Origin of the sequence: Paenibacillus sp. UNC451MF (genome assembly GCF_000686845.1) — a bacterium.
GTDB lineage: Bacteria > Bacillota > Bacilli > Paenibacillales > NBRC-103111 > Paenibacillus_S.
Map to the genome: position 1 here is coordinate 288,358 of NZ_JMLS01000004.1, position 57,671 is coordinate 346,028.

The window sequence follows — 57,671 nt, forward strand, 5'->3', positions numbered from 1 at the left end:
AAAAATCCTTGGAAAGAACCAGGGATTTCATCTAAACAATCTCCATTTGTCCATTAACCAGCGCCACATTTCTTCAACGGGAACCGCCGGCTCACCTCGATCGACTCTTTTCCCTATATGATAACAAGTATATACGATAAGGACAAAAATTAACATATCCCATAGACCACAAATCAAATAGATGATTCCAAGCAGCACTCCGATGATGGACAACATCGTTTTGCCTCTGTGATTTGCCCATAGTTGTTCCCACAGCCGTATCCACATCTGGGAGCTCACCTCTATTCCACTCTACTTTTAAAAGTGGGGGATGCTTGTTGAATATTGGCTACGAAAACGGTCACTACAGCAACAGGAATACCGGTAATTTCTTCAATGTGCTGTTTGATCCCGGATTGCATCTCTTCAGTAAGCTGTGGGATCGATATTTCGCCGTCCACGATTGCACGAATAATAATTTCCAATCCGGCCGGGCTGACCTTCACACGAGCTTTTAGATCTTTAACCCCACGAGTGCGACGAGCTGCTTTTAACGCCAAATTCTCAACCGTTTCCATGGAAATGCGAATATCACCATAATCCGTCCGTTGATCGATAGAAGGAACGTTGGCTCTCCCTCTTCGCACCGAAACAAACAAGAAACGAATACTGATCAATGCAAAAATTACAGTTATCGCAATGAAAACAAGAGCCGTGTCCATATCATAATAGACGTTATAAGTAAAGGTTTTGGTCTTTTCAAAAGAAATCCATCCGAATGCGCAAAATAGCATAATCACGCATCCAATCAAAACAGCCAGACTAAAAATGAATAAAAGCAATCTGTCAATTACTTTGATCACACAACCGGACTCCTTCCGAATTAGAGGAAACCCCCTTACGGCTTGAAGGGGGTTTGCCAAGAGCATATTTACGTGTCTACTTGACTCTATTAGGCGTAACTTCTACCTCTTCCACTTTGTCTGCACCTTTGAAAATAACATCGTGAATATGTACGTTAACTTGCACCACGCTCAAACCTGTCATTGATTCTATCGCGTGCTTAACATTTTGCTGCACACCAGAAGCCACTTCAGGAATTCTAGTGCCGAATTCAATCACTATCGATACATCAATCGCCGCTTCGCGTTGGCCAACATCCACTTTAACACCTTTGGACATGTTTTTACGGCCCAACAGTTCGGCGATACCGCCTGCAAATCCACCGCTCATCCCAGCAACGCCAGGTACCTCGATGGTTGCCATTCCAGCAATGATCTCGATAACCTCAGGGGCAATTTGAATCGTCCCCATGTCGGTTTTTTCATAATCGGCAGCAATGATTGTCATAAAAGGATCCTCCTTGGAAGTTTTGCGATAGCAAAACATACTTAGTAGGCGCTGAAAGGCAAAGTCCTTGGGCGGCTTTACCTTCAGCCTATCAACGTGCAGCCTTTATTCAGCGCTTACTTTATGCATATGCGTCATTTCACAAAACTTGTCTTATCGAATACTATACCATTATCCTAAATATATGACAAACGACGGATTACGAATTAGGATCGTTCACATCATGCTCTTCCAAGAACTTAATATCAAAGTCGCCGGAGATAAATTTCTTGTGCTCCAGCAGCTTCAAGTGAAATGGAATGGTAGAGTGAATACCCTCGATCGTGAATTCCGATAAGGCTCGTTTCATACGTTGGATCGCTTCGTCACGGTCTTTTCCCCACACGATCAGCTTTGCTATCATGGAATCGTAATGTGGAGAAATCGTATAACCTGGATACGCCGCGCTATCTACGCGCACACCGAAACCGCCCGGAGGCAAATAGAATTGAATTTGACCGGCTGACGGCATAAAATTACGATTTGAATCTTCCGCATTGATCCGGCACTCGATGGACCAGCCGTTGATCTGCACATCTTCTTGTGAGAAGGACAGCGGCTCACCTTCCGCAACGTGAATCATTTCCTTGATAATATCAATCCCCGTAATCAATTCCGTTACCGGATGTTCTACCTGAATACGAGTGTTCATTTCCATAAAGTAAAATTGACCGTCTGCACCTAACAGAAATTCTAGTGTTCCGGCACCTGAGTAGTTAACCGCTTGTGCTGCACGAACAGCTGCTTCACCCATCTGGGAACGAGTTTCCGGTGATAGGATAGAGCAAGGGGCTTCCTCGACCAATTTTTGACGTCTGCGTTGAACCGAACAATCACGCTCACCAAGATGAACGACATTGCCGTGCTTATCAGCCAAAATTTGGATTTCAACGTGCTTCATGCCTGTCAAATACTTCTCCAAATAAACGCCTGCATTACCAAAAGCTTTTTGAGCTTCCTGCTGCGCAGTCGTAATTTGTTGAATCAACATTTCTTCATTTTCTGCAATACGGATACCTTTACCTCCGCCGCCTGCAGTAGCCTTGATGATCACTGGATAACCGATTTCACGTCCAAGACGAATCGCTTCCTCCATATCTTCAACAAGCCCCTCCGAACCAGGAATAACCGGTACATTGGCTTCTTTCATCGTTTGCTTAGCAACCGATTTGTCACCCATCCGGCTGATAGCATCAGCAGAAGGACCGATGAAAGTAATATTGCAGCTTTCACAGATTTCAGCGAAATCTGCATTTTCGGCTAAAAATCCGTAGCCTGGGTGTATCGCATCCGTCTCGGTCAAAGTAGCTACGCTTAAAATGTTGGTCAAATTAAGATAGCTGTCTTTGGATAATGTCGGTCCGATACAGTATGCTTCGTCCGCAAGACGAACGTGCAATGCTTCGCGATCCGCTTCGGAATATACCGCAACAGTCGAAATGCCTAATTCTTGACAAGCTCTTATTATGCGTACCGCGATTTCTCCTCGGTTGGCGATAAGTATCTTTTGAAACTTCACTGATTTTCTCCTCCTACGAGTTTTGCATGAGCAAAACTAACGTCGTAAGCATAAGCTAGCTTTGCGTAGGCAAAGCTTTCTTCGAAAGCATTAACTTTAGGTTTTGCTGTTAGCAAAACGATTGAACCTTAAAGAGGGCGAACGAGGAACAATGGTTGTCCGTATTCGACTAGTTGACCATTTTCAACAAGTACGTCAACGATCTCGCCTTTGATCTCCGCTTCAATTTCATTCATAAGCTTCATTGCTTCGATGATGCAGACTACGGATTTTTCCTTCACTGCACTGCCTTTGGCAACAAATGCTGCAGCGCCTGGAGACGGTGCTTCATAGAACGTTCCTACCATTGGGGATACGATAGTATGTAAGCCTGCTTCCTGTTTGGATGCTGCTGGAGCGCTCTCCACGGCTGGAGCTTGTACAGCTGGCTGCTGAATGGACTGTTGTCCGATAACTGGAGTAAAAGCTTGTTGAACCGGCGCTGCTGTAACGACAACAGATTCCGTTTTATTAGGTTTACGAATTGTAAGGCGGGAGCCTTCGCTTTCAATTTCCAATTCATGTAGAGAGCTTTGATCAATAAGCTGTATCAATTCTTTAATTTCGTTTAATTTAAACACAAGATTCACTCCTTCAACGATGGTGAAACAACGACGTTGTTATTATAACACAATCTTACTTTAAGAAAAGAGTTTATTATTACATACTTATAGTACTTAATAGGATTGACAACTCGCAATCTATGCTCCGTGTTAGTTAGGTTCCTATACTCAGTCAAATAAGAGAAGACAAATCAAGCCCCCACTATAATTGTGTAAATGAAAAGGCCATTCCATGGTCCTTTTCAGACCCAATGGAACAGCCTTTTCCTAAAATTCCTTCAACTAGTCCTTATGGAATATACTGAACTACAATTTTCTCCGGTCCTACATTCATTTCCTGCATTACTTTTTCAACAATACTAACCGCTTGGCTTTTTTCCAGCTTCGTGCTTTGAACGGTTACTCTCCACTTCGAAGATTCTTGAGTAATAACGGCTTGCGGGAAATCTTTCATCAAGCTTTCTTCCAGATTGGAGATTTTTGTTTCATTATCTTGAAGCTTTTGCAGCTCGACTGCAGCATTAGCAGCCGCTTCTTGGGTTTGCTTCGAATCGGAAAGAACCGTTACCCATTTTTCAGACTGTTTTGCGATGTCTTCGTCACGTTTCAAGCCCAGATTGATGAAATAGTCTGTGCCGGACTTGGCTTGTGTTTGCACTTGCTGCAATACTTTGGCATCTGCTGGACTTACTTGTTCGTTTGCCTTTGTAGTCGGTTGGCTATTGGAGTTTGCATCCGTTTTTGCATTAGTATCCGTTTTAGTACTTGATGTCGAATCTGTTTTCACACTGCTTGCCTTGGTCTCCTGAGTCGTTTGGTTTGTACCAGACTGCTTGGCTTCCGGTGCTGTAGTGCCAGCTTTAGCATCGGTTTTGGTGTCTGCTTTGATATCGGACGGTGTTTGTTTAACGTTCAGATCGTTTGTGTTAACAACAATTTCTTTAGCGGTTGGGCTGTTAGTTGTGCTCGATGAGCTCATATCCAGCTTGTTCACATCTTCCGTAAACAAATAGTAAGCGGACAGAACGACCATTAAACTGAGCATAGACACTAACCAAATTGTTTGTCTTTTCGTATTCATCTTTGTATTCCTCCTTGAAATTGGGTTTTATAGATAATCATTATTGCTTACGGGGTAAAATAGAAATCTTGTTTGCAGGAACGTCTAGTCCTCTTTCTACAGCTTCTGTGATCATTTTTTTGACTGTCAGGTTTTCAGCGCCTTTGGCAACAACCAAGACTCCCCTTATTTTCGGCTTGATGTATTTTTGAACCAGCGGCTGCTTGCCATTGGATACTTCGTACAGCACGACTTCGCCACTGCGTGTGACATCGGTTATATGGCGGGTAGCGCCATGCTGATCTTTTTCATTCGTCACCTGTTGGGTTTCCTTAGTATTTCGCTCTACGGTGACCTCCTCGGTCGAATCGATCGTAACCAGCACCTCTACCTCACCCACACCAACTATTTTCGACAATATTTCCTTCAATTGGCTTTCGTATGCGTCCTCATAATCTCTAAAAGCTGAACGCTCTTTGTTGGCAGCCGCTGAAAACGCAGCCTGTGTCGATGGTTCCGGAGAGGCCCTCCCTTCGTTGATGGGGTCAACATCCTTCACCGTAATGAAAGAATTGAGTATCATAAACGCTGCTCCCACAAGCCCCAGCAGGATTAACCAACGAAACGTCTTTACCCGCTTCGTTCCGTTCGGCCCTCCGCCTAACCAAGTCTCCATCCATTTCATAAAACCACCCATCGGTTCACACCTCCTTAGCATCGAATGGTTGCTTATGACTTCAACTTGTCTGCTGCTACATTAACGAATATTTGATCCAAGGGTATCTGCCAATCCTTATTAATAGACATTCGGATTTGCGTCCTTTCCTGCTCATAACCGTTCCCTCCAGCCGTTGGTTCCTTGTTCAGACCATTGGTACTCTTGTTGTCTGGAGAGATGTTGACAGTTACCGGTTTGACGGGTTCAATGGCTACGCTCTTCATAGGTTCCGATCCTTTATCTGATGATACTGCCACTGTCGGGGCTCTTGGAGATACGCTAACCTCCACCCTGACGATTTGCAGCTGTCCGCTGTTATCCTTTCCCGTATGAACTTTAACATTTTGCACATCCATTACACCTGCTTGCTCGATGCTTCGTTTCATCAAATCTTCGATTTGCTGCTGAGCAATTCTCTGTGATTGCTGCTCTTGTTTGGCCTTCAGCTGATCTGCTTGCTGTTGAATACTCCCCAATGATTGCATTTGGTTCGAGCCTCCTTGAGCCCCAGTTGATGCCAATAAGCCGCCCCCTTTAGAGTTCATTGCATCAGCAAGAAGCTGATCGAGTGGTACGTGTTTTTGAAATATGGACAACAAAGGCTGCAGGAGGATCAACAATATAAATAAGCTGATGACGGTTTTGACGTAACGCTGCATGGACTGGCTCGGAAGCAGGATATCGACGAAGGTTGCAAGCAAGATGACGAGAATGATGGATTTGAGCCAGCCGCCTAACCATTCCATGTCGCACACCCCTCTCTAGCCCCAAATGAGTCTAACGCATCATCACGGACAAATTCCCAGCAGTGATCAAAATCGTGATAGCAAGAAAGAACATCAACCCCACAACTGCTAAAGCTGCGAATACATAGATTAAACTTTTACCTATCGTTTCAAGGCAGGTAATCATCGGATTGTCACCTAAAGGTTGAAGCACAGCGGCAGACAAGTTGTATATCAAGGCGAGAGCCATTATTTTCAATGCGGGAAAAGCGCATAGAATCAACAAAATAACGACACCGGCCAGCCCGACTGCATTTTTTACCAGGAGCGATGCCCCTATCACCGTTTCAGATGCATCGGAGAACATCCTCCCTACCACAGGAACGAAGTTTCCCGCAATATATTTGGCCGTTCGGATCGTCACTCCGTCTGCTACCGCACTGCTTGCACCTCTTATGGAAATGACTCCAAGAAAGACGGTTACGAATATCCCCAAGCAGCCGACGCTGACGTTTCTCAGTAGATTGGCGAGCTGTGTTACCTTGTATTTATCCGTCAAGGAGCTAACGATATGAAGTACGGCCGAGAAGAACAGCAGTGGAAAAACGACCAAATAGATTGCGGTTCCTACGGCATGAATCATGAAAACAATAAGCGGATGAAGCACCGAGACCGACACTACGTTACCCATGGAAGCAAGTAATGTCAGAAGCAGCGGAATGACAGCCACCATAAAGTGAATCATGTCTGTTATCGCTGACCTAGCATATCCGATGGCGACACTGAAGCTGTTGATAGCCATGATCATCAGCACCATGAAGGTAATTGCGTAAGCGACTTTACTGACTGTATTTTTTTCAAATGAGCTTTGCAGCGTCTCGAGCAGCATGCTGAAAATAGTCAGGACAACAATCGATGCGAGCAGCTTGCCATTGTACAGCAGCTCATGAAAAAAATATCGAAGTATTCCTGTGAAGATTGAGCTTATGCCTAACCCTTTAGAACCGGTAATCATCTCCATAAACGATGGGGTTTGGCTATCTGGAAAATACCCGCCATACTTTTTCATTAGCTGATTCCAGTACTGTTCTACCTGGTCGGTGTTTAACCGTTCAGCCTGTTCCTTGATAATCTGCTCGACAGGTGTAGCCTGTGCGATACCTGCCTGCTCGGTTATTCCATATGCCAATGGATCCGAAGCTAATGAGAACCCTGTGAGAATGAACAGAAGCAACAGTGGTTTGGCAGCGCGTCTCCGAAACCATTTTTCCATGTACGACCATGTGAGCAGCATTTGCTTCATCTCCTGGCACATTACTTATGCGGGCAGCAGCTTGACCACCGTTTCGATAATGACCGATACAATTGGAATAGCCATTACCATAATTAAAATTTTGCCGGATAGTTCAATTTTGGAGGCGATCGATTCTTGCCCTGCATCCCTTACGATCTGAGCACCGAATTCTGCGATATAAGCGATACCGATGATTTTCAAGATCGTTTTGAGGAAAATCATATTCACGTTCGCATTCAGTGCGAGATCCTCCAGGATTTGAATGACCGAAGCGATCTTGCCAATCAGAAACAAAAAGATGACGATCCCCGTAAATGCAGTCAGCAGGAAAGCGAATATCGGCTTTTGTTCCTTGATGATCAGTACCAGTATGGTGGCGATTAAGCCCAGACCTACGATTTGTATGATCTCCACTAAGTCTCACCTACGTCTACTGAAATAAAAAAATGGTTTTGATTTCCTTGAACAAATTATCAAGCAGGTTGACAACCATGAACAGAACGACAACGAAGCCTATTAATGTAACCCAGTGTGCCATGTCCTCTTTGCCCATTTGCTTAAGCACGGTATGAATCATCGCGATAATAATCCCGATTCCGGCAATCTGAAATATCGCGTTCACATCTACGTTCATTCGTGGCACCTCACCTCTAGCCTCTAACTTCCTAACCGTGCAACTTTCTGCTGACTCTGCTGCATTGCTTGAATAGTCGTTGCAGATCCCCTGACAACCGACTCTGCTTCGCTTGAGTAACCGTTGCAGGTTAATACATCAAAATAACGATTAAAGCACCCATTAATAAGCCCAGGCTTCTCCACATGCTTTCATACCGCTTACGCTCTTCCTCCGAGCTATCCAGCTCACCCTGCAGCTGCTGGATTGCCAAGCGAAGATGTTTCACTTGATCTACACTATCCGACAAGCCGAGTGTAAAACCCAATTGGCGAACAATATCCTGTTCTCCCGCCTTCATCGAGGTGTGTTTCCAGTGCTCTTGAAGCGACTGCTGCCATATTTGTTGAGCGGAGCGTCCGCCAGCTTGCCCTAGCTCCTCCGCAGTATGACGGAAGATAGCATTGACCGGCTGCGGGCAAGATTTGGCTACCTTCATCAAAGCTTCTTGCAGTGGAGTCATGCCGTACACGATTTCCGTCTCCAACCTTTGCAGCGCCCTGATAATATCACCGATTTGCTTAGGCCTGCGGGAATACTGTTGTGCTTGATAAAATCCGAACAAGGTCGCGGACAGTAAAATCATCATCGCCCCTAAAAGCTTCAGCAATGATCTTCCCCCTTCCCCTTCGATGAGCGGATTGACGACGAGAACGCCGAATTCCCAGTCCAATCTATTGAAGCTTCTTTCCTGCTTATCCCTAAGGATGGAGTTATTTCAGCTGCGGATACATGAACAGTTGGCTTCGCTAACTCGAGTCTGTTCCCTTTGGCATCATAGACCCCCTCCAGTGTGCCCGCACCAGCTTTTTTGTTCAAAACAACGATTCGGTTGAATACTCCTTCGTCGAGCAGCTCTTGAAGAACCGGCCTCCTCCTGACATCGTCTTGATGCAAACCGTGTGCTGTTGCAATAACACGAATACCCGCATGAATCGCTTCATGAATGGCTGACGCGTCCTCATGTCGACCTATCTCATCTACGATAAGAATTTCAGGAGACATCGATCGGATCATCATCATCATTCCTTCCGCCTTAGGACAGCCGTCCAGCACATCTGTACGAGGTCCCAGATCGAAACGTGGAACACCTCGATCGCACGCTGCGATTTCGGAACGTTCATCGACAATGCCTACCTTCAAGCCTCGCTCTAATCCATAGAGCGCTCCTGCTGATGGCCCTCCGCTGATTAGCCTTGCCAAGTCGCGAATCAAGGTTGTCTTTCCCTGCTGCGGGGGTGAGACGATCAGCGTATGGTGTACGCTGCCTGTCGAGGCATCCATCATATAGGGGAGCACATGGCTTCCAACACCTTTTAACTCTCTAGCAATCCGGATATTAAAGCTGGTAATTTCTTTCAAATGCTTGACTTTACCGTGCTCCAATACCACCCTTCCCGCGAGTCCAATCCGATGTCCTCCCTGAACCGTTATGTATCCGCGGCGCAGCTCTTCATCGAAGGTGTAAAGTGAATGCTGTGTCAGCATTTCAAGCAAAGTGGAGCAATCCTCCCTGGTAGGCCGGTATGCAAGTGCGGGATCATCGCAAAGACCGGAGTTTCCTTCTACGAAGCTGTACTTTTGTCCCCATACAATTTCTAACGGTCGCTCTTCACGAACCCGAATCTCTTGTAAATCCTTCATCACCGGGTTTGGTAGAGTTGCTAGTCTTTGGCGCAGAGGGACAGAAAAAAGCCGGAGAAGCGAATGCATTTCTTTCATCCCCCCAAGCTGTCCATCTTTCATAATCATGTGTATGCTTGGACGAAGTAATTATGACTATTTACTTTTTAAGAATTCCTATAAAAATGCAGCTCACACCTGCTATAACCCAGATCATTTTGCCAAAAGAAAGCTTTTCCGCGAGTCCTACCAGTCCAAGCGTAGTCGTTGTCAATAAAACAAGGGGCCCTACCATAGCTAGTCCGGTGTTAACCATCAAAGCTTTATCAATTTGATTCAATCGGAGCATTATTAATGCAGCCATAATTTCGATAGTGCCTGAGAACAGTCGCAGCGAAGCCATGCTGAGCACGATCTTATTGATCACTGTTTTTCTCCCCTTTCTTAAACACACTATAGTACTAAGCCGTTGACAGCTTCTCTATCAATCTATGCAGGCTCGTCTCATTTTAGGCATCATGGGCACACCCCTAAATCCAACTGCATATGATGACACAGAAATCAACACAAAAAATGTAAACAGCGAGGCGATAGGACATGGAGGTAACGTCACATCTTAAGTGGCATCCCCTGCTCAGCGATCCGACAGGAAAGCGTACTGTTAAACCACGAGCACTTGGAAAAACCATGGTAATCGATAAAGGATTGGGCATTCATGCTCTTGAAGATTTATTGCAGACAGCTGGCGATTACGTTGATATGTTAAAAATCGGTTTCGGTACTTCTCCTCTTTATTCCACGTCTTTGCTGAGACGGAAAATAGAAATGGCCAAGGAACACAATATTTTGGTATACCCTGGCGGTACGTTCCTAGAGGTCGCCATGTGTCAAGGCGCTGTTGACGACTTTTTTGATATGGCAAGTTTTCTTGGGTTTAACGGACTGGAAATTTCGGACGGAACTATCGAAGTAGAAAGAGCGGTACGGAGTGAATTGATCCGTCGTGGACGAGATCAGGGCTATACGGTCATAACAGAATACGGAAAAAAATGCTGGGGCTCGTCCATCGAAATCGAAGATTTAATAGAAACCGTCATAATCGATTCCGAATTAGGTGCTAGTCTGATTACTATTGAAGGACGAGAATCAGGTAAAGGTGTAGGCATCTTTGATGAGAACGGCAGCTGCAAGGACGCAGATATTGAATTGGTGCTCAGCCAAGTCCCTAGTAAGCATCTGCTCTTATGGGAGGCGCCTCATAAAGACCAGCAGGTACATCTGCTGAACACTCTGGGAACGGATATTCATTTAGGCAACATCGCGCCTTCCGATTTAATTTCGCTGGAGGCTCTTCGCCGAGGCTTAAGATCCGACACCCTCCATTTAGGGCAGGAACTCCCTTCTGACTATAATGGAAACTGGGAAATATAGGCTCAAAAACTCTGCATATGCTTTTTATAGCCAATTCTAACTGGCGCGAAAAAACTCAGTGTATGCTTTCGTAGCCAGTTTTTGCTGGCGCAAAAACTCTTAGGAGGCACCAACCGTGGACATTACGGTACTACCCAGCGTCAATGAGGCTCGCGCTGACGAACTAATCAACAAAACGGTCATCGTTATCGATGTCCTTCGCGCCACCAGCACCATACTCACTGCACTATCTCATGGATGCAAAGCGATATATCCTGTTGAAACAGTACTGCAAGCTAAACAGCTTTATCAGCCCGGTTTTGTTCTGGGAGGAGAACGTGCATGCAAAAAAATACCGGGATTCGATCTCGGCAATTCTCCCTTGGAATATACGGCTGCAAGTATCGCAGGCAAAACTCTAATCATGACAACAACGAACGGAACCCGTGCCATTCAAAAAGCCAACAAAGCAGGAACCATTCTTGCCGCATCTCTATTAAATGGTAGGGCATGTGCAGAAGAAGCTATAACCTTGAAAAAGGATATCATCATTCTCTGTTCTGGAACTCAGGACGTGTATTCATTCGAGGATGGAGTATGTGCAGGACAGCTTACGGATGAGCTTTTGCAGAGTGCAGTGGGCAGTGGAACGGAGCTAAATATCAATGATTTCGGACTTAGTATGCTGTATACTTATCGCCACGTTCAATCTAATCTAACGGAAGCATTAATAAACTGTGCGAATGGCAAAAGACTTAGTAAGCTAGGCTTCCTCGAGGACATTAAATATTGCTCGGAAATGAACACCATTCCCTTAGTGCCCATTGTTCGCGAAGGGAAGCTTGTCGTTCCCTCCGTCTCTCAGCACACCTGATAGAGTTCGTTGCCTGTTCTAAAAACTCGTCCCCCTCATACACTTAGAAGGAAGTCTATGAGACAAGGGGTCTTTCGATGAACGGTGATATACTGCTGTTAGTTCTCATCATTATCGGTCTGATAGGGCGCTCCCCTATTATTACAACGGCTGCCTGTGTGCTGCTCATTGTAAAGCTGATTCATCTGGAGCGCTACCTGCCGACTATCGAACGTCGGGGACTGGAGCTTGGGCTGCTATTTCTAACGATGGGAGTGCTTGTTCCGTTTGCCAGTCAACGGATTACTTATAAAGATATTACCAGCATGTTTACGACATGGCCAGGTATATTAGCTCTTCTTGGCGGAGCCATTGCAACCTACATGAACGGAAAAGGGTTAGAGCTGTTAAAAATAGACCCACAACTCGTTGTGGGCCTTGTCATCGGTTCTATCTTCGGTATTATTTTTCTAAAAGGGATTCCTGTAGGTCCGTTGATGGCTGCAGGAATTACCGCTTTCTTATTAAAGCTGTTTACGTTTATGTTCGACAAGCTGAAATAAAGCTTATCTACGATCTTGGGGTCCGCCAACAAAAACTGTTGTATCGGTGTCCAAGCCATATGCCGTATGCAGTGCTTGAATTACTTCGTTTAAGCGGCTGTTGTCGATGACGCATGAGGTTTTGATCTCCGATGTGCTGACCATGTTGATGCTAAGACCAAGATCGGAAATAACCTCGAACATTTTAGCAGCTACTCCAGGAGTACTTACCATACCTGCGCCTACGATGGAAACTTTAACAAGGTTCTCCTGGGAGGAAACTTCACGGAAGCCCACCTCGGAACGGATGCCTTGAATAACTTCCAAAGCTCTATCCTTATCAGTTAGAGAAACTGTGAAGGAAAAGTCTGCTTGTCCGTTCATGATACCGCTCTGTACGATAATATCTACATCGATTTGCTCTTTAGCCAAAGCTGTAAACACTTTAGCCAATTGACCCGGTTTTTCTTCTATTCCGAGGATACTGATTCTAGCCACATTTTTATCGCTTGCAATCCCGCGAACAACGATTCCTTGCTCCATCGCTGCTTCCTCCTTCACATTCGTACCTGCATTATGATTAAAGCTGGATCTTACGACCAGGGGTACATTGTAGTTCTTAGCATATTCAACAGCTCTCGGATGCAGCACAGCGGCACCCAGATTTGCCAGTTCCAGCATTTCGTCATACGTAATTTCCGGAAGCTTGCGCGCGCATTTGACTACGCGTGGATCCGTCGAATAAATACCATCTACATCGGTAAAAATTTCACATACATCGGCTTCAATAGCGGCTGCTAATGCAACGGCTGTTGTGTCGGATCCGCCGCGCCCTAATGTTGTAATCTCACCTTCTGTAGTCATTCCCTGGAATCCAGCTACAATAACAACGTTTCCTTGATTTAAAGCATTCAAGATTCTTTTGGGTTGGATATCTGTAATTCTTGCTTTTCCATGTACACCTTCCGTGTACATCCCCGCTTGCCATCCGGTAAAGGATAGAGCTGGTTGGCCCAAACTTTGGATAGCCATAGAGAGCAGAGCTACGGATACTTGCTCACCTGTAGTCAACAGCATATCCATCTCACGTGCAGGAGGCGTTACCGAACAAATTTGCTTCGACAAGTCTATCAAATCATCTGTTGTATCACCCATTGCAGAAACGACAACTACGCATTGGTTGCCTTCCCGCTGTCTCTCTACTACACGATTGGCTACACGTTTCATCCGTTCCGCATCACCAACGGAACTGCCGCCGAATTTCATCACTATAAGAGACAAAGCTGTTCACTCCCTACCGAAACTTTTGCATAACAATGTATCATTATACCATAAGAACGCCTAAGGTTGAAGTAGAAAAATGTCGAATTAGCCCACTATGCAAGCCATTACTCTACCTTATTCTGGATTTTCTGTTTTCGATAAATTATGGTAAATTCCTGCATCTCATTTTACGGCCAATGGTTAACACATAAGCAGTATATCCAACAAGTCCTCCAATTACATTCAGTATAATATCGTCAACATCAAAGCTGCCTACTTTGAAAATGAACTGTATGGATTCTACTAAAAGCAATGCCCAAAATAACAGATTCATTAACTTGTACCACTTTGTATAAGAACGGAATAATACAGGAATCAAAAACCCGAATGGCACAAATGCCGCTACATTTCCAAAAAGATTAATGATCCAAATGTCCAGGTTATAATATTGGATGTCGGCGATATAATTCCAAATCGTTTTGAATGGGGTCAGATTGTACAGCCTCTCCGTCCGTGTCGCGCGCGAGAAGCCGAAAAAAAGCAAGTAAATCATCAGGAGGGTATACGACAAGAATAGAAGCCATGTCGCCCGAGAAACTAGCTTCAATTGCAAGACCTGCCTCAATGGAATCAGCACCTTTGCTTCTATTAACCTCGAAAGCTTCTCATCTTATAACGCAGTATGACCACTTTTAATTGTGGTGTGGGTTGCACATTATTATCATCGATTCATTATATAAAAAAACCTGCCATTATGGCAGGTTTCGATACGCACCAGGGCGGCTTTACACTAAGCGCGGGAAATGTATTTACCTTCACGAGAGTCGATCAACAGTACATCGCCTTCGTTAATGAACAAAGGTACTTGGACGCTTAAGCCGGTTTCAAGCTTCGCACTTTTCGTAGCACCTGTAGCCGTGTTTCCTTTGATACCTGGCTCAGTTTCAACGACTTTCAGTTCGATGCTGTTAGGCAGGTTAATACCCAAAATTTCACCTTGATAGCTCATAATATGAATCATCATGTTTTCTTTCAAGAAGTTCAGTTCCCACTCCAATTGCTTAGCTGGCAAGCTGAATTGATCATAGGTTTCTGTATCCATGAATGTATGCTCGGTACCACTTGCGTACAAGTATTGCATTTCGCGGTTTTCGATATGTGCACGACCTACGTTTTCACCCGCACGGAAAGTACGTTCAACGGTGTTACCGTTACGGAGGTTTTTCAATTTAGAACGAACGAAAGCTGCACCTTTACCTGGTTTTACGTGTTGAAAATCAATTACGGTGAACAAATCGCCGTCAACTTCAATTGTTAAGCCTGTCTTAAAATCGTTTACTGATACCACTGAAAAATACCTCCCTAAAAATGTGAGCAGAAGTCCTGAGAATCCATTCGGGTTCAAGCTTCCACCAAGATGTTGTACTAATCCAATGCAATCAAGTCTTTGCTTGAATGCGTCAATATTTTAATTCCGGTGTCTGTAACGACGATATCATCTTCGATCCGAACCCCACCGAAGCCAGGCAAGTAAATGCCAGGTTCGACCGTTACAACCATGCCGGGCGTTAAAACCGTCTCTCCATTCTTAGAAAGCCGCGGCGCTTCATGGACTTCCATTCCCAAACCGTGACCTGTACCGTGACCAAAATAGTCTCCATACCCGTAGCGTTGGATGATATCTCTTGCGACTGCATCCGCTTCTTTTCCTGTCATTCCCGGTTTGATCTTGTCCAAAGCCGTCATTTGTGCCTCTAGAACGATATTGTAAATCTCCTTATGCTTATCAGTCGGTTTGCCCACAACTACGGTTCTCGTAATATCCGAGCAATACCTTTTATAATAAGCGCCGTAATCCAATGTGACAAATTCATCTGCCTGAAGAATACGATCGCTTGCTTTGCCGTGCGGTAATGCAGACCGTTCGCCGGACGCGACTATCGTTTCAAACGAAGTGGAAGCCGCTCCATTTTTGCGTACGAACATCTCCATTTCTAACGCAATATCTGCTTCTTTGGCACCTGGCTTCAGAAAATTCAATATGTGCGTAAAGGTACGGTCAGCCAAGTCAGCCGCTTCCTGAAGTACAGCAATCTCGGACTCGTCCTTGATGACACGCAGCTTCTCAACAATTCCGTCCGTCGCTGCCAACTCAATGCCGCTTAACGCTTTGGCCGTAGTTTGGTATGCACCGTAGGTCATGTCATTCTGTTCAAAGCCGACTTTGGAGATGCCTTGCTTAGTAAGAAGATCTCTGGCTGTTTCCATTGGGTTTGGAGCATGCTCCACAACCTCAAAAGCAGTTGCTTGTGCAGGTGCTTGGGTCATGTAGCGGAAATCCGTCAAAAGATACGCTTTAGTCTCGGAAATTAACACAATGCCGGATGATCCGGTAAAGCCCGTCATGTAAAGGCGGTTAACTGCATTGGTAATTAAAAGCGCCTTTAGTCCTTGCTCTTGCAAAACAGTGCGAAGGCGTTCAATACGTGCTTGCTGCATTTGTTATCCCTCCAAGGAATTGAGGTGGCTTACGACGGCACGCAGGCCGAGCTCGTAGCTGTCTACACCAAGGCCGGCAATTTGCCCTAGTGCAACGGGTGCGATCACCGAAACATGGCGAAACGCTTCTCTTTTGTGGATGTTCGATATATGTACTTCAATAGTCGGAATTCGAACTGCTTCAATTGCATCACGGATAGCGTAGCTGTAGTGAGTAAACGCCCCAGGATTCATCACAATGCCGTCTTTTACCGAAAAGGCTTCGTGGATCTTGTCAATCAAGGCGCCCTCGTGATTGGATTGGAAGCACTCCAGCTCCACCGATAGCTCTTCCGCCAGCTTCATCAGCCGCTGTTCAATCACTTGAAGCGATGTCGTGCCGTACACGCCAGGTTCGCGAATACCGAGCATGTTCAAATTCGGACCGTTTAATACCAGGATTTTTTTCAATGTCGGTCCCTCCATCGATGTTTCTTTAGCCTATTCAGAATACACACCCGACTATTTTACCATAAGTTTCTTCCGTTTGAGAACTGTTTTTTGCAACCTGCCGCTTCTAAACCCGATTTATTCCGGCTGAGGATCCTGCTTCCCGGTTTGAAATGGTTCCCTCTCACGCTCATCGTTAAATTCCATTGAAATGCTATAACCAATAAACAGCCCCCATACTATAAACAAGCAGACTTCAGTAATGATCGTATTCCAGTCCAGATAGGCTATCCAATTCATCATTCCTGTTACGGGTCCGATTAATAAAAAAATCAATGCCCACCATACAGCTCCGTAAGCAACCCCCGGCCAGGGTCCAGTAGACTTTGAAAACATGGCTGTATACAATAAGGAAGCGACAATGGAAAAGAGGATGAAAGTTGCCCAACCTACCATGTAGCCTTGAAAGCTAATCAAAAAAGATCGTTTGTAGAAATGCTCAACTAAAAAGCCTGGAGGCAGAATGGTGAAGTGAAGATAGTGCTCCAGCATTTTCACGGCACCCCATATCAATCCAGCAAAAAAACCGATATTAATTGAAAATAGCCAACGATTGGAAGGGACTTTGGCTCTTGGATCGTTCATGCTGTTCCTCCTGGAATGACCTCTCACTAGCTATCCCTTATCTGATTCAGATCAGCTATGATGGTTTTTGTTCGACTTTATCAAGCACTTTGAACGGTTGAATACCGTTAGTATATACAAATATTTGTCCCCTAAACGGTAGCATTCTCGCTTTGAATCCGATACAATAATGTAGAGTCCCATTTTATTTTTAGCAGAAGAAGGTGTAATCGTTGTCGCAAAAAGAGAAACCATGCGCCATTTACGGTGGTCAAGCCGTGATCGAAGGGGTCATGTTTGGAGGCCAAAGTGTAAACGTGACGGCCGTTCGCCGTAAAGATAATTCCATTGAGTATTTGGAAGTGCCCAAGACTGAACTCGGTTGGGTACGACCTTTAAAGAAGATACCTTTCATCCGTGGTATCGTAGGCATAGTGGAGGCCAGCGCCAAAGGAGCACAGCATCTTAACTTTTCAGCAGAAGCTTTTGCCGAGGAGGAAGGGGACGGAGCTCCGAAAAAAGAGAAAAAGGAATCCGCTGCAGGACGAATATCAATGATTCTCGGCGTAGCTGTAGTCGGGATATTATCCTTTATATTCGGAAAGTTCATATTCACACTTGTCCCTCCTATCATCGAGCAGCTGTTGTTCTCCAAATTGTTTGAAAACCAAATCGGCCACAACTTGGTGGAAGGTCTCATCAAAATTGTACTGCTGATTGGTTATATTTACTTTATTTCGTTAACGCCGATGATTAAACGACTATTTCAATATCATGGAGCAGAACATAAAGTGATCAGTGCCTATGAAGCAGGTGTGGATCTAACGGTTGAAAATGTACAAAAATTCAGCACGCTGCACTACCGTTGCGGAAGCAGCTTCATCGTATTCACCGTATTAGTCGGTGTCGTGATCTATTCGTTCTTTACCTACGATTCCTTCGTAGAACGGATTGTACAACGTATTGTTCTGTTGCCTGTTGTTATTGGTGTTTCTTATGAAGTACTTCGTTTTACTAACAGCTTGCGCGAAGTTCCTGTCCTTCGTTATCTCGGATATCCCGGTTTGTGGCTGCAAATGCTTACGACCAAACAGCCGGATAATTCGATGGTCGAGGTATCCATTGCTTCTTTTAATCGAATGAGAGAATTAGACGAACAAGCAAGAGCATAATATAGATTAAAGGAGGGGCAGCGATGAAAAAGCGATTTTCCATAGCCACCTATGTTGTTCTGGGGTTAGCCTTGATCGGGATCGCCTCCAAAGCATTGCAGCTGATTATTCCGATAATTGTTTTTGGAGCTATCTTTTTTCTTTATAAATACCCGCCTAGCCGGTGGCGCAAGCCCGCTTTCTCCACCAAAAGCAGCGGCAGAACAAAGGAAAAGCGTACTCGTAACGCTTCATTCCGAGTTATTGACGGCAATAAGGGAAGCCCGGAAGAGCCTCCCAAATATCATTAAAAACGGCGATTTGTCGCCGTTTTTTTATTTTGTCTTCTTTCTTAGAACATGCTGCTCGAAACCTTGCTTGTAATCCGTCAGCTTCCATTTGTTGAAGAAAGCTTCCCCAGCCAAATATCCCGCTTCATATAACGCCGAGCTTTTCTCATTCGAAATGTCGAAATCAGTCACACTTACTCCAAGCGTCGGTATCTTGATAGTCCGAAACCGGTTTGCCTCTTCAATGTAACGTTCGTCATGCGCATCCATCATGGTTGAGAACAATGCTTTGAACATGGATATAGGTCCATAAATTGTATTTGGCTGGCCACTCCCCCTCCCTACAAGCTGAAAACCAATTGTGGGAATGATTTGGTCCATAGCCGAAGCATGGTCCTTATCAAAGATCCAGAGTGGGAAATTACTCAGCAATCCTCCGTCGACGATATAAGCAAACTGTTCCGCAAAAGCCTGCTTCTTTGCCCTCTTGTCAGGGGCTTTACGAATAATAACAGGATCAAAAAAGTAAGGAATGCTAGTGCTCATTCGAACTGCTTTGGAGACAAGCAGCTGTTTGGGGTCGATGCCGTATTGGGCGATATCATCAGGCAAAACTAATAGCTTGCGATCAGAAATATCCGAGGCAATGATGCGAAGCTGATTTGTCTTCAAATCACTGAATGTGCGGATCCCTTTGGCGAGAAGAAGCTGGTGAATCCAATGCTCCAGCGCTTCTCCCGAATATAGACCTTTCTTAAGAAACACCCGGGTAAGAGGACCAATAATCTTTGTATTAAAAATGGGGGCTCGCTGCATAAAGGAGCTGAATGGAGTGGCCATTATAATTTTTTTCATTTCTTCAGCCGTATAGCCTGCCGCGACAAGTGAGGCGACGATAGCGCCAGAAGAGGTTCCGGCTACTTGATGGAATTTCAGCCCCCTACGCTCTGCTGCCTGTACGGCTCCTGCAAGCGCAATCCCTTTCACCCCACCGCCTTCGAAAACCGCATTGATTTTCATCCGCATCCCTTCTCCCGCACGTAATCTTCACCATAGAAAATGTATGCGGAGAGAGATTGTTCGTATGCCACAGACAGCCGTGGCACTTTTATAGCAAAAAAAGACGTATGCATCTAGAGCATACGTCTAACAAGAGTTTTAAAATTGAGAGCGAAGTTTCTCTACGATTGATATTGTGCTTTGCCACTCTTCATCGGTGATCTCTGCTTTACTGTACTTCGCTTTCTCAAATATTGCCAATATTTGATCCAAGTCAGCCTTCATCCATTTGCTCTGCTGAGACCATCGTCGCACCGCCTCACGCAGTGTTTCATGTTCATAACGAATGTATCCGTTACGGCGGCAAATGCGAAGAAGTCTTTCGCATTCGACGATTACCTTTTGCTTTAACAAGGAGGCACGCCGCCGCTCCAGCTTCTCATGAACCAGCTCCAACAGCTGTAGCTTCCATACAATGAAAGCGGCTATTGCAGCTAATACAGCTACAATGGCAGCAATACCTACGATATGACCATGACGCTCCAGTACGGTAGGTTCCGGTTCTGCAGGTGTGGCTTCTGGTACTACAGCTGCTTCTGTCGACAGCTCTTCTTGAAGCACAGCACGCGGCAGCGTAAATCCGGATGTAGGCTCAAAAGGAATCCACCCCCAACCGTTGATGTATATTTCAACCCAGGAATGAGCATCTGCATTCCTCACCGTATACACTCCTGCAGCATCAGGATCCGTTAGAGCTTCTTCACCGAACATGCCGAACATCTCATCGATGTTGGATGATTGGCCTGAGGCATATCCTTTTACCCAACGGGTTGGAAGACCAACGGATCGGGATAATACCGCCATGGCGGAAGAATAGTAATCACAATATCCTTCCTTGATCTCGAAAAGAAAACGATCAACAAAGTCACGGCTGCGGCCTTTGCTCAAGTCCGGCTTATTCGTATATGGATAATTCTCTCGCAAATACTTTTCAATTGCCTTCGCCTTATCGTAAGGATTCACGGTATTCTTCGTAATCTCTGCAGCAAGCTGGCGTACCCTTCCCGGCAAATGATCCGGAAGCTGCAAATATTCCCCCATATCACTACGAACCGAAGTATCGGTTACCTTACGTAACCCTTCCTCATCAATAACAGGCATTTGTGAAATGACCGTATACATTTTCGGATAGGCTTGATTAGGAGGAGAATTCAATCTAAGCTCCGATTGCGAAGGTGCCCATTGAAGCGGCTCGAAACCTATTTTGCCCCCATTAAGATCGGTTACCTTTTGAATGTCATATGCACCGAAAAGGACAGGATATTTATCTTCGGATAAAATGCTGATCATTTGTGTAACTTCAATTGTTTTCAACTTGCTGCCGGAGCTTCTTGGGTCCGGTGTCAGGGCAGCATCTGGACGAACCGCCGTTATAGCAGCTCGTTTATCCGTTTCGCCTACATCCCAGCCCCTACCTGTATAAAGAGAACGTGTCTCCCCGCGCCAATAACTCCGGTGAGTCGTATCCACCGTCATGACAGGAGTATAGTCGAATTGAAATCCGCTTCCGAGGGCAGTATCACTTCGACTATACCCTGATGATGTGTCACCTGATGACGAGGCAACCTCAACCCCTTTACCGGTTGTAAAATTAACCGATTCTCCTCTTAAAGTCCTCCAAGCTGTGTAAGGATCCGTCACCATAGGCCCTACTTCAGGCATAACAGCCCCAATAACAACGGTTAAGCTGATAAGTGAAATGATGGGAACGGCAATGGATGCCGGGTAATCGGCCAAGTAGCTCCAAGCCGTTGGATCTTTTTTACGTAATTGCTGAAAATGACTAAGGATTAGTAAGAAAAGTCCGCAGCCTATTGTTATGGCAACTTGCGGCCACAAGTACACGCTTGAGAAGGAGTCCCGGATACACATAACAACGACGCTGATGATCATTAATAAGTAAACACGCCACTTAACCTCTACCCACCAAATCAAGGCAAGATAGGCTACCCATGCTGCCAGACTGAACCATAAGTAAGGGGTTAGCTGGTATAAATTCAGAAACAAACGTGAGGAAAAGAAGCTTGAAACGGTTAAGTTTTCAATAACGTGGTAGTGATATAGCACTTGTTTATTAATGAAGATAATCAAAACCAGCTGGAGCAAGCCCCGCAGCAGCCAATGAACCTTCGACAAATGCTCCAATAAAAATGTAGCCAACAAGGTAAGCTCAACGATTAATACTGTCTCAGGGAGCCATAGGTGGTCTTCCTTCATGAACCACAAGACGTATTGCAGCAGCAAGACGCCTACCAGCAGAACGCTAAGACGATGCGGCCAATGAAGGACAAACAACCGGCGCCACAAGGAAACCTTCTCGTTCATCCGCTTCGCCCTCCTAACATCACCGGTAATTCATGCAGGGATTGAATCGCATAACCGGAAACGCCAACCGCTTGAAGCTGTTTAAGCCAACGTTCCTTATTATCAGGATCCGTACACAGCCATAGATGGCAAGGATTTAATTGAAGCTGCTTTAGCAAGCTAATCATTTGCAGCATAGGCTCGCCATAAACTGGGGTGATCAGCGTAATAAAGCTTCCCGGAACCAGGTTTTGAGCTTTTTCTCTCATAACCTGTTTCAGAGAATAGCTTCCGTCTGCCTCCACTTGAATGAAATGCTGCTGCACCATTTTTTGTTGATTTTGACCTGGTTTGGGCTCGTAATACACATCATCCGAACCTGTGGACAATAAACCTAATGCAAGTCCACGAGTCGCACCATACTGAAATAAGGAAGCAGCAACAGAGACGGCGAGCTCGAATTGGTCTAAATCATTATATACCTTTCGTTCCCGGTCCAAAATAAGATACGTCTTGGGAAGTGATTCACGTTCAAATTCCTTCGACTTCCACGTTCCAGTCTTCGCTGTCGCGTTCCAATGAATTCTAGATAAACGGTCTCCGTACATATATTCGCGAACACCGTTGATTTGTGTTGTTTCTCTGACAGCCCTAGTTGTCGTGGAATGATGGTTAGTCCCCTTCATCATCTGATGAAATTGCTGCCATTCTCGAATCGGTACGGTCTGTGGAAGCACCACGATGCTGTGAGGCATCTTCAAGGTGCCGCTATGCTCAAACAGGCCGAAAATGTCTTCAGTTACACACTCCGTCGAACCAAAGGTATACGAGCCCCTGCGTAATGCAGGCGTACGGTATGCCCATTCCCCGCGTCGACGCCAATCTGGAACAATTGTCGCTTCGAACTCCAGCTCAGTGCCGTTCTTGTGATACAGCCGATCCTTAACGAAAATATAAGGCATAGGCCAGAACCCAGGAATTTGCAGCTGAATTGTGACGCCTAGTGTACTCCCTGCTTCCAGAGTCCCCCCGTGATCCACATTGTTCAGGAGTCTTGTGCCTTGTGTTCGTTTGATTCCGCTCCACTGCCCAAGCAGCAAATAAACGCTTAGAAGGCTGATAATTACAAAAACCATCAGCGCCAATTTACCACCCTGAAACAAGAGAAAGCCGAGACTGATAAGAAAGCTGGTAAGCACCGCCCAAAATTGCTTGCTTAAACGCTGCCGTTCCGTCAACTTTTGCACGATCGATCCCCTCATCATGCTCATTTCTCCAATCGAATTGGCACTCTAACTTGCTGGAAGACGGATTGAAGAACGGATGGCACCGTCGTCCCGTCCATTCTTGCTTCCGCATGAAGCAGGATTCGATGTCCCAACACATACGGCGCCAAAAATTTAATGTCATCCGGAATGACATAGTCCCTTTCCTGCAGCAATGCGTATGCTTTGGAGGCTTGAACCAACGCCAATGTTGCGCGAGGGCTGGCTCCCAAGAATATAGAAGAGTGCTCTCTTGTCTGACGTGTAATGGCAACCAAATAGCCGGCTACTGCATCATCCATATGGACCTGTTTGACACGCTGCTGTATCGCATTGATTTCTTCAACATCCGCTACAGGTTCCAGTAGTTCGATCGGATGAACAACGCTCTGCGATAGGATCATTTTCAATTCAGTAGATTCATCGGGATAACCGAGACTGAACTTCATCATGAATCGGTCCAGCTGAGCTTCTGGTAATATATAGGTCCCTTCAAAGTCAATGGGATTTTGTGTAGCAAGCAATAGAAAGGGCTTAGGCAGCTCATGTGGTTCTCCATCAACCGTAATGTGCCGTTCTTCCATCGCTTCCAGCAGCGCTGATTGAGTCTTGGTCGTCGCTCGATTAATTTCATCTGCAAGCAGAATATGGGTCATGATGGGACCCGGACGAAAAATGAATACCTCATCTTTAGGATGATATATGGAAACACCCGTAATATCTGTCGGGAGTAAATCAGGATTGCATTGGATTCGCCGAAATTGCCCGCGTATCGACCTTGCAAGCGATTTGATCAATACGGTTTTACCTGTCCCTGGTACATCTTCCAGAAGAACATGACCTCCAGCCAGCATAGCTGTCAAAAGAAGTTTAATCTCGTCCGTTTTACCGAGGATACAAGATTCCAAATTCGCTTGAATGCGCTTTATTATCTGAATATCTTCTTTTACGATAGGCTCCATGATCCTGATCCTCCTTGGGGTATTGGAAATTGGATATATAAGTCCTAATTCTATTTTACAAGATTCAAAAAAACCAGTATACATGTAAAAATGCTAAATTTGTTTGTAAAATTACACATTTTGGTACATTTTCAGCTAAATGCTCCTTTTCAATCGTACTCATGTTATTTTTAACGCAAAAAAACTCCGAGGAATCTTCCCCGGAGCATAGGTTAGCTTATTCAAATTATCCTCTTGGTCTGCAAACCAAAGCCGCCAAGAACGAAAATATGATCGCGGCCGATATCCCGGCGCTCGTGACCTCGAAAATTCCCGTAATGATCCCAATAGCTCCATGCTGCTTCAGCTCCTGCATTGCTCCATGAACCAATGAATTACCGAAGCTTGTAATCGGTACTGTAGCTCCGGCACCTGCAAACTTAATGAACGGCTCGTATAAGCCTACGCCATCTAATACTGCACCGGCAACAACTAATGAGCTCATTGTATGCGCCGGTGTCAGCTTCCCTACATCCATTAGCAGCTGGCCGATGACGCATATGGCTCCACCTATTATGAAAGCCCAGACGAAATGCATAACGGTATCCATGGTTTATTCCTCCCCACTCTCTATGGCTACGGCATGAGCGATACAAGGAATGCTTTCCCCTTGCTGAAAGGATAATGGGGAGAGCAGCGCGCCGGTTGCCACGACCAACACACGCTTCAGTTCGCCGCTACGTATCTTTTTCAAAATATGTCCATAAGTTACTACTGCTGAGCAGCCACACCCGCTGCCTCCTGCCATAACCCCCTGCTTTTCGATGTCATATACCATCAGGCCACAATCTTTATATGTGGTTTGATTTATCGGCACTTTATGCTTGTCCAGTAGTTCATTAGCGATTTCATAGCCAACCTTGGCCAAATCCCCTGTCACGATAAGGTCATAATACCCTGGCTCCCGCTGAAAGTCGCGAAAATGCGCCTGCATCGTATCTACTGCCGCCGGCGCCATAGCAGCCCCCATATTGAACGGATCCTTGATTCCCATATCAACTACACGTCCGATAGTCGCACCCGTAACTACAGGTCCTTTACCATGGCGGGACAATACAGCCGCACCTGCACCCGTTACTGTGTATTGAGCGGTAGGCGGCTTTTGCGAGCCATATTCGGTAGGGTAACGAAACTGTTTTTCCGATGTGCAGTTATGGCTGCAGGTCCCTGCCATCGCATATTTTGCGGAACCCGAATCGACCACTAATGAGGCTAAAGCCAAACCCTCCATGGAGGTCGAGCAGGCTCCGAATATGCCTATATATGGAATGGACATCGTTCGAGCGGCAAACGTGTTGCTAATAATCTGATTCATCAGATCACCGCCGATATAGAACTGAACCTGCTCCTTCGTTAAACCAGCATTCTCAACGGCAAGCTTAGTCGCTTCCTCCATCAATTGTCGTTCTGCCTTCTCCCAGCTGTCTTGCCCTAAGGTCAGATCACCATGAACTATATCGAAATCATTCACCAGCGGCCCTTCGCTCTCGTCCGGACCTACAACGGTTGCTGTCGCTTGAATGACAGGCTTGTTCCGGAATATCCAGCTTTGATGTCCTTGCAGCATCCGATTACCTCCCGAGTCCAATGAGCAGATGGATAATTCCGATCACGAAAGCAGCCACTGTACCAAAAACAATAACTGAACCAGCAAGCTTAAACATGTTGGCTCCTACGCCTAACACAATGCCTTCACTTTTATGCTCCAAAGCCGCAGAGCACATCGAGTTCGCAAAGCCTGTTACTGGAACGGCAGAGCCTGCTCCTGCCCACTGGGCGATTTTATCATACACTCCAAAGCACGTCAGAACGACAGATATGAAGATCAGCACAGCAACCGTTGGATTGCCCGCTGTTTTTTCAGTGAATCCAAACACCCGTATGAAAAGCTCCATTAAAGCTTGACCAATGATACAAATCAGTCCTCCGACTAAAAAAGCCCGAAGGCAGTTTTTCATTACTGGTCTTGGCGGTTCTTTGCTTTTGGCAAGCTCTTGATATTCCTCCTGAGTCCAAGTCATTTTTTGTTTTGCTTTTGTAGCCATGGTTCCACTTCCTTTCTCACCTTCGTGATGGAATCACTTTCCGTAAGTCTTATCTTTTCAATACAGGTATCAGATTGACAATTTCCTTGCGAAGCAGTTGAACGCACTGTTCATACATTTTTTTGGCTTCAATGTTTTGAGTGGATAAGCCATACAATGTTAGATCGGCTTCACATTTTTTTAAATTTGCAAAAAGCAGAAGCTTTTCGTTATTAACAGGAACCTGCAGCTTGTCGTCATATAAATCTACATACAACGCACCGTAAGAGTCGACCTGCCCGAGAAATACATTGTCCTTGGTAACCCCTATTTTCTCCAACTCGGTCTGCAGCCATGCACGGCTAAATCCAGCAGTAGCCAATGGTTCGTTCATAATATTTCCATCGATAATAACCGTTTGAGGTTCTTTTTCCGGACCGACCTTGATACCCAATTGCTTAGGGGTTAGCGGCTGATTTTCCTTTTTGAGCAGCACATTCAATTCTCCGCTTGCCTCTAGGACCGCGAACTCGACATCCGCTACTTTAAATACACTCTTCTTCCGAAGCTGCTCCAGCAGCTCGTCCGCCGTGTATCGTTCTTTCTTCAGGTTTTTGCCCATCACTTTTCCATCTTTGATCATGACCGTGCCATTGCCCTCAAACCATTTGCGTAGTGTGACACTTTTCAAGGTCACGAATTCTATAGTCAGAGGCACCAGAAACCATACAAGCAAGGCTGTAATCCCATGAGTATAATGATTTTCCAAGTCCGTTGAGATAAAACCGGCCAGCTCACCAAGCGTAATCCCAGTTATATATTCGAAGAAGGTAAGCTGAGAAATTTGTTTTTTACCCAGTAAACGAGTAATGACGAATAACATGGCAATTGCACCAAGTGATCTAACTGCGATATGTAGCCATTCCATTTCCATAGTCTCCTTTTCAAACGAGTTACTTTACTAATCAATTATTTGTTAAAAGGCAGGTCGTTATAAAATGTTTCCCCCTTTACTTTTTTCCAGTTTTGTTTCCAAGTTATAACAGTCATTATATGTTTTTATGCTGCACACATTAGTAGAGGACTTGAAGAGGAGGTGAGACAAATGACGGTAGCATCTAACGTAAAAACGACGCTCGCATCGTTAAAAAGTGCGCAAGCAAGCTTAGAAACTTTCGCACTCAGCACTCAAAATCAAGAAGCGAAAACAATGTTCGAGCAAGCTGCAAAAACAACCCAATCCGTAGTGGATCAGGTTAGCGGCCGCATTCAACAATTGGAAAATGAAGAACCTCAATATAAAGGTTTCTAATTTGCCGCAACATAATAAAACAGCCTTCTGGCCCTTGATGAGGGTTAAGAGGCTGTTTTATTTTTTTCTAATACAAAGTTATCGTCAAATAAAAGCAACAAACAAAATCAACAAAAGAAGGAAGAGCACGAGTATAACAACCAATGAGGTCCATTTATCCATTCGGTTTTCGGCTCCTAACTAATTCAATTCGATAGGTAAATGCATAATCTATGTTATGCCGGGCGAAATGAAACCGAATGTGTATATGCCTAAGCTCAAAAAAATGTTATAATAAGTTCATTGTTCACGTTAACATAAACTTATTTTGCGGGAGGCCACTTATTTATGAGCATTCAAAGCAAGGAACAGCTTGTTTCTTTTGTAAAAGAAACAGTGCAAAACACCCAAGTAACTGACATACATACTCATTTATTTGCTGAATCGTTCGGAGATTTGCTGCTTTGGGGCGTTGACGAACTTCTTACTTATCATTATTTGATCGCAGAGACATTCCGCTTCCGTTCTGATTTGTCCTATGAGGCATTCTGGAACATGAGCAAACAGGAGCAAGCCGATCTGATCTGGCAAACGCTGTTCATCGAGCATTCACCCTACAGTGAAGCATGTCGCGGTGTTGTTACCGTGCTGAATCGTCTTGGCTTCGACCTAAAATCCCGTGATTTGAACTCTTACCGTGAATATTTCCGTAACGTCAGCTCTGCTGATTACATTAATCGCATTCTTGAGCTCGCTAAAGTAAAAACCGTTGTTATGACCAATGATCCATTCGACGCTTATGAGCGCAGCAAATGGGACGAGAATGTCGCTCAGGACCCTCGCTTCCTTGCAGCTTTGCGTATTGACCCTCTTCTCAATCTTTGGGACACAAGCTGGACGAAGCTAGTAGAGCAAGGCTATGATGTTAAGCAGGATTTATCCGGAAGTACGATGGAGGAAATTCGCAGGTTCCTGAATGATTGGATCACCAGAATGAATCCATTGTATATGGCCGTCTCTCTGCCCAACGATTTTGCTTATCCGGAAAACTCGGTACGCGGACGTATTATCGATGAATGTATCGTACCAGTTGCGCGTGAGGCCGGTATTCCATTTGCAATGATGATCGGTGTTAAACGCAAAGTGAATCCTTCCTTGAAGGATGCTGGAGACAGTCTTGGCAAAAGCGATATCGGTGCGGTTGAAAGAATTGTAAGCAAGTATCAGGATGTTAAGTTCCTTGTGACTATGCTTTCCCGTGAAAACCAACATGAGCTTGCCGTTACAGCACGTAAAAATCGCAATCTGTTAATCTTCGGCTGCTGGTGGTTCTTGAACAATCCGAGCTTGATCGAGGAAATAACACGCATGCGGTTTGAGCTTCTGGGCGGCAGCATTATTCCACAGCATTCGGATTGCCGTATTCTTGATCAGCTGCTGTATAAATGGGATCATTCCCGTGAAATTATTGCAAAAGTGCTTTGTGACAAATACAGTGATCTGCTCGCATCCGGGTGGCGTTTGGAAGAAGAGGAAATTCGTCGCGATGTAGAAGACCTTCTGGGTGGAACATTCTGGAAGTTTCTTGGCAAGCCCGATCCTGCGGCTTCCAAATAGTTAAGATTAGAAGAAGGCGTCCCTGGGAAACAGGGCGCCTTCTTCTTGTCATGAGAACGTATCGATAAATGCTAAAATTGCTAATATCCTAATATAAATGTGCGTGTTCAGGTTGGTGCTCCGGCTGTATCGTCAAGCGAGAACCGTCTTCAAGGCGTAGCCAGGTCTCAAACTCTTTCTTATCCTGTTGCAAACGGATGACTCTTGCCCCATGGGAAAAGCCTTCACGTCCGTATGTATTATAGCCAGTAGCTCGACCATAGCATAACCGAATTCCTTGCTTAGTCCCCCAGTAATCGTTGACATGATCGTGACCGGCAAACGTTCCCATGACGTCTCCCATCTCAACCATAGCGGAGAATAAGCCCGTATTGATACGTGGGCAGCAAACCCTTTCGTTCTTGCTTCCATAACAAATCTCCTGCTGCCACACCTCATTATATTCAGGTAATGGGATATGAAAAAAAGCAAGTGCTGGAAGAGGAACTCCATTATTCGCTTGTGTTCTCATCCGTGACTGTCTCTCGTACCATGCCACCTGGTCTCTGCTGATCCACCCATACCCTTTAACATGAGAAAGCGGAGATACGCTGCCAGAATCAAAAAAATACATTGATGCCGCCGTCTTACCATTCAAATCTGCTACAGAGAGTACATAATTGCCTGTACCTCCAATCTCTTCAGGACCTGCCTCAGCTAGAGCAAATTCATAGCGCAGCGTTGCCTCCATCAGTTCCTGTCTTGTAATCTTAGCTTCCGTATCATGATTTCCAAATACGACCGCCCATGGAATTCGGCTATTCTCAACGACGGATACAGCATTATGATACCTTTGAAGCGGGTCATCACAATGCTTGTCTTCAATCACATCTCCAGTGAATACTACTAGATCAGGACGCTCCGCTTCAAGGACCGATTGCATTAACGAAAGCGTGCGCTCATCATTCTCTCCCCCGGATTTCATATGAACATCCGTGAACTGAACGATCGTGAAAGTGCCATCTTGACGAAATGAAAGCGATTGTTTCAAAGCTATTTCCCCCTTTATCCATTGGAATAAATTCACAATGAAGCATACTGACAAATCTTGCTTGTATTATTGTATGGCGCCCCAAGTATACTGTCAATTTCTTCTTCATTACCTCAGAATAAAAAAGCAAGGGCTTGAAAGCCCCTGCTTATTTTTGATATATTCCCTTACTGCTTTTGTCTATTGTGCGGCATTTTTCACTGCTGCTTCATCCACCTGCAGCTTACCGCCGCTGTTCAGTGTGAGTATCCGTTCGATAATCGTAACGGCTTGGGCTCGGTTCGTCGATTCATCCGGAGCCAACCGACCGTTATCCAACCCTTGCAATATCCCCTTCTGAACAGCTGTCTGCATGGCGAATGAGTCCGTAAGGACTGTATTCGGCTTTTGCAGCTCCTTATTAGTAGCACGAACTGCAACGGACGCAATCTCCGCCCGTGTAATCGGTGCATTCCAAGCTGCTTCAGTGTTTTCTAGATCGTTCAAGCCTGCCTTGCTTAATGCATCCGTATAAGGCTTGTACCAAGCCTCACCGCTCGCCACTGGGGCTGCAGGTAGCTGCAGAGCAGCTGCCGTCATCTTGGCGAACTCGGCACGAGTCACCGTGCCGTTAGGCTGGAACGTGCCGTCGGGATACCCGTCGGCATAGCCTTTTTCCACTGCGGAGGCAATTGCAGCCTCCGCCCAGTGACCGGCCGTATCGCTCAAGGAGCGAACGAAGCCGGTCACCACCCCGGGTACGGTACGGTTCAAATACGTACCGTCGCCCAATTGACCGGACATGTTGCCTCCCCATGTCCACAGCTTACCATCCGCTGTCATCGCAGCGGAATGAGCGCTTCCTGCGGCGATAGATGCCGCTCCCGCAATGCCTTGGGCTTGAACCGGACGCATACGGTTCGTCTTTGAACCGTCCCCAAGCTGGCCGAAGTTATTGAGGCCCCAGGTCCATACACTACCGTCCGTACGGACAGCAAGCGTGTGGAATGCTCCGCCTGCAATTGCGGTTACTTTCGTCATTCCGCTTACTTGAACCGGAAGCATACGATTTGTGCTCGTATTATCGCCCAATTGGCCGAAGCCGTTGTAACCCCATGTCCATACCGTTCCATCGGATTTCAAAGCAATGGAATGACTTTTACCTGCTGCAATGGCTTGTACACCGTCCAAGCCAACAATTTGTTGAGCCGTTCGCTTCAACAATGTCGTATTGTCTCCAAGCTGGCCATTGCTGTTATCCCCCCATGCCCAGACCGTGCCGTCGTCAGCCAATGCCAAGCCATGGTTGAACCCCGCCGCGATTGCTTTAATCCGCATTAGGCCAGGAATTTGAACCGGTTCTGAATGGGTATCGCTCGTGCCATCACCCTGTTGGCCAAATGTATTATCTCCAACAGCCCAGACAGATCCATCTTTCTTTAGAGCTATTGTAAATGCGTTGCCTGCGGCGATATCCGTTATATCTTTCCATTGAGCCATTGCCGATGGGATGTTCCGGCCAAGTGATGCCGTATCCGCTAATTGGCTGCTTAGATTGAGTCCCCAGCTCCATACGGAGCCATCATTCCTGAGTACCGCAGCATGCCCAGATCCCGCGGTAAGAGCCGTTACCTGAGAAAGCCCTTCTACCTCATCAGGTTTATTTTTACCGATGTTAACGCCTTGTCCCAATTGGCCGTATAGGTTTTCACCCCAGGACCAAAGCTTGTTGTTTCTCCACACCATCGTGTACGAGTCTCCAGCCGTCAAGACCCTTGTGTTTTGAGTGTTATTGTAGCTGTAATGTCCCTCCATTGAAGGAGCCGGAGGCTTAACTAATAAAGAAAATCTAGGAAGCAGCGTAGGTAAAATTCGATTTGTCGTCGCACCGTCCCCAAGCTGTCCGAGTGCGCTGTTTCCCCATGACCAAACGGTACCATCCGACTTGACAGCCAAAGAATGAAAATGTCCTGAACCGATCAAGGCTACATCCTTAAGATTGTCGATGTAAATATGAATGACACTATCTTTATAATCTCCTGTGCCAAGCTGTCCGTAATTATTTAATCCCCATGTGCTAACTTTCCCGTCCTTATGCAGTACTACCGCATGAGAATTCCCAGCAGCAATGGCGACCGCATCCGTAATACCAATGACCTCTGCTGCAAATGTCCGATCAGTCGTATTGCCGTTACCAAGCTGACCGGAAACGTTGTAACCCCATGTCCATACTTTGCCGTCTTCCTTCAATAGCATAGAAAAATTGCCACCAGCGGCAATCGCCTTGGTTTCATAAGTATAATTGACTCTTGTAGGCCGATTCGTCTTCCTCTCTGTTACGGAGTCACCGGCTTGTCCATATGTGTTATCGCCCCATGCAACGACTGTTTTATCGGTAAGGAGAGCGAGCATGTGATTGCCGCCTGCCGCGATTGCTGTTACATTGGTGGGATAGGATAACTGATTTGGAGATAGCTTGTCCGCATAAGTACTGTCCCCGAGCTGTCCCTTCTCATTATCGCCCCAAGTGACAATCGTTCCATCCTTCTTAAGTGCAATTGATGAATTATTGCCGGCAGAGATAGCTACGACATCCCTTAGATCAGGAATCTCAAACGGGATAGGACGATCCTCTTTGGTTCCGTCACCTAACTGACCCTTATTATTTTGGCCCCATGCCCAAACCGTTCCATCCTTACGTAATGCCAGCGTGTGATTCATCCCCGCGGCAATCGCTTTAATCTCGAACAGCTCTTTTACTTGGCTCGGAGCATAACGAAATACGTTAGGTCCCGTTCCCAGTTTACCGTGTAGGCTATCCCCCCAAGTCCATACAGTGCCATCGCTTTTGAGAGCAACTGTATGTCCCAGACCTGCGGTTATTTGTACTAATCCCAAAGAAGGAATTCCAGTTTGGGTGGTAGCTGTAGCTGTATCCGTTCCAGAGGAAGCAGCTCCCCCGTTCTCGGGGGAGTCCTCCGCGTGGACCATTCCTGCACCAATCAAGCATTGGAGCATCAAGGCGATGACCATGATGTAGGCAAAGCATTGGCTCCCTTTATATTTCCGAAGGTTTCGAACCATTTTTCACTCTCTCCTCCATTGTATGAAATCTTTTCTAGACCCTGCATTATAAAAGGTTAGTGTTATCGGCAGGCAGGGCTGGAGGTGATTTGCGCTTCAATTTACTGCGAAAGAAATCCATCATGCCGTCCATCAAAGTATACACAACAGGAACGAGAAGCAGGGTTACCATGGTGGACAACGTCAATCCGAAGGCCACTACGGTAGCCATGGAAGCTTGAGCTTCCGCTCCTTCCCCGAAGCCAATGACGAGTGGCAGCATCGCGAGAACGGTAGTTCCTGTCGTCATTAATATTGGCCTTAACCGAATTCTTCCCGCTTCTATTAATGCATCGAAGAGCGTATAGCCCCGTTTCCTTAGCTGATTCGTGTAATCGACGAGAACAATCGCATTATTTACGACGATACCCATCAGCATGATCATCCCCATAACCGAGTTCATATTAATGGTCCGATTGGTCAGATACAATCCTAATATTGCTCCGACAAACGTCGGAGGCAGCGAAAACATAATAATGAAGGGACCATATAACGATTCAAATTGGCTCGCCATAACCATATAAACCAGAACAACAGACAGACCAAGCATTAAATATAAGCTGCTGAACGTACTATTCGCTTCGCTCTTAGACGTCAGATTGATCGAATAGCCATCTGGAGGCTGTATCGTATCCAGCCGTGCTTGAACCTCCTTCTCAACATCCCCGATTGCAGCACCGGATACGGAAGCTTGAACTGTTGTCAAACGCTGCTGATTAATGTGGCGAATTTGCGCAGGGCTTGAGCCAGGAGTAACCTTAGCAATAGCGCTCAATGGAATTTGTGCACCAGACGAAGTGTTCAAGACCACTTGATTCAGGTTCTCCAGGTTGTTCGTAAATTCCGTTGGATATTTGACTAATACGGAAATTTGCGCATCCCCTGTCTTAAAGTTTGTCGCTACAGAGCCTTGATAAGCTGTTCTAACAGCCGTCATAACCTCTCGAACGGAAATTCCGTAGTAGGCTGCAGCATCGCGGTCAATTGTCATATCGTACGCTGGAATACTGCGTTCCAATGTATTTTGTACACTGCGTAATGTCGGGATACCACGGAGCTCCTCGGCTACCATATCACCCAGCTTGCTCAGAACCGCCATATCCGGGCCGTTCAGGTTCACTGTAATATCTGCGCCGCCTCCTCCGCCTAAGCCTGGCAGACGTACAGATGAACGGCTGTTAACCGAGATTTGTGCTCCAGGGTTTCCTTGCGTCATGTTACGGATTTGTTCAACAATTTGTTCTGTCTTCAGCTTCCGCTCCTCGAGTGGCTTAAGCGTGACGCTTATGTTAGCTGAGTTAGTCGAGGAACTTTGGAAAGCACCCCCGCCAGCACTGCCAACAGTAGTGAAAATCGTTTCGATATCCTCAATGTCCTTAATCTGCTCTTCAATTTTAGTAGTGAGAGCGTTCGTTATTTCAAACTTCGTTCCTTGCCCCAAGCTAATATTAATGTTCAGCTGCCCTTCATCGGACTTCGGCATCATCTCCGAGCCTACAAATTTGGCCAAATACACACTGCCTCCAAGCATCCCTACGGTAACTAAAATAATGACCCAGCGGTGGCTAAGAGACCAGCGCAGCATGCCAATGTATCCTCCCGTAAAACGGTTCATGCCGCGGCCAAACCAAACAGCCGGGTTGTAGGAGCGCCCTTCGGGTAAAGATTCGTCATGATGCTTGGTCAAAATTTTAGCCGCAAGCATCGGTACCAATGTGATAGCTGCAAACAAAGCTGCAATATGCGAAAAGCTGACCGTTAACGCCATCGGAACGAAGAAATTTTTGATCATCCCGTTAATGAATACGGTTGGCGCAAAAACAGCAATCTGTGCCAATGCGGAAGCCAATACGGCAGTCCCCACTTCGGCTGTTCCTTGCTTAGCCGCCTCTGTAGGCGAGAGTCCTTCTTCTTTCTTCCTGTATATGCTCTCAAGCACGACGACCGCAAAGTCGACTAGCGAGCCCAAGCCTAGCGCCAAGCCCCCGAGCGTAATGGTATTGATCGTCTGATGCGAGAAATACATCATACTGAATGTACTGATAACCGATATCGGAATGACGACACCGATAATCAATGTAGCGCGGATACTATTCAAGAACAGCATCAGAATGATGATGGAGAATACAGCGCCAAGAAGGGTATGCTCAATAACCGTGTTGATCGAGCTTTTAATAAATTTAGAAGAATCGTTAAGAACGGCGAGCTTTACACCTTCTGGCAGCTTGCTCTGAATGTCACTCATAGCCGCCCGGATATTGTCGGCAACCTTAACTGTATTGCCATCAGATTGCTTCAACACGGATATCCCGACGCTCTGCTCCCCATTTCGACGGGAATCATATGTAATGTCTTGATAAGTGTCAATGATTTTACCAAGCTCACCTAACTCGAGTGACTGCCCTCTGGATAGCTGAACTCTTACCTTCTCGATTTCAGACGTCGACTTGAATTCTCCGCTGATTCTTAAGGGAACGAGCTGATCTCCCTTATATACGAGACCGGCATCCATCGACTGGTTATCGTTGCTGAGAGCTTGAGTAACCTGATTGAACGTAATGCCATATTGGGTAAGTTTATTTTGATCGACTAATAATTGAATTTGCCGGACACGGCCTCCGCTAACTCCGACGGATGCAACACCTTCTACACGTTGTACGGCAGGACTGACGACGTTGTCAGCCAAATCGCGCAATGTGATTAGATCAATATCTTTGCCATATAGCGAAAGACTCAGAATCGGCGAGCTGTTCGGGTCCGCTTTGGAAACGACAGGTGCATCCGCATCCGCCGGCAGCTGTCTCCGGACTCGGTCCAAGCGATCCCGCATGGCTAATGTGGCTTCACTAATATCTGTACCGAAATTAAACTGTATAGTGACGTTACTGCTTCCGGTTCGCGAGTTCGAGGTCACCGATGACACGTTGGCTATGGTTGCCATCGAAGCCTCCACTCGTTTCGTCACCTGATTCTCCACTTGTCCTGGCGAAGCTCCAGGCCAGCTCACGGAAACCGTTGCTGTTGGAATTTCCATATTCGGATACAAATCGACAGGCAGCAACGGCGCCGCTATCGATCCTAATATGGTTAAAGCGATCATAATCATCAGTATCGTAACAGGACGATTAACTGAAAAATTCGCTAAATTCACTGACCGCCACCTGCTCCCGTTTGACCGGCTGCACCGCCATTCGAATTAGCGGGACGATTCGTTTGGGGCTGCTCCCCTTGTTCCTTTGGTTTTTCACCTTGTGCCTTTTCAGCTTGAGGCTTTTCTCCCTGCTTTTTCTCGTCTTGTTTCTTCTCGCCTTGTGGCTTCTCAGTCTGTGCAGGCTTATCTCCTTGAGCAGGCTTTTCTCCCTGTGCAGCTTTATTGTTTTGCTGACCTTGTTGATTTTGCTGCTGTCCTTGAGGCTTTTGGCCGTTTTGCTGCCCTTGCTGCTGCTGTCCTTGCTGACCTTGCTTCTGTCCCGATTGCTGTCCTTCCTGACCCGGTTGGACTATCTGGACACTCGCTTTATCGGACAACAGCTCTTGTCCTTTCACTACAAGCTCGTCTCCCTCGCTTAATCCGTTTGTGACTTCGAATTGAGAGCTAGTCATAGTACCAATCTTTACAGTTACTTTTTTCGCTTTGCCATCCTTAACGATAAATGCGGCAGTTCCGTTTGGCTGTGAAAGTATGGCATCTGCAGGCACCATGATGGCCTGACGTCCTTCGCTCTTCATGCTTGAAGTTGCAAACATTCCTGGAAGCACTTCGCCTTTAGGGTCATCTATTTTAATATCTACCCCATAGGCTTTGGTTACTGAATCCAAAGTTGGGCGAATGGCAGCCACGACACCCTCAAACGTTTTGTTCAAAGTAGGAACATTAACTTTCATTTCCATCCCTTTTTTGATTTTACCAATACTGGATTCAGGGATGTTCACTGTCGCTTGAGTAGGATTTAAGGCGGCTACAGAAACAATATTTCCGTTATTGCCCGCATTTTGTCCAACTGGAGTATTGATTGCGGTTACAACTCCATCAACAGGCGATAATAACACCCCATCCTGCAGCTGTTCGTTAAGTATTTTCAGGTTGGATTGAGCCTGTTCGAATTGGGCTGTACTTACCGTTACGGCATCGGTGGATTTCGCTGTTTGAAGTGCTTGTTCCGACTGGGCAACCTGAGCTTTGGATACGTTCAAGCTAAGCTCTTGATTCGTTTGAGCATTAGCCAAGGCTAGTTGATCCTTCTGCATCGTCAGCTGGTTCGTATCCAAAATGACAGATAATGTGTTTTGTGCATTGGCAAGTGAGATCGTGTCACGGTTCAACTGCTCTTGAGCCACCTGTACCGATTGGGAGTTTTGAGCAGCGACCAAATCTCCTTGAGCTTTAAGTAACGCAGAGGTTGCGGAAGTCAATGAGCTCGGCGTAGTTTGCTGCGCCTGATCCAAATCTAGCTGTGCTTGTTGAATCTTTTGCAGTGCGTTCTCGACATCCGTTACTTTCGAAGCCGAACCTTCTTTCACATTTTTATAATTGATAATAGCCTGCTGGAGTTTTAGTTGAAGTGAGTCCAACGTATTATTGGAATTCACTTGAGACGTTTGAATGCTATCCTGCTGAGCATTCAAAGTATTTTGAGCGTTAGTCAAGTTCGTGTTATATGTAGTGATCGCATTGTTTAAGCTTTGCTGTGTTATAGCGACCTGCTGCTTGGCGGTTGCAATGGAATTTTGCTGATCATTTAACGCCTTGTTGTAATTCGCTTGGGATATGGCGACCTGCTGCTTGGCAGAAGCTACTGCATTCTGTTGATCGGCTACCGCCTTTTCCAGATTCGCTTTTTGTACTGACAGCTGCTTCTCTGCGGTCGCTTCACTGTTCGCCTGGTCATTCGTAGACCTTTGAAGCTGAGCCGAGCTTACTGCCAGTGCGCTTTGAGACTGAGCAATTTGCTGCTGCAGCTGTGTAGTATCGATTTGAGCCAACGGATCACCTACCTTGACACGATCACCTGGCTTGACCACAATATCCGTTACACGTCCAGTAACACGAGAAGAGACATTGGTTGTATACTGCGGGGTGATTGACCCCGTATACACTTGTCCGCCGCCCACATCGGACTTTTTCACGACAAGCGTTTCTACTGGAAACTGTCTAGGGCCCCCTCTCTGTGCTGTCTGGGCTCCCGTCTGTCCTGTCTTCGGACCTCCCCAGTTCGTGAATGTCGCACCTACAACGGCAATGATAGCAATCACTGCAATGGTAGCAACAACCCACTTTTTGGATACATTCTGGATCCACCTGATCATTCCCATACCTCCATGTATTCATGCCCGTCTTCCTCTATAAGGATCTGCTCCAAAAATGAGGGTTTACCTTGCTGCCAAGGCCAACGAAACGAGGTGCTCGAATAAAACTGCACCAACTATCATCAACTTAGCGTATATTCATGATGAAACTATGATATAAATGTGAAAAATGTGTAAAAAAAAGGACACTTTTGACACTTTCTCTCATGAAAATTGATACAGCATTGAGCGTAAAGAAAATTGATACAGCTTTATTTACGCATAAAAAAAAGGACCCCTCTCAGGGTCCTTTTAGCGGTGAATTGATTGTTGAATCTTGCTCGATCCTTCCAAAAGCTAGTGATTAACCTTGTTCACTTTATTGCAGTACGTGTACTACACTAACGTGTCTTTGGCACATCCCTCCGCTTCTATCTGGAGTCTACCACAATATTCCCGGAATGTTTCGCTGAATCGTTCAACGGAACCACGCCTCTCTTTTCACCGCTAAATATAGTATGATCAGGTTTATTTCTTTTTATACTCAGCCTCATTTATTTTTCTTTGATAATAACTTTGGTTCCCAATGGGATGTGCCTATAGAGCCATTCTATATCTCGGTTATGCATACGGACGCACCCGGAAGACGCATAACTTCCAATAGAGTAGGGGCGATTCGTGCCGTGGATTCCATAGGTGTATCCTCCGGTTCCAGGTACGCTTATTCCCAGCCATCTTGAGCCCAAAGGATTCTTTGGGTGACCTCCGGCAATTTGCTTACGCACGTAGTACGGCTTCACAATTTTGGTTACGATATGAAATTCACCAACGGGCGTCAGTTCTTTCCTTCGTCCTGTTGCTACGGAGAAATAGTAATGCGCACGACCGTTCACATAAACGATAAGCGTATTGCTTCGTTTATTTATTTCAATATAGACCCCTTCTTCTTGAAGTGCCTCCAACGGCATGGCAGAAGGTGCCGCCACGGTCACATTTCGAATCGTAAACACCTGAATACAAAGAAACAAACAAATCGTTACAATTACCGGTACCTTAATAAGCTTCAATGTGACCTCATCCTTTGCCTATTATGCACGGTTATTGTTCTCTACTGCCTTAGTTTTATGTATCGCAAACTAAAAAGGAGAAGGCTTCTCCAGCCTCCCCTTTAACTTATTTCTTCTATTTAACAGCGCCGGCCGTAATTCCGCCTGAAATTTGCTTTTGAAATACAACATAGAACAATAGAACAGGCAGCATCGAAATGAGCAGAGCGGCAAACAGCGGCCCCCACTCCGTTCGATATTGCATTTCTCCTTGCATAATGGCAATACCGACAGGTAATGTATATTTGACCGGGTCGTTTATAAACACTGTACCCATGATATATTCATTCCAAATATTCAATACATTCATAATACTTACCGAAATTATGCCGGGTCTCGCTAGCGGGAGCATGATTTGAAAAAAAGTACGATAATGGCTTGCCCCGTCGATAGAAGCAGCCTCCTCCATTTCCTTGGGAAGCGATTTAAAAAAGCCTACCAATACAAACACCCCGAACGGTAACGCTCCCATCCCATATACCAGGCTAAGCCCGAACAGATTATTAATGAGATGCAAATCATTTAAAAGGAAGAACAACGGAATTAATCCGAGGATCATGGGAATCATCATGGAAGCCATATAAGTAGTGTACAACAAGCCACTGCCTTTAAATGCAAAACGAGCCAATACATAAGCCGTTGTTGCCGCTAACAATGCAGCTAATAAGGTGCTGACTATTGTAACCAGAAGGGAGTTGAGGAAGTACCCTCCAATATGGTATTTATCCCAGACATAAGAATAGTTCGACCACACAAGCGGCAGCATCGGTAGATCCCAAGGTTTCCCCTGCATGAATTGGGCATTATCCTTGAAAGCCCCTAGTATAGTCCACACTAATGGATACAAGACGCATACGGTCCAAATAGCCAATATGATTTTCATACATAAACGCATCAATGGATGCTTTATTCCTGTATTCATGTCTTTCCCCCCTTCTAGGTGATCTCTATAACGTCTCGCTTCATTAATCTTTGCAGTGCTACGGTAGTAATAAGTGAGAGCACTAGAATGAGAACACCAATCGATGCAGCGTAGCCCATGTGATATTGCTTAAAGCCCATCTGGTACAAGTAAGACCCCATTACCTGCGTAGCATTATCAGGTCCGCCTTCCGTCATAATCGTCACGATAATAAATGATCCGTTTAAGGTCGTCATTACAATAGAAAGAATCGATACTTTCAGCTGTTCCCATATAAGAGGAAGCGTCACATACCAGAACTGCTCCCATTGCGAGGCACCGTCTATATCAGCAGCTTCATACAGTGTATCGGAAATGCTCAAAATTGCTGCAATCAGTAAAATCATATAAAAACCGATTCCTGCCCAAATGGTCGGGGGGAGCAAAGACCACATGGCGTATTTCTCATCTCCGAGCCAAGGAATTTTGACCGGTTCGCTTGTGAATAACGATAAGAATGAGTTTAGAAACCCGAGATTCGGGTTGTATACGTAGCGCCACAGCACTCCGATAACCACAACGGAGATAACATTGGGAAAAAAGAAGACAACGCGAAAAAATGCAGCCTTCCTAATATGAAAGCGAGTTAATGCTACAGCAAATAAAGTCGCCAGTAACATAATGCCGATAACTTTCCAAAATACTAAAAAATAATCATTGTAAATGGCAGTCCGTATAATCGGATCGGCAATCAAATCGCGAAAATTTTGTAACCCTACAAAGTCCATATGCTCTGAGCTTCCGGACCAATCGAATAAGCTGATATAGATCCCTTTGACAATCGGGTATACCGTAAATACACAAAACAATACAAATGTAGGAATTATAAATGATGCGATAAACAAAACTTTTTTGGCTTTGGCGCTCATAGTCGTTTACCAGCCTTTTCTTGATATTAGTAAGGCTCGGAAGCAAGGAGCATGAAGCCCCTCGCTTTACCGATGCCGCTAGATGAGTACAAGCTGTTACTTACTTGCTCTAGCCTTTTCTGCCGCTTTCTCCATACGATCCGCCCACTCCGCTGGAGTGATCTTGCTAGTTGTCAGCGCTACAATTGCGTCATTCCGAGCTTTCTCAACGTCTGCTGGAAGCACTACTTCAGGAGCTACCACCGTGTTCGACGAATTGTAATATTTCATTGCCGATTTAACGACGTTGCTGGCTTTAGATGAATCCAGATCTGCCTTCACATTCATCAAAGCTCCAGTTAATTCTGCCCATCTTACTGCATGCTGCTTAGTGAAAAGGAATTGTATAAATGCTTTTGCCGCATCTGGATTTTTAGCTTTTTTAGCTACGGCAATGGTGCTTGTGTAAGGAATGGCAATATATTTGCCGCCTTTATCTTGGGAAACCGAAGGGATAAAGCCAAAGTCAAAGCCTTGCGGTATGTCTTTCTTCATCTCGTTTTCAAGCCACAGGCCGTTTGGAATAAACGCCGCCTTATGCTGCAGCCATAAAGCTTGAGAATCCGTATGATTGAGGGAAACAGAGCCTGGATCGATTAAACCTTTGTCCCGTAGTTGTACAATTTTGTCCAACGCTTTCATAACCGGCTCGCTTTTGAAAATGCCAGGTTCGAGGGAAGCAACTTTCTTCAAAATCGAAGCGTCGTCCTTGTTGGCCGATACGGTGGCCGAATCCAGCAGACCGCCTGCGATATAATACGGATACACCCCGGTATGAATGTAAGGAGTCATTCCGGAAGCCTTGATTTTGTCCGCTACGGCAAGGAAACTTGGAAAGTCTTTCGGCTCTTCCCAGCCGTTCTTCGTGAATAATGCCTTGTCATAAAAGGTACCCCATGATCCGAAAACAAGAGGAACTGTATGGTTTTTACCAGCTTCATATTCCTCCGGTTTGGAAATCAATAGATCAGATAACTTCTCTCCATCAGCATTTTTCAAATCCTTCAACCAATCGGTAATATCCATTAATTGGTCGTCTTTCACCATTTGTCTCGCATTCGCTCCCGCTCCGTCTATATATACAAAGTCAGGTGGGTTACCTTGAATCCAGCGTGGCTTCATTTGATCGTTAATCTTTGCACCTGCAGATTCCTTGATCTTCAGATCAGGATATTTTTTCTGGAATTCGGCAATCATTTCTTTCCACCAAGCATCGCCGTAGCCACCAACAAAATATTGAATTTCAAAATCACCTGTCAGCTTCTTATCCGTATTTGTCGCATTTCCACTTGGTGCGCTTACTGCAGGTTTGGTGTCAGGACTTGGTTTGGAATCACCACCGGTAGGTTTAGCAGCTGGTGCTCCACAGCCGGCTGCAGACAACACGAACGTGCTGATTAACGCCAAATTTAGCCATTTCTTTTTCATCATCATGCCTCGCTCCCTTTTCAATCATAGAATGGACCCAATGAACCTTTCATCGGACAAGCAAAAAAGGGCATAGTTAGGGGAAGCTTTAAAGCTCCCCATAACTAATGCCCTAAGAAGGTAACACGTTATGTGATGAAAGTGTTCAATTGTCGTCTATACTATAGCATCATAAGTAACATAGAGTCAACACATTGTTTAAAAAATGATATTAATCCATTTTATGGTAATTAATTTTATTTGTAATCGCTTTCAGCTTGATTCTATTATACCGTTATAAGATACGTTTGGTAAAGTCTTTATTCATTATTCTAAATTTCCTTGCACATCTGCAGCAAACAACTGCTGCCTATATTTGTTCGGTGACATATTCATCGCCATCTTAAAGGTACGGTAAAAGGTGGGCAGCGATTCATACCCCACTTCGAAACAAATCGAAACAATATCTTTATCGGACTCTGCAAGCAGCTTCTTAGCAAGTCCCATTCTTACCTCCGTTATGTATTGCATTGGGGTCATCTGATATTCTTTCTTAAAAATTTTGTTCATCTGACGAATACTAATCCCGAGCTTTCCGCTAAGCTCTTCAGAAGTTACCGAATCATAATAGTGTAGATCAATGTAATTGCGTATCCGCTCTGCCCGTAGTCCATTCGCGTCCTGTACCTGCCTAGACTCTTTAGCTCGTACCATCAGTAAATAGATGTCTTGAATTAAATTATGCATAGCCCAGTCGCTCAATGGGTCAGACTGTTTTTGTTCAAATAGCAGCTTTCTTAGCATCAAGCGCAGTTCGCTGGCATGAAAAGCATTAAGCTTCAATAGCTCCGACCGATTGAACAAAAAGGGCCTACAATTCTCATGAAAAACCTGCTTTTCGGATAGATCGTCAAAGGCAAGGACAAGAAGCGTCAAATGAGAATTGGAGGAAACAGCATGCTTGGAAAACGGATAAATAAATGCGGCATTATCCTGCTCAAAGGCATATTGCTGACCCTCCAGCCATATGCTTCCTTCGCCTTCTATCGCGTATAGAATTTGCACATTCGCATGATGATGGATTTGGACTTTGTAGCTTTCCTGATGCTTACTTTCATACAAATGAATACCAATCATTGTCAAGCCCGCCTTGTGAGCGTATTCAAACGATAGACTTTTCGCCTCTTGACCGTTCGTTACCCCATTTTACCTTTTTTACCTTTAAGCAACAAGCATTTATGCGAATAACCTACATAACATGAAACGCAAACATCCCTCAGACCGATTCGACCTGAGGGGCTGCTTTGCTGCACAATTACTTTATTCTTCTTAATGTGGGATACTTGGATTTTTTGAAAAACAATCTAAATAACCACATTCTCTTCACAGGGGTCCGCTGCTTCCGGCGAACCTTTTCTTCTCGTTCTACCGCTTGTTTACTACCGTCTGGCCAATAATATTGACAAATAAAATCCGTATCCATCCGGTCAGACACCGCCTTCGACAGGAAAATAGCTTCCTAGTACGACTTGCAAACGATTAGAGACACAATTGCAGCAGACTTGTGAGATTGAGATATGAGCTTACAATGCAAATTGAATATTAGACGTACTTTAAGAATCTATCTTTGGTTAAAGCAAGGACATCGTCTCCTGCCATATCCCAAATAATCCGATTAAAAATTTCAACTTCAATTGGACCGTCATATCCAGCCGCCTCAACAGCATTACGAATCCGCGGCAAATCAATGACCCCATCCCCCATCATTCCTCGGCCCATCAGCAAATCAGGAGTTGGTACGATCCAATCGGAGACGTGAAAGCCTAAAATGCGACCACTAGCGCGTGAAATTTGTGCGTACAACTCCGGATCCCACCATACATGGAAAGCGTCAACGACGACACCACATTGTTCCGGGCTATATTGCTCAGCAATTGTATTAGCCTGAGCTAATGTATTGATGACAGAGCGTTCCGCTGCATACATCGGATGCAAGGGCTCGATCCCCAGCTTGACGCCGCATGATTGAGCATACGGTACTAACTGCGCTATCCCGTCTTCAACCATCTGACGTGCTGCTGCTATATCCTTGTCCGGTGCAGGTCCGCATACTAGCACCAGGACTTCCGCTCCCAGCTCAGCTGCTTCATCAACGGCTCTCCGGTTATCATCGATACGAGCTTGACGTTCTGCTGCAGTTGCTGCAGGGAACATCCCTCCGCGACAAAGACTCGAGACTTTTAAGCCAGCATTCTTGACGAGGCGTTTGCTCTCTGCCAAGCCGGTCTCCGCTACTTTATGGCGCCAAAGGGCGATCCATGGCACCTCTGCTCTTAAGCAGCCTTCCACCACTTCAGGCAAGCTTAAGCGATCTGCCGTTATTTGATTAAAGCTTAAACGGTCAATATTTTGCAATGCGTTCATGGTTAGCCTCCTAAGAGTTTTTACGAAGTAAAAACTTACATCGTAAGCATTAAATTCCCGCTAAAGTCAGTACGCTGCGCATCCGCTGAGCAGCTAGATCCGGATCTACCAGCAGACCTGCTTTGTCAGCCAAGACGAACAGTTCAGATAAATGAACAACGGATCTGGAGCCCTCGGCACCGCCGATCATCCGGAAATGACTTTGATGGCCATTCAAATAAGCCATAAATACGATACCGGTTTTATAAGCATAGGTCGGCTTTTGGAATATATGTCTCGACAAAGCAACGGTAGGCTCAAGCAGCGCGTTATATCGCGCCTCATCTCCTGAGTCGAGTGCATGAATCGCCGCAGCAGCAGCAGGAGCGATCGCATCAAATATTCCGAGGAGCGCATGACTATACCCTTGCTCGTCTCCACGAATCAACGTGGGATAATTAAAATCATCCCCCGTGTACATTTTCACTTGTTCAGGAAGCAGGCGGCGCATCCGAATTTCTTTCTCATCATCGAGCAAGGAAATTTTAATGCCGTCTACCTTATCCGCATGGGAGCGAATAACATTAAGACATACCTCCATGGCAGCGTCAAGATCCCGCTCTCCCCAATACCCAGCTAATGCAGGGTCAAACATATCACCCAACCAATGAAGTATGACAGGTTTCGATACTTGGCTCAAAATACGTCCGTAGACTCGCTCGTAATCTTCCGGTCCTTTGGCGCAAGCCGCTAACGCACGACTCGCCATGAGAATAACCTGGCCTCCGAGTCCTTCCACGAACGCTACTTGTTCCTCATAAGCCTGTTCAACCTGCTCCAGCGTCACATGCGGCCCAGGAGCCAGATGATCCGTTCCCGCTCCGCATGCAATACGTCCTTGAACAGCTTGAGCTTCAGCAACAGAGCGGCTGATCAGCTCCTTCGCTCTGTTCCAGTCCAGCCCCATACCTCTTTGTGCTGTATCCATAGCTTCGGCTACAGAAAGCCCTAACGACCAGAGATGACGACGGTAAGCCAAGGTGGCTTCCCAATCGATTTGGGCATGATTCAATGGATCAGCATCAGCAAAAGGATCACACACCACGTGCGCGGCAGAAAATGCGATGCGGCTTTTCAGAGGTCCTTTCGGTAGTTCAATCGGTGCCGAATGGCCTGGTGTATAAGTATAAAGCGAGCCCCCTGCTCGGGGCAGCTGCAATTCACGATTCATATCGGAGTTCCTCCTTACTTGGCCGAAGCCAATTGATCCTCGGAAACAGATTCAAGTTTCAGCTCAGGCACATCCAACCAGCGGCGTTCTTCCCAAGAGCGCAAGCCTAATTCTGCCAACTGTGTTCCTTTGGCTCCTTCGAGCAAATCCCACGGGAATGGCGTATCGATAACGATATGCTTCAAGAACAGCTCCCATTGTACTTTAAACCCATTATCGAACAGCTGATTGTCCGGCACATCCTGCCACTGCTCCTCGAATTGGAATGGATTTGGAATATCCGGATTCCAAACCGGCTTAGGTGTGTTAACGCGATGCTGAATCTTACAATCACGCAAACCGGCTACAGCACTACCTTCCGTACCATCTACCTGAATCGTAAGCAGGTCATCCCGGTTCACACGAACGGCCCAAGAGGAATTGGCCTGAACTACGATACCGCCTTCGAGCTCAAACGTCGCATATGCAGCGTCGTCAGCCGTACATTCGTAAGTCTCGCCCAGCTCATCTACACGCTCCGGTATATGAGTCACACCCAAGCAAGATACCGAACGAACCTCACCGAATAAATTGTCGAGCACATATCTCCAGTGAGCAAACATGTCGACAATAATACCGCCGCCATCCTCTTTGCGATAGTTCCATGATGGACGTTGAGCCTGCTGCCAATTGCCCTCAAACACCCAATAGCCGAACTCCATCCGAACAGACAATATTTTGCCGAAGAAACCGGAATCCACCAAACGTTTCAACTTAAGGAGACCTGGAAGGAACAGCTTATCCTGTACAACACCGTTCTTTAATCCGGCAGAAGTTACAAGCTTGGCCAGCTCCAACGATTCTTCCAAATTTGTTGCCGTCGGCTTCTCGCAATAAATATGTTTACCGGCCGCAATAGCTTGACGTATGCTTTGGGCGCGATGAACGGTCGTTTGAGAATCAAAATAAATTGTATTGTTCGGGTCAGCCAAGCAGCTGGCAAGATCAGTGCTCCAACGAGTCAGACCATGGGCCTCTGCTAACGCTTTCAATTTATGCTCCTGACGACCAACCAAAATCGGGTCAGGCATAATTACATCTCCATTAGGCAGCGTTACGCCACCCTGCTTACGGATAGCCAGAATGGATCGGATCAAATGCTGATTCGTCCCCATGCGTCCTGTAACCCCATTCATTATGATTCCAACATTGTGTACTGTCATTGTTTGAATCCCCTCTCCATTCATAGTAGCAGGTGTCATTATGCCACCGCTTAGTATATAAAACCTATACTTTCATACTAGTTATAAACGAAGAGTAAGTCTTATCATTTTAAGAACTGTATTCTAACTATTGGAACCCTTTTGTCCGAAACGATGGCACAAAAATAACCGTCCACAAATAAATAGGACGGTTGGATACTGATAGCCTTTGTTGATAATAAATTGATTACGAATACCAATATAAAGCATATTCAGTCATTACGGAGGCATGCCCCATTTGACGAAGCATAGCCGTTATGTTACCGCGATGGTATGTAGCGTGGTTCACAATTTGCAAAAGAATCTCGGAGTAGCTAGTATCCCTAACCCCTGCATATGGGTTGTCAAGGGTTATTGTTTCATCCATATTGTCCAAAGTAACCAAAATGGCTCTATACCGCTCAGCAAGCTCCGCATATAGAATTTCCATTTCCCTTACGCTCTTGGCTTCCGTTTGCTCTTGCAGCTGGAATGATTCAGCTAGCGCTTCATTCATACTTTTGCCGTAAAGAATTTTTAACCAACAGGTATCCACGATGTAGATATGGGATATGGCCTTGCATACAGAACTGAACACACTCTGTATTTCTCTTGTATAAACTTCCTCTGGAAGCTCCTTGAGACGATTGATCATCGTTTGATTCGCCCAAACATGAAAGTCGTACATTTTTTTAGCTGGATTTTCCAAAGCAGCTCATCTCCTCTTCTTCGTCAATCGCTAGAATTATTAATTACCTTTATAATAAAACAGCTACCCTGACAACTGTATGTCAAGATAGCTGAAGTAGTTATGTTCTGTTAGAAAATCCTTGATCAATTCATCACGCGTCCTACAATTTTGAGTACTGCATCTCTTGTTAATTTACTGCCACCCGCAGACAGGAGATTGATTGTAGCATGAGCTAGAGCTAGAGGTATTTTACAAAATTTCAATGCCGGACCTTGCTTGAGGTCTGCAATGTAAGAATCGGCAATTTGTAAATTGCGCCGAGTATACTCCTGCATTTCCTTAAAGTCCCATCCATTCGGATAGAAATCAACACCGCGCTCAAGGTCTTCTTTGCGATTACGAAGAATATTTACCGCCTGCAGCCCTCTTCCGAAAGCAACAGCCTTTTCACGATCAGATGGGGTCCCGTCATACCACAGCCACAGCTCGGACAACATTTCTCCAACCATCCCCGCCACACTGTAAGTGTATCGGTCCAAATCCTCTTCCGTTTGAATACTCCACCCGTCTTGGACCCAATCAGCCATTTGAGACGACATTTTGGCAATATAAGGGATAATGACGGGCAATGCGGTAGTCGGGCATAGCCGCACCCACTCATCCAACTGGTACGTTACCGCCGGCAGCTTATCACGGTGAGGGGCCAGAACCTGTTGCGTAGCTTCAGTTACATGATCGGATTGAAAAGCATCTCGTATTCCGACTAATAATTGCACTTTTAATTCATCCGGCAGCTCTTCATGATCCTCAATTTCATCTATGGCTCTCATGCAAAGATAAGCCGATGATACCGCTTCCTTCAATCCTGTTTCCAATTGACTGATTGGAATATAGAAAGTGCGGCTTGTTTTTTTCAACATGGTCATTGCATCATTTAGGACGATGTTATTGATGAGTGCTCCCTCCAAGTATGCGCTTAGCTATTATCTGTTCGTAGCATTTATTCCATGATAACACAAAATCATATGTTCAAGCCAAATAAGATTGCATTTTCTAACGATATCGCTGCTTTCCTACCAATAACAGAAGACCTCACGGTAAAAGACCTTCTGCAAAGGAAACTGTTGCAGAAGGCCTGGTAAGTGCCAATTATTTTATTATGATCTCATACGCCAGTACAAGTCATTCCATCTTAATTCATTGCGCAATGCTGGAATCGTGCTGTTTTGATTGATGAGCACACATTCAATTCCCACCATCTCAGACCAATCTGCAAGCTGTTCCGCGGACACCACGTATGAGAACACTGTATGATGCGCTCCTCCTGCATGAATCCACGCCTCCGCTGCAAGATTCAACGTTGGCTGTGGCTTCCAAAGAACACGTGCCACCGGCAGCTTAGGCATAGCTTGTTCAGGCTTCACAGCATCCACCTCGTTGACAACGAGACGGAAGCGATTACCCATGTCAATGATTGAAGCATTAAGCGCGGCTCCGCCGCTGCCATCGAAGATGAGTCGAGCCGGATCGGCTTTACCGCCAATGGAAAGAGGATGCACTTCAATAGTAGGCCGTGTGGCTGCAATAGTCGGACACACTTCAAGCATATGCGATCCAAGTACAAGCTCATTCCCCGGTTCAAAATGATACGTGTAATCTTCCATAAAGGAAGTACCTACATTACCTGAGATCAGCTTCATGGTCCGCACCAACGCAGCTGTCTTCCAATCGCCTTCTCCTCCAAACCCGTATCCTGCTGCCATCAAACGCTGAGCGGCCAAACCGGGCAGCTGCTTCATGCCGTGCAAATCCTCAAAGGTAGTCGTGAAGGCGCCAAAGCCTCCTTCTTCGAGAAATGATTTCATTCCCAATTCAATCCTGGCTTGCTCGAGAATGGCTTCGCGAATAGGACCCGCAGCACGTCCTTCCGGAGAGATACTATACAAATCGTTGTACTCCTCAAATAACCGATTCACTTCATTCTCCGAAATATCGTTTATCCTTTGAACCAAATCCCCGATGCCATAACCATTCACCGACCAGCCGAATTTGATTTGTGCTTCTACCTTATCTCCTTCAGTAACGGCAACCTGTCGCATATTATCACCAAATCTTGCCACCTTCAAGCTGCGTCCTTCCGTAAAGGCAACCGCCGTATTCATCCATCCTCCGATACGGCTTCGAACCTGTGGATCCTCCCAGTAACCTACGACAACTTTACGGGCGATCCCCATTCTTGCTCCGATAAAGCCATACTCACGGTCACCATGTGCAGATTGGTTCAAGTTCATAAAGTCCATATCGATGCTGTCCCATGGAATATCACGGTTATACTGCGTATGGAGATGAAGCAGTGGCTTGCGCAGCTCAGAAAGCCCGGCGATCCACATCTTCGCAGGTGAGAACGTATGCATCCAAGTGATAATTCCTGCGCAGGTATCATCTGCGTTAGCTTCGATACATAGATTGCGAATCGCCTCGGGAGTAGTAAGTACAGGCTTGAAAACAACCTTAAACGGGATTGCCGGATCGTTATCCAGTCCTTCGGTAATCCGTGCGGAATGCTCGTCTACTTCCTTGAGTGTTTCTGGACCGTATAAATGCTGGCTTCCAGTAACAAACCAAAACGTATATGGTTTTATGGATAACATGGTAAATAACCTCCTAATAAGTGCATTGTTATAGGATAAACAAGTCCTTTTGTATCGCGGACTACCGAGCCGCTTCCTTGATCGACTTCAGACGCTTCATAACATCGTTCTCACCGCGACCAAAGTAATTATGAAGCTTGTTATATTCTTCATATAGCTTTTCATAGACAGCTACATGCTCTGGGATAGGCTTATAAGTTTCTTCGCGAACTCGGGCCATTTTCTCTGCCGCCTCCACGATCGTATCGTAACCGCCTTGAGCTGCCCCTGCTGCGACGGCTCCGAACATAGCCGCGCCTAAAGCCGGCGTCTGCTTGGAATCGGCAATTTTAATTTCACGATTCGTGACATCCGCATAAATTTGCATTAATAACCGATTTTTCTGCGGAAGTCCGCCGCACGCGTAAAGCTCGTTTACCTCGACTCCGTTATCGTGGAACGCATCTACGATTTTTCTGGTGCCAAAAGCCGTTGCCTCCAGAAGCGTTCGGTAAATTTCTTCGGGCTTAGTCAGCAATGTGCAGCCCACCAATAATCCCGTTAAATCCGTATCCACCAATACAGAACGATTTCCGTTCCACCAATCGAGAGCTAGGAGACCCGTTTCTCCTGGCTTGTATGCTGAAGCTCTTTTTTCCAGCCATTCATGAACATGGATGCCTTCCTTAAGAGCCGCTTCGTGCACATAAGCTGGTACCGCCTCATCTACGTACCATGCAAAAATGTCCCCCACTGCGGATTGCCCCGCTTCATAGCCCAGGTATCCTGGAATGATTCCATCTTCTACAACGCCGCACATACCTTCAACCTGCCGTTCTTCATTTCCAAGCAGCAGATGGCAAATCGAAGTTCCCATCGCCATGACTAGCTTGCCAGGTGTAACCACCCCAACACCTGGAACGGCAGCGTGTGCATCAACATTCCCAACCGCTACGGCTGTACCAGCTTTCAGACCCGTCAGCCTTGCCATATCTTCTGTCAGTTCTCCAGCCTTTGTCCCCAAAGGCACAACCTCGCCGCGCAGCTTTGTGCTTGTCAGCTTTTCCAATCTCGGGTCCAGTGCTTTAAAGAAAGCCTCACTCGGATAACCGTCCTGCTTATGCCATATCGCTTTGTAGCCTGCTGTGCAGCTGTTTCTAAGACGGTTTCCCGTCATCTGGGAAACAACCCAATCCGCCGCTTCCAGAAACTGATCCGTCTTTTCATATATATCCGGATCTTCGTTAAGGATCTGCCATATTTTCGCAACCATCCACTCGGAAGAAATTTTGCCTCCATACCGTGGTAAAAACGATTCGCCCCTCTGCTGAGCCAGCTCATTGATTCGATTCGCCTCATCCTGTGCCGCATGATGCTTCCAAAGCTTCACCCAGCTATGCGGTTTCGCCCGCAGCTCCGGATCGAAGCATAGCGGCTTTCCTTCAGCATTGACAGGCAGCATTGTGCAAGCTGTAAAATCAATACCAATGCCGATAACGTCTGCCGGGTTCACTCTTGAGGTTTGGATAATTGCGGGAACAGAACGTTTAAGCACCTCGATGTAATCCGCTGGATGCTGAAGTGCCCAATCGTGATCGAGCTTTAGTCCCGAATCAGGGAGCTTCTCGTCAATCACATTGTGAGGGTAAGGGGTAACATGATCAGCAACCTCTGTACCGTCCGAAAGATCGACCAATACGGCACGTCCTGATTCCGTTCCATAATCTATGCCTACAGCATACTTTTTTCCCATACGTTTCTATGCTCCTCCTTAGATCGCTTTTCTTATCATCCAAGATACTTCTTACTACCTCTGTCCGTAATACGCGTTCGCACCATGCTTACGCAAAAAATGACGATCAAGCAGCGTTTGGTCCATAGATGGAATATGTGCATTTAATGCTTTCGTGTGGTAACCCATCTTGGCCACCTCTTCTAACACTACTGCATTATGTACTGCCTGATGCGGATCCTTCCCCCAGTTGAACGGAGCATGTGAATGAACCAGAACGCCTGGAAGCTGGAGTGGGTCACGGCCTCGGAACGTCTCTACTATGACATTGCCGGTTTCAAGCTCATAAGCCCCTTGAATTTCGGTCTCCGTCATCGCTCTCGTACAAGGAACCTCTCCGTAAAAATAGTCGGCATGAGTCGTTCCGAGTGCTGGAATACCTCTTCCCGCTTGTGCCCATATGGTTGCCCATGGCGAATGAGTATGTACAATACCGCCAACTTGCGGGAATGCTTTGTAAAGCACCAGATGTGTAGGTGTGTCCGAAGAAGGTCTGAGCTTCCCTTCTACCTGGTTCCCTTCCAGATCGATTACGACTAGATCTTCAAGCTTAAGCTTCTCGTAAGGAACTCCGCTTGGTTTAATTACAACAAGGCCTTGATCACGGTCGATACCGCTTACATTTCCCCAAGTAAACGTAACAAGACCGTATTTGGGCAAATCCAGATTCGCTTCCAAAACGGCCTGCTTGAGTTGTAATAACAACTTGTATCATCACCTTTCCAAAGACGAATAAGTCCGATACCGTTATTATATATTTGTACGTACAATTTTTCTACAATTATTTTATTGGCTTTGTCGATTCTCTAATAATAAGCTCTGGTTCAATGACATTGCAGGTCATTGTGTCCGTATTTTGCTCAATCATAGCAATCAGCATATCCGCTGCCATAATCCCCATATCTGCTTTGGGATGAGTTAGTGTGGTCAGCTTAACCTCGGTTGCAACAGCCAAAGACGAATCATCGAATCCGACGATTGAGATATGCTCCGGCACACTCAGTCCCGCCTGTCTTACGGCTTCAAGCAGCATGATTGCCAACTCGTCGTTGTAGCATACGAAAGCTGTAGGACGCTCCGTTTCATTACTTAGCATCTCTAATCCGGCCTCGAACGGTTTGGTCGCCTTATCCTCCGTCGTGTAGTGGATTACAGAATCCGGTAGCAGCGGAACCCTAAATTCTTGATGCGCTTTAATAAAGCCTTTGAGCCGATTGACGCCCTGCAAATCATCCATTTTGAAAAAACCTGCTATTCTTCGGTGTCCGAGCTTGATCAGATGCTCTGCGGCTTTGTAACCACCTGCTTCATCATCCACCTTAATGTACGGACAATTGATTTCTGGATAACTCTCATTGATCATTATGAATGGAATGTCTTGGTAATTCAACGTCAAATAATAGCTTAAATTCGGGTTGCCCTCCGCGCTCTTGGTCGGCTCGATAATAAGGCCGCTTAATGGCTGGCTCATCATCATCTGCAAGCTTTCCCTCTCCTTGTCCTTGTCATTGTCTGTGCTGGACAAAAGCATACGGTATCCTTTGTTCCGCAATGCCGCTTCAGCTCCACGTACAATATGAGGGAAAATATAATCCGATATATACGTTGTGATTATTCCAATCGTCTGTACATCTTGCTGTTTCCGTGCTGTTTGTGGATTAGAGACAAAGGTTCCTCTGCCTTGAACCCTGAAAATCCAACCCTCCTGCTCCAGCACTCCGAACGTTTGTCTCACCGTTTGTCTGCTCATTCGAAACTGTTCTGCTATCTCATTCTCTGTCGGCATTTGATCGTCGGGCTTTAACTTACCCGATTGTAGCCAAGACAATATTTCTTGTTTCAATATCAAATACTTTGGCTGCTGCTTAGCGTCTGTCATAAAAGTCACCTCAAAAAGAACCAATTCCATGCTGGTCATTCCTAATTTTATGTTCATTATATCATTATTCAAAGTTGTAAGTACATATTATGCAAGGTAACTGGCAGAGGCTGTTATTTTTCGGCAAAGGGGAACAACAGCTTTTGGTTTTCTTTTGAATACATATTTTCTTTAGTAATCAGTTCAGAGCCTGTATCGATCGTGCTTTCCAGCTTATCCCCATTCACAGCCTGAAGCGCGGCTTTTATGGCCAAATATCCCATGTTGAACGGCTTCTGTACTACAGTAGCAAGCAGAATGCCTTCCTCCAAAAAAGCGATCTCATTCATAGAGCTATCAAAACCAACCATCTTCACACGTTCAGTTGCCCCTAGCTCTTTTACGGCTTTAGCGGCACCGACGGCAGATGGTTCGTTCAACCCGATAATTCCCTTGATGGCCGGTTCGTTTGTAATCAGGTATTTGGCGATGTCATATGCCTTTTCCTCCGATGCATTGCTGTAAAAGGTACCGAAGACAGAGATTCCCGCAGCTTTCAAGCTGTCTCGGACGCCCCGCTCCCGTTCCATCGCAGTTGTAGACCCTTTGACAAAGCTGATAATAGCTACGGAACTATCTCTTGGAAGGCTGCCCTGGATGGATTGCCCCGCTTTTAACCCTGCAGCATAGTTGTCCGTCGCGATGAAACTGGAAGAGATCCCGCCTTCAAGGCCCGAGTCTACCGTAATCAGCTTTATGCCGGACTGTACAATCTTCTTCGCAACAGGAACGACACGGTTATAATCAGTCGCCGCCATCACAATCGCCTTTGGCTTTTGGGTTATCGTCTGCTCGAAGAGCGTGATTTGCTCCTCCACATCAGATTCGTTTACAGTCCCGACTACTTCCACTTTAACACCATATTCTTTAGCTGCTGCAAAAACACCCTGCTTCATCACTTCCCAAAACTCTACTCTAGAGTCGATCGTCTTAGGAACAAACAAGATCGGGCTATCTTTTGTAGACAGTTTGGCGGACACTCCTGCTGCAGCTGAATAAACAGCCGTTGATAATACGACTGCGGAAAGCGCTAGGCCCAGCCATTTTTTATTCACTATGACACACTCCTGTCTTGAGAGCTTCGCTTCATGAAAGTGAGGGGATTCTAACGATAGCCGTTGTTCCTTCCTCCGGTTCACTTTCAAACCTTAACCCGTAAGACTCGCCAAAGTAGAGCTTGATTCGATGGTTGACATTATGCAGCCCTACTCCTTTGTCATTCTCCGCTTCGCGGGACTTCCAGAGCAGCTGCTCCAGCTTATCCGGCATGATCCCTACCCCATCATCCATGACACGCAGCTCTATGTCATCGCCCACCTTACTGCCAGTGATCCGAATAATTCCTTTGTCAGCCTTATACTTAATTCCATGATAGATCGCGTTTTCAACGAGAGGCTGCAGCACAATTCTTAGCATTTTACATTCCAGGATCTCAGGACTCACATCGATCGAATAAGCAAATTTGTTTCTGTAGCGGATGCTCTGGATCGTTAAATAGTTTTCAACATGCTGTAACTCCACCGCAATCGCTACGAGTTCCTCCCCTTTGCCTATACTTGCCCGCAGAAGCTTGGACAAGGCTGAGGTCATTGTAACCACATCCGCCATTTTGCCTGTCTCTGCCATCCAAATGATTGAATCGAGCGTATTATATAGAAAATGTGGCTGTATTTGCGCCTGAAGCGCCTTGAGCTCGCTGCTCCGTTTCATTTTTTGCTCTTCTACAATTTGACTCATCAATTCTCTTATTTTGCCGATCATCAGATTAAACGTACGCGCCAGCTTGCCGATTTCGTTAGTGCTGTCGATATCTACACGAATATCGAAATCGCCTTTTTCTACCTTCTTCATATGGATATCCAGCTTTTTAATTGATTTGGTCAGTGTATAAGAAATTATGATTGAGATAGCAAGCGCGACGATGAGGCACAGTAATCCCCACAAGGCAGAAGATAGCTGCATCTTTTGCTTATTTCCGACAAGATCATCCGGATAAGTGACACCTACGATTTTCCATCTGAAATCCGTCGTTCGTATCGTATATATTTTGCTATCAATCCCATTTCCTGCTACGAAGGAGCTGTCTTTTGCATTCAGAACTGACGTCAGCTGCTCAGACTTCATTTGTGTATATATGATTTGCTGCTGCGGATGATAGATAAGATCGCCGGTAGGATCGAGTATGAACACATATCCACGTTTGCCAAGATGGATTTGCTTGCATAAATCATTGATCACGTTATAGTTCAAATCTACCAACAAGACACCGCTCGAGGACGCATCGTTTGCTCCAGGGAGCTGCCGGCTAATCGATACAACCCACCGGTACTCGTTATAAAAAATATGCTGTACATGCGAGGAGGAGATCACTACGCTGCCTTGGGCATCTGTTGTTTTGCGGTACCAATCCTGACCTGTCAGCTCAACGTATGATTTGGTTTGCGATGCAAGTCTATCTGACACCACAGCTCCGTTAGAGCCTACAAACATAATGGAAGCGATATCATTTCGGGATGAGACGATGGATCGAAAAAAACCGCGAAGCTGTTCTTGAATTTGATTTCCTTCCTGAGTACCTGGGTCTGGTAAAGAGGCGAACCTCTTGAGATCTCCACTGCTGAAAGCCAAAGCGGAGATGCTTTTCATATTGTCTAAATAGGTTTGGATGTTCGTATTTACCTGCCCGATAAGCTCGGTGGTATATTCCATTGAATTATCCGTTACCGCATCAGCAGATAGCAGGTAGGAGCTGTAGCTTAAAATAACCGTCGTACACAGGATG

General features: G+C 45.8%; 55 protein-coding genes (1 of these 55 running past the window's edge). 7 read left to right on the forward strand and 48 right to left on the reverse strand.

Translation table 11 applies throughout. The features are described 5' to 3' along the window. Positions 1-27: 27 nt before the first annotated feature. From BP97_RS0108810 to BP97_RS0108875, 14 genes are all read right to left on the reverse strand, one after another. Positions 28-267 carry a DUF2273 domain-containing protein gene (locus tag BP97_RS0108810; RefSeq protein ID WP_028548777.1) on the reverse strand — a complete coding sequence of 80 codons (240 nt, stop codon included), beginning with the start codon at positions 265-267 and terminating at the stop codon, positions 28-30. Positions 268-281: 14 nt separating this feature from the next. After that, positions 282-842 carry an alkaline shock response membrane anchor protein AmaP gene (amaP, locus tag BP97_RS0108815; protein ID WP_028548778.1) on the reverse strand — a complete coding sequence of 187 codons (561 nt, stop codon included), beginning with the start codon at positions 840-842 and terminating at the stop codon, positions 282-284. A 76-nt stretch (positions 843-918) separates the two neighbouring features. Further along, a complete protein-coding gene (locus BP97_RS0108820) occupies positions 919-1,329 on the reverse strand; it encodes an Asp23/Gls24 family envelope stress response protein (protein WP_028548779.1) in 411 nt (136 codons plus the stop codon). Positions 1,330-1,528: 199 nt separating this feature from the next. Next, entirely contained in the window at positions 1,529-2,887 is a 1,359-nt protein-coding gene (accC, locus tag BP97_RS0108825) for an acetyl-CoA carboxylase biotin carboxylase subunit (protein WP_028548780.1), read from the reverse strand. Between the two features lie 128 nt (positions 2,888-3,015). Continuing rightward, positions 3,016-3,507, reverse strand: coding sequence for an acetyl-CoA carboxylase biotin carboxyl carrier protein (gene accB / locus BP97_RS0108830; protein ID WP_028548781.1), 492 nt, complete (start codon positions 3,505-3,507; stop codon positions 3,016-3,018). Between the two features lie 271 nt (positions 3,508-3,778). Further along, positions 3,779-4,570 carry a SpoIIIAH-like family protein gene (locus BP97_RS0108835; protein ID WP_028548782.1) on the reverse strand — a complete coding sequence of 264 codons (792 nt, stop codon included), beginning with the start codon at positions 4,568-4,570 and terminating at the stop codon, positions 3,779-3,781. A gap of 40 nt (positions 4,571-4,610) precedes the next feature. Beyond that, positions 4,611-5,246, reverse strand: a complete 636-nt coding sequence (gene spoIIIAG / locus BP97_RS0108840) for a stage III sporulation protein AG (protein WP_028548783.1) — start codon at positions 5,244-5,246, stop codon at positions 4,611-4,613. A gap of 32 nt (positions 5,247-5,278) precedes the next feature. Continuing rightward, positions 5,279-6,013 carry a stage III sporulation protein AF gene (gene spoIIIAF, locus BP97_RS38750; RefSeq protein WP_051620458.1) on the reverse strand — a complete coding sequence of 245 codons (735 nt, stop codon included), beginning with the start codon at positions 6,011-6,013 and terminating at the stop codon, positions 5,279-5,281. A gap of 31 nt (positions 6,014-6,044) precedes the next feature. Further along, positions 6,045-7,286: a stage III sporulation protein AE gene (gene spoIIIAE, locus BP97_RS0108850; protein WP_231506252.1), complete on the reverse strand. Its 1,242-nt coding sequence runs from the start codon at positions 7,284-7,286 to the stop codon at positions 6,045-6,047. 24 nt (positions 7,287-7,310) lie between these two features. After that, positions 7,311-7,700: a stage III sporulation protein AD gene (spoIIIAD, locus tag BP97_RS0108855; protein WP_028548785.1), complete on the reverse strand. Its 390-nt coding sequence runs from the start codon at positions 7,698-7,700 to the stop codon at positions 7,311-7,313. A gap of 16 nt (positions 7,701-7,716) precedes the next feature. After that, the gene (spoIIIAC, locus tag BP97_RS0108860) at positions 7,717-7,920 is read right to left on the reverse strand and encodes a stage III sporulation protein AC (RefSeq protein WP_028548786.1); all 204 of its coding nucleotides are present in this window, start codon (positions 7,918-7,920) and stop codon (positions 7,717-7,719) included. 130 nt (positions 7,921-8,050) lie between these two features. Next, positions 8,051-8,569 carry a stage III sporulation protein SpoIIIAB gene (gene spoIIIAB / locus BP97_RS0108865; RefSeq protein WP_028548787.1) on the reverse strand — a complete coding sequence of 173 codons (519 nt, stop codon included), beginning with the start codon at positions 8,567-8,569 and terminating at the stop codon, positions 8,051-8,053. Next, entirely contained in the window at positions 8,563-9,672 is a 1,110-nt protein-coding gene (gene spoIIIAA, locus BP97_RS35690) for a stage III sporulation protein AA (RefSeq protein ID WP_064745678.1), read from the reverse strand. The genes spoIIIAB and spoIIIAA overlap by 7 nt, the downstream gene beginning before the upstream one ends. A 70-nt stretch (positions 9,673-9,742) precedes the next feature. Further along, on the reverse strand, positions 9,743-10,009 hold the full coding sequence (locus tag BP97_RS0108875; RefSeq protein ID WP_028548788.1) for a YqhV family protein: 267 nt from the start codon (positions 10,007-10,009) through the stop codon (positions 9,743-9,745). 170 nt (positions 10,010-10,179) lie between these two features. On the opposite strand from BP97_RS0108875, the gene BP97_RS0108880 reads away from it, so the two are divergent. The 3 genes from BP97_RS0108880 to BP97_RS0108890 all read left to right on the forward strand — a co-directional run bounded on the left by BP97_RS0108880 (position 10,180) and on the right by BP97_RS0108890 (position 12,408). Beyond that, positions 10,180-11,013, forward strand: coding sequence for a phosphosulfolactate synthase (locus tag BP97_RS0108880; RefSeq protein WP_028548789.1), 834 nt, complete (start codon positions 10,180-10,182; stop codon positions 11,011-11,013). A 115-nt stretch (positions 11,014-11,128) separates the two neighbouring features. Next, positions 11,129-11,866 (forward strand): 2-phosphosulfolactate phosphatase, encoded by a 738-nt coding sequence (locus BP97_RS0108885; protein WP_028548790.1) that lies wholly within the window; start codon positions 11,129-11,131, stop codon positions 11,864-11,866. 77 nt (positions 11,867-11,943) lie between these two features. After that, complete coding sequence (locus BP97_RS0108890) at positions 11,944-12,408, forward strand: DUF441 domain-containing protein (protein WP_028548791.1); 465 nt, start codon at positions 11,944-11,946, stop codon at positions 12,406-12,408. Between the two features lie 3 nt (positions 12,409-12,411). On the opposite strand, the gene BP97_RS0108895 is transcribed toward BP97_RS0108890, so the two are convergent. The 6 genes from BP97_RS0108895 to BP97_RS0108925 form a co-directional block, all read right to left on the reverse strand. Beyond that, the gene (locus tag BP97_RS0108895; RefSeq protein WP_028548792.1) at positions 12,412-13,668 is read right to left on the reverse strand and encodes an aspartate kinase; all 1,257 of its coding nucleotides are present in this window, start codon (positions 13,666-13,668) and stop codon (positions 12,412-12,414) included. Positions 13,669-13,813: 145 nt separating this feature from the next. After that, on the reverse strand, positions 13,814-14,257 hold the full coding sequence (locus BP97_RS35695) for a VanZ family protein (protein ID WP_197035433.1): 444 nt from the start codon (positions 14,255-14,257) through the stop codon (positions 13,814-13,816). A gap of 183 nt (positions 14,258-14,440) precedes the next feature. Then, a complete protein-coding gene (efp, locus tag BP97_RS0108910) occupies positions 14,441-14,998 on the reverse strand; it encodes an elongation factor P (RefSeq protein WP_028548793.1) in 558 nt (185 codons plus the stop codon). 77 nt (positions 14,999-15,075) lie between these two features. Continuing rightward, the gene (locus BP97_RS0108915; protein WP_028548794.1) at positions 15,076-16,149 is read right to left on the reverse strand and encodes a M24 family metallopeptidase; all 1,074 of its coding nucleotides are present in this window, start codon (positions 16,147-16,149) and stop codon (positions 15,076-15,078) included. Positions 16,150-16,152: 3 nt separating this feature from the next. After that, the gene (gene aroQ / locus BP97_RS0108920; protein ID WP_028548795.1) at positions 16,153-16,599 is read right to left on the reverse strand and encodes a type II 3-dehydroquinate dehydratase; all 447 of its coding nucleotides are present in this window, start codon (positions 16,597-16,599) and stop codon (positions 16,153-16,155) included. Between the two features lie 117 nt (positions 16,600-16,716). After that, positions 16,717-17,223, reverse strand: coding sequence for a YqhR family membrane protein (locus tag BP97_RS0108925; protein ID WP_028548796.1), 507 nt, complete (start codon positions 17,221-17,223; stop codon positions 16,717-16,719). A gap of 212 nt (positions 17,224-17,435) precedes the next feature. Between BP97_RS0108925 and BP97_RS0108930 the strand changes: the two genes are divergently transcribed. Both BP97_RS0108930 and BP97_RS0108935 read left to right on the forward strand, forming a co-directional pair. Beyond that, the gene (locus BP97_RS0108930; RefSeq protein ID WP_028548797.1) at positions 17,436-18,374 is read left to right on the forward strand and encodes a DUF1385 domain-containing protein; all 939 of its coding nucleotides are present in this window, start codon (positions 17,436-17,438) and stop codon (positions 18,372-18,374) included. Positions 18,375-18,397: 23 nt separating this feature from the next. Then, positions 18,398-18,664: a hypothetical protein gene (locus tag BP97_RS0108935; protein ID WP_028548798.1), complete on the forward strand. Its 267-nt coding sequence runs from the start codon at positions 18,398-18,400 to the stop codon at positions 18,662-18,664. Positions 18,665-18,688: 24 nt separating this feature from the next. Here BP97_RS0108935 and BP97_RS0108940 read toward each other — a convergent pair whose 3' ends face one another. From BP97_RS0108940 to BP97_RS0108975, 8 genes are all read right to left on the reverse strand, one after another. Continuing rightward, positions 18,689-19,663 (reverse strand): patatin-like phospholipase family protein, encoded by a 975-nt coding sequence (locus BP97_RS0108940; RefSeq protein WP_028548799.1) that lies wholly within the window; start codon positions 19,661-19,663, stop codon positions 18,689-18,691. Positions 19,664-19,801: 138 nt separating this feature from the next. After that, a complete protein-coding gene (locus BP97_RS0108945) occupies positions 19,802-22,027 on the reverse strand; it encodes a transglutaminase TgpA family protein (RefSeq protein ID WP_028548800.1) in 2,226 nt (741 codons plus the stop codon). Then, on the reverse strand, positions 22,024-23,271 hold the full coding sequence (locus BP97_RS0108950) for a DUF58 domain-containing protein (RefSeq protein WP_156043177.1): 1,248 nt from the start codon (positions 23,269-23,271) through the stop codon (positions 22,024-22,026). The genes BP97_RS0108945 and BP97_RS0108950 overlap by 4 nt, the downstream gene beginning before the upstream one ends. A 2-nt stretch (positions 23,272-23,273) precedes the next feature. Next, a complete protein-coding gene (locus BP97_RS0108955; protein ID WP_197035434.1) occupies positions 23,274-24,317 on the reverse strand; it encodes an AAA family ATPase in 1,044 nt (347 codons plus the stop codon). A gap of 142 nt (positions 24,318-24,459) precedes the next feature. Further along, positions 24,460-24,810 (reverse strand): stage V sporulation protein AE, encoded by a 351-nt coding sequence (gene spoVAE / locus BP97_RS0108960; protein WP_028548803.1) that lies wholly within the window; start codon positions 24,808-24,810, stop codon positions 24,460-24,462. A 15-nt stretch (positions 24,811-24,825) separates the two neighbouring features. Continuing rightward, the gene (spoVAD, locus tag BP97_RS0108965) at positions 24,826-25,839 is read right to left on the reverse strand and encodes a stage V sporulation protein AD (protein ID WP_028548804.1); all 1,014 of its coding nucleotides are present in this window, start codon (positions 25,837-25,839) and stop codon (positions 24,826-24,828) included. 4 nt (positions 25,840-25,843) lie between these two features. Then, positions 25,844-26,317, reverse strand: coding sequence for a stage V sporulation protein AC (gene spoVAC / locus BP97_RS0108970; RefSeq protein ID WP_028548805.1), 474 nt, complete (start codon positions 26,315-26,317; stop codon positions 25,844-25,846). Positions 26,318-26,366: 49 nt separating this feature from the next. Next, a complete protein-coding gene (locus tag BP97_RS0108975) occupies positions 26,367-27,224 on the reverse strand; it encodes a DUF421 domain-containing protein (RefSeq protein ID WP_442952355.1) in 858 nt (285 codons plus the stop codon). 177 nt (positions 27,225-27,401) lie between these two features. Here BP97_RS0108975 and BP97_RS0108980 point away from each other — a divergent pair, with 177 nt between their 5' ends. Both BP97_RS0108980 and BP97_RS0108985 read left to right on the forward strand, forming a co-directional pair. Continuing rightward, positions 27,402-27,608 (forward strand): DUF1657 domain-containing protein, encoded by a 207-nt coding sequence (locus BP97_RS0108980; RefSeq protein ID WP_028548807.1) that lies wholly within the window; start codon positions 27,402-27,404, stop codon positions 27,606-27,608. A gap of 327 nt (positions 27,609-27,935) precedes the next feature. Next, positions 27,936-29,204, forward strand: a complete 1,269-nt coding sequence (locus BP97_RS0108985; RefSeq protein WP_028548808.1) for a glucuronate isomerase — start codon at positions 27,936-27,938, stop codon at positions 29,202-29,204. Positions 29,205-29,292: 88 nt separating this feature from the next. Here BP97_RS0108985 and BP97_RS0108990 read toward each other — a convergent pair whose 3' ends face one another. From BP97_RS0108990 to BP97_RS0109085, 20 genes are all read right to left on the reverse strand, one after another. After that, entirely contained in the window at positions 29,293-30,234 is a 942-nt protein-coding gene (locus tag BP97_RS0108990; protein WP_028548809.1) for a metallophosphoesterase family protein, read from the reverse strand. Between the two features lie 180 nt (positions 30,235-30,414). After that, entirely contained in the window at positions 30,415-33,297 is a 2,883-nt protein-coding gene (locus BP97_RS35700) for an RCC1 domain-containing protein (protein ID WP_051620459.1), read from the reverse strand. 46 nt (positions 33,298-33,343) lie between these two features. Then, positions 33,344-36,487, reverse strand: coding sequence for an efflux RND transporter permease subunit (locus tag BP97_RS0109000; RefSeq protein WP_028548810.1), 3,144 nt, complete (start codon positions 36,485-36,487; stop codon positions 33,344-33,346). Further along, positions 36,484-38,643, reverse strand: coding sequence for an efflux RND transporter periplasmic adaptor subunit (locus tag BP97_RS0109005; protein WP_028548811.1), 2,160 nt, complete (start codon positions 38,641-38,643; stop codon positions 36,484-36,486). Before BP97_RS0109005 ends, BP97_RS0109000 begins: the two co-directional genes overlap by 4 nt. Before the next feature lie 533 nt (positions 38,644-39,176). Continuing rightward, complete coding sequence (locus BP97_RS0109010; protein ID WP_231506253.1) at positions 39,177-39,689, reverse strand: L,D-transpeptidase; 513 nt, start codon at positions 39,687-39,689, stop codon at positions 39,177-39,179. Positions 39,690-39,804: 115 nt separating this feature from the next. After that, positions 39,805-40,650: a carbohydrate ABC transporter permease gene (locus tag BP97_RS0109015; RefSeq protein WP_028548813.1), complete on the reverse strand. Its 846-nt coding sequence runs from the start codon at positions 40,648-40,650 to the stop codon at positions 39,805-39,807. A gap of 14 nt (positions 40,651-40,664) precedes the next feature. After that, the gene (locus tag BP97_RS0109020; protein ID WP_028548814.1) at positions 40,665-41,558 is read right to left on the reverse strand and encodes a carbohydrate ABC transporter permease; all 894 of its coding nucleotides are present in this window, start codon (positions 41,556-41,558) and stop codon (positions 40,665-40,667) included. 96 nt (positions 41,559-41,654) lie between these two features. Continuing rightward, a complete protein-coding gene (locus tag BP97_RS0109025) occupies positions 41,655-43,028 on the reverse strand; it encodes an extracellular solute-binding protein (protein ID WP_028548815.1) in 1,374 nt (457 codons plus the stop codon). A gap of 303 nt (positions 43,029-43,331) precedes the next feature. After that, positions 43,332-44,141, reverse strand: a complete 810-nt coding sequence (locus tag BP97_RS0109030) for a helix-turn-helix transcriptional regulator (protein ID WP_051620460.1) — start codon at positions 44,139-44,141, stop codon at positions 43,332-43,334. Between the two features lie 465 nt (positions 44,142-44,606). After that, positions 44,607-45,428, reverse strand: a complete 822-nt coding sequence (locus BP97_RS0109035) for a sugar phosphate isomerase/epimerase family protein (protein ID WP_028548817.1) — start codon at positions 45,426-45,428, stop codon at positions 44,607-44,609. Positions 45,429-45,477: 49 nt separating this feature from the next. Further along, positions 45,478-46,638 (reverse strand): dihydrodipicolinate synthase family protein, encoded by a 1,161-nt coding sequence (locus BP97_RS0109040; protein WP_028548818.1) that lies wholly within the window; start codon positions 46,636-46,638, stop codon positions 45,478-45,480. 14 nt (positions 46,639-46,652) lie between these two features. Further along, positions 46,653-47,840: a Gfo/Idh/MocA family protein gene (locus tag BP97_RS0109045; RefSeq protein WP_028548819.1), complete on the reverse strand. Its 1,188-nt coding sequence runs from the start codon at positions 47,838-47,840 to the stop codon at positions 46,653-46,655. A 226-nt stretch (positions 47,841-48,066) separates the two neighbouring features. Next, positions 48,067-48,567 (reverse strand): DinB family protein, encoded by a 501-nt coding sequence (locus BP97_RS0109050; RefSeq protein WP_028548820.1) that lies wholly within the window; start codon positions 48,565-48,567, stop codon positions 48,067-48,069. A gap of 125 nt (positions 48,568-48,692) precedes the next feature. Beyond that, positions 48,693-49,475 (reverse strand): squalene/phytoene synthase family protein, encoded by a 783-nt coding sequence (locus tag BP97_RS0109055; protein WP_051620461.1) that lies wholly within the window; start codon positions 49,473-49,475, stop codon positions 48,693-48,695. Between the two features lie 231 nt (positions 49,476-49,706). Beyond that, entirely contained in the window at positions 49,707-51,200 is a 1,494-nt protein-coding gene (araA, locus tag BP97_RS0109060) for an L-arabinose isomerase (protein WP_028548822.1), read from the reverse strand. A 61-nt stretch (positions 51,201-51,261) separates the two neighbouring features. Continuing rightward, positions 51,262-52,932: a ribulokinase gene (locus BP97_RS0109065; RefSeq protein ID WP_028548823.1), complete on the reverse strand. Its 1,671-nt coding sequence runs from the start codon at positions 52,930-52,932 to the stop codon at positions 51,262-51,264. Between the two features lie 54 nt (positions 52,933-52,986). Then, a complete protein-coding gene (gene araD / locus BP97_RS0109070; protein ID WP_028548824.1) occupies positions 52,987-53,676 on the reverse strand; it encodes an L-ribulose-5-phosphate 4-epimerase in 690 nt (229 codons plus the stop codon). Positions 53,677-53,752: 76 nt separating this feature from the next. Next, on the reverse strand, positions 53,753-54,880 hold the full coding sequence (locus BP97_RS0109075; protein ID WP_231506254.1) for a GntR family transcriptional regulator: 1,128 nt from the start codon (positions 54,878-54,880) through the stop codon (positions 53,753-53,755). 83 nt (positions 54,881-54,963) lie between these two features. Beyond that, positions 54,964-55,944 (reverse strand): substrate-binding domain-containing protein, encoded by a 981-nt coding sequence (locus tag BP97_RS0109080; protein ID WP_028548826.1) that lies wholly within the window; start codon positions 55,942-55,944, stop codon positions 54,964-54,966. A gap of 31 nt (positions 55,945-55,975) precedes the next feature. Then, positions 55,976-57,671 carry the 3' portion of a cache domain-containing sensor histidine kinase gene (locus tag BP97_RS0109085; RefSeq protein ID WP_028548827.1) on the reverse strand. It continues 68 nt past the right edge of the window, so the window shows 1,696 of its 1,764 coding nt (coding positions 69-1,764); the start codon falls outside the window, past its right edge; it ends in the stop codon at positions 55,976-55,978.

What these genes read in the sequence shown, in the direction of transcription:
- BP97_RS0108810 (WP_028548777.1), bottom strand. Translation starts at nt 267, where the DNA reads ATGTGGATACGGCTGTGGGAACAACTATGGGCAAATCACAGAGGCAAA.
- BP97_RS0108820 (WP_028548779.1), bottom strand. Translation starts at nt 1,329, where the DNA reads ATGACAATCATTGCTGCCGATTATGAAAAAACCGACATGGGGACGATT.
- BP97_RS0108835 (WP_028548782.1), bottom strand. Translation starts at nt 4,570, where the DNA reads ATGAATACGAAAAGACAAACAATTTGGTTAGTGTCTATGCTCAGTTTA.
- spoIIIAG (WP_028548783.1), bottom strand. Translation starts at nt 5,246, where the DNA reads ATGGGTGGTTTTATGAAATGGATGGAGACTTGGTTAGGCGGAGGGCCG.
- spoIIIAF (WP_051620458.1), bottom strand. Translation starts at nt 6,013, where the DNA reads ATGGAATGGTTAGGCGGCTGGCTCAAATCCATCATTCTCGTCATCTTG.
- spoIIIAE (WP_231506252.1), bottom strand. Translation starts at nt 7,286, where the DNA reads ATGCTGCTCACATGGTCGTACATGGAAAAATGGTTTCGGAGACGCGCT.
- spoIIIAC (WP_028548786.1), bottom strand. Translation starts at nt 7,920, where the DNA reads ATGAACGTAGATGTGAACGCGATATTTCAGATTGCCGGAATCGGGATT.
- spoIIIAA (WP_064745678.1), bottom strand. Translation starts at nt 9,672, where the DNA reads ATGCATTCGCTTCTCCGGCTTTTTTCTGTCCCTCTGCGCCAAAGACTA.
- BP97_RS0108880 (WP_028548789.1), top strand. Translation starts at nt 10,180, where the DNA reads ATGGAGGTAACGTCACATCTTAAGTGGCATCCCCTGCTCAGCGATCCG.
- BP97_RS0108890 (WP_028548791.1), top strand. Translation starts at nt 11,944, where the DNA reads ATGAACGGTGATATACTGCTGTTAGTTCTCATCATTATCGGTCTGATA.
- BP97_RS0108915 (WP_028548794.1), bottom strand. Translation starts at nt 16,149, where the DNA reads ATGCAGCAAGCACGTATTGAACGCCTTCGCACTGTTTTGCAAGAGCAA.
- BP97_RS0108925 (WP_028548796.1), bottom strand. Translation starts at nt 17,223, where the DNA reads ATGAACGATCCAAGAGCCAAAGTCCCTTCCAATCGTTGGCTATTTTCA.
- BP97_RS0108935 (WP_028548798.1), top strand. Translation starts at nt 18,398, where the DNA reads ATGAAAAAGCGATTTTCCATAGCCACCTATGTTGTTCTGGGGTTAGCC.
- BP97_RS0108940 (WP_028548799.1), bottom strand. Translation starts at nt 19,663, where the DNA reads ATGAAAATCAATGCGGTTTTCGAAGGCGGTGGGGTGAAAGGGATTGCG.
- BP97_RS0108945 (WP_028548800.1), bottom strand. Translation starts at nt 22,027, where the DNA reads ATGAACGAGAAGGTTTCCTTGTGGCGCCGGTTGTTTGTCCTTCATTGG.
- BP97_RS0108950 (WP_156043177.1), bottom strand. Translation starts at nt 23,271, where the DNA reads ATGATGAGGGGATCGATCGTGCAAAAGTTGACGGAACGGCAGCGTTTA.
- BP97_RS0108955 (WP_197035434.1), bottom strand. Translation starts at nt 24,317, where the DNA reads ATGTATACTGGTTTTTTTGAATCTTGTAAAATAGAATTAGGACTTATA.
- spoVAE (WP_028548803.1), bottom strand. Translation starts at nt 24,810, where the DNA reads ATGCATTTCGTCTGGGCTTTCATAATAGGTGGAGCCATATGCGTCATC.
- spoVAD (WP_028548804.1), bottom strand. Translation starts at nt 25,839, where the DNA reads ATGCTGCAAGGACATCAAAGCTGGATATTCCGGAACAAGCCTGTCATT.
- spoVAC (WP_028548805.1), bottom strand. Translation starts at nt 26,317, where the DNA reads ATGGCTACAAAAGCAAAACAAAAAATGACTTGGACTCAGGAGGAATAT.
- BP97_RS0108975 (WP_442952355.1), bottom strand. Translation starts at nt 27,224, where the DNA reads ATGGAATGGCTACATATCGCAGTTAGATCACTTGGTGCAATTGCCATG.
- BP97_RS0108980 (WP_028548807.1), top strand. Translation starts at nt 27,402, where the DNA reads ATGACGGTAGCATCTAACGTAAAAACGACGCTCGCATCGTTAAAAAGT.
- BP97_RS0108985 (WP_028548808.1), top strand. Translation starts at nt 27,936, where the DNA reads ATGAGCATTCAAAGCAAGGAACAGCTTGTTTCTTTTGTAAAAGAAACA.
- BP97_RS35700 (WP_051620459.1), bottom strand. Translation starts at nt 33,297, where the DNA reads ATGGTTCGAAACCTTCGGAAATATAAAGGGAGCCAATGCTTTGCCTAC.
- BP97_RS0109005 (WP_028548811.1), bottom strand. Translation starts at nt 38,643, where the DNA reads ATGATCAGGTGGATCCAGAATGTATCCAAAAAGTGGGTTGTTGCTACC.
- BP97_RS0109015 (WP_028548813.1), bottom strand. Translation starts at nt 40,650, where the DNA reads ATGAATACAGGAATAAAGCATCCATTGATGCGTTTATGTATGAAAATC.
- BP97_RS0109020 (WP_028548814.1), bottom strand. Translation starts at nt 41,558, where the DNA reads ATGAGCGCCAAAGCCAAAAAAGTTTTGTTTATCGCATCATTTATAATT.
- BP97_RS0109025 (WP_028548815.1), bottom strand. Translation starts at nt 43,028, where the DNA reads ATGATGAAAAAGAAATGGCTAAATTTGGCGTTAATCAGCACGTTCGTG.
- BP97_RS0109030 (WP_051620460.1), bottom strand. Translation starts at nt 44,141, where the DNA reads ATGATTGGTATTCATTTGTATGAAAGTAAGCATCAGGAAAGCTACAAA.
- BP97_RS0109035 (WP_028548817.1), bottom strand. Translation starts at nt 45,428, where the DNA reads ATGAACGCATTGCAAAATATTGACCGTTTAAGCTTTAATCAAATAACG.
- BP97_RS0109040 (WP_028548818.1), bottom strand. Translation starts at nt 46,638, where the DNA reads ATGAATCGTGAATTGCAGCTGCCCCGAGCAGGGGGCTCGCTTTATACT.
- BP97_RS0109045 (WP_028548819.1), bottom strand. Translation starts at nt 47,840, where the DNA reads ATGACAGTACACAATGTTGGAATCATAATGAATGGGGTTACAGGACGC.
- BP97_RS0109055 (WP_051620461.1), bottom strand. Translation starts at nt 49,475, where the DNA reads ATGACCATGTTGAAAAAAACAAGCCGCACTTTCTATATTCCAATCAGT.
- araA (WP_028548822.1), bottom strand. Translation starts at nt 51,200, where the DNA reads ATGTTATCCATAAAACCATATACGTTTTGGTTTGTTACTGGAAGCCAG.
- BP97_RS0109065 (WP_028548823.1), bottom strand. Translation starts at nt 52,932, where the DNA reads ATGGGAAAAAAGTATGCTGTAGGCATAGATTATGGAACGGAATCAGGA.
- BP97_RS0109075 (WP_231506254.1), bottom strand. Translation starts at nt 54,880, where the DNA reads ATGGAATTGGTTCTTTTTGAGGTGACTTTTATGACAGACGCTAAGCAG.